General features: G+C 40.3%; 42 protein-coding genes, 1 tRNA gene and 2 pseudogenes (1 of these 45 running past the window's edge). 28 read left to right on the forward strand and 17 right to left on the reverse strand.

Going from position 1 to position 57,671, the window contains the following annotated elements:
• The 3 genes from KIH23_RS10725 to KIH23_RS10735 form a co-directional block, all read right to left on the reverse strand.
• Window positions 1-4,108, reverse strand: a 4,108-nt coding sequence (locus KIH23_RS10725) for a beta strand repeat-containing protein (RefSeq protein ID WP_213213490.1), incomplete at its 3' end; no start/stop codon positions are given.
• A complete protein-coding gene (locus KIH23_RS10730) occupies window positions 4,108-4,380 on the reverse strand; it encodes a hypothetical protein (protein WP_213213491.1) in 273 nt (90 codons plus the stop codon). The genes KIH23_RS10730 and KIH23_RS10725, both read right to left, overlap by 1 nt.
• Window positions 4,381-4,741: 361 nt before the next feature.
• Window positions 4,742-6,970, reverse strand: a complete 2,229-nt coding sequence (locus KIH23_RS10735) for a TonB-dependent receptor family protein (RefSeq protein WP_213213492.1) — start codon at window positions 6,968-6,970, stop codon at window positions 4,742-4,744.
• 190 nt (window positions 6,971-7,160) lie between these two features.
• On the opposite strand from KIH23_RS10735, the gene KIH23_RS10740 reads away from it, so the two are divergent.
• A complete protein-coding gene (locus KIH23_RS10740; RefSeq protein WP_213213493.1) occupies window positions 7,161-8,363 on the forward strand; it encodes an NAD(P)/FAD-dependent oxidoreductase in 1,203 nt (400 codons plus the stop codon).
• 50 nt (window positions 8,364-8,413) lie between these two features.
• Here the strand turns inward: KIH23_RS10740 and KIH23_RS10745 are convergent.
• From KIH23_RS10745 to KIH23_RS10755, 3 genes are all read right to left on the reverse strand, one after another.
• Window positions 8,414-8,487 (reverse strand) — tRNA-Asn (locus KIH23_RS10745).
• 83 nt (window positions 8,488-8,570) lie between these two features.
• Window positions 8,571-9,914, reverse strand: coding sequence for an RIP metalloprotease RseP (gene rseP / locus KIH23_RS10750; RefSeq protein ID WP_213213494.1), 1,344 nt, complete (start codon window positions 9,912-9,914; stop codon window positions 8,571-8,573).
• A 76-nt stretch (window positions 9,915-9,990) separates the two neighbouring features.
• Window positions 9,991-11,964: a M1 family aminopeptidase gene (locus KIH23_RS10755; protein ID WP_213213495.1), complete on the reverse strand. Its 1,974-nt coding sequence runs from the start codon at window positions 11,962-11,964 to the stop codon at window positions 9,991-9,993.
• Between the two features lie 169 nt (window positions 11,965-12,133).
• On the opposite strand from KIH23_RS10755, the gene serS reads away from it, so the two are divergent.
• The 6 genes and pseudogenes from serS to KIH23_RS13895 form a co-directional block, all read left to right on the forward strand.
• On the forward strand, window positions 12,134-13,405 hold the full coding sequence (gene serS, locus KIH23_RS10760) for a serine--tRNA ligase (RefSeq protein ID WP_213213496.1): 1,272 nt from the start codon (window positions 12,134-12,136) through the stop codon (window positions 13,403-13,405).
• Between the two features lie 77 nt (window positions 13,406-13,482).
• A complete protein-coding gene (locus KIH23_RS10765) occupies window positions 13,483-15,261 on the forward strand; it encodes a tetratricopeptide repeat protein (protein WP_213213497.1) in 1,779 nt (592 codons plus the stop codon).
• Window positions 15,262-15,303: 42 nt separating this feature from the next.
• Window positions 15,304-15,630, forward strand: coding sequence for a DUF4286 family protein (locus KIH23_RS10770; protein WP_213213498.1), 327 nt, complete (start codon window positions 15,304-15,306; stop codon window positions 15,628-15,630).
• Between the two features lie 18 nt (window positions 15,631-15,648).
• On the forward strand, window positions 15,649-16,428 hold the full coding sequence (rsmA, locus tag KIH23_RS10775) for a 16S rRNA (adenine(1518)-N(6)/adenine(1519)-N(6))-dimethyltransferase RsmA (protein WP_213213499.1): 780 nt from the start codon (window positions 15,649-15,651) through the stop codon (window positions 16,426-16,428).
• Window positions 16,418-17,767, forward strand: coding sequence for a magnesium transporter (gene mgtE, locus KIH23_RS10780; RefSeq protein ID WP_213213500.1), 1,350 nt, complete (start codon window positions 16,418-16,420; stop codon window positions 17,765-17,767). Before rsmA ends, mgtE begins: the two co-directional genes overlap by 11 nt.
• Before the next feature lie 790 nt (window positions 17,768-18,557).
• Window positions 18,558-18,605 (forward strand): annotated as a pseudogene (locus KIH23_RS13895) (hypothetical protein); the annotation flags it as partial.
• A 335-nt stretch (window positions 18,606-18,940) separates the two neighbouring features.
• Here the strand turns inward: KIH23_RS13895 and KIH23_RS10790 are convergent.
• Complete coding sequence (locus KIH23_RS10790) at window positions 18,941-20,059, reverse strand: MBOAT family O-acyltransferase (protein WP_317197037.1); 1,119 nt, start codon at window positions 20,057-20,059, stop codon at window positions 18,941-18,943.
• Between the two features lie 450 nt (window positions 20,060-20,509).
• On the opposite strand from KIH23_RS10790, the pseudogene KIH23_RS10795 reads away from it, so the two are divergent.
• The 4 genes and pseudogenes from KIH23_RS10795 to KIH23_RS10805 all read left to right on the forward strand — a co-directional run.
• Window positions 20,510-21,454: pseudogene (locus KIH23_RS10795) on the forward strand (2-hydroxyacid dehydrogenase); the annotation flags it as partial.
• A gap of 57 nt (window positions 21,455-21,511) precedes the next feature.
• Window positions 21,512-21,868: a VOC family protein gene (locus KIH23_RS13760; protein ID WP_317197038.1), complete on the forward strand. Its 357-nt coding sequence runs from the start codon at window positions 21,512-21,514 to the stop codon at window positions 21,866-21,868.
• A 42-nt stretch (window positions 21,869-21,910) separates the two neighbouring features.
• Entirely contained in the window at window positions 21,911-22,207 is a 297-nt protein-coding gene (locus KIH23_RS10800; RefSeq protein ID WP_213213503.1) for a TM2 domain-containing protein, read from the forward strand.
• A gap of 11 nt (window positions 22,208-22,218) precedes the next feature.
• Window positions 22,219-22,596, forward strand: coding sequence for a VOC family protein (locus tag KIH23_RS10805; RefSeq protein ID WP_213213504.1), 378 nt, complete (start codon window positions 22,219-22,221; stop codon window positions 22,594-22,596).
• Here the strand turns inward: KIH23_RS10805 and KIH23_RS10810 are convergent, their stop codons facing one another.
• Complete coding sequence (locus KIH23_RS10810) at window positions 22,597-24,411, reverse strand: GNAT family N-acyltransferase (RefSeq protein ID WP_213213505.1); 1,815 nt, start codon at window positions 24,409-24,411, stop codon at window positions 22,597-22,599.
• A gap of 124 nt (window positions 24,412-24,535) precedes the next feature.
• Here KIH23_RS10810 and KIH23_RS10815 point away from each other — a divergent pair, with 124 nt between their 5' ends.
• Window positions 24,536-25,297 (forward strand): exodeoxyribonuclease III, encoded by a 762-nt coding sequence (locus tag KIH23_RS10815; RefSeq protein WP_213213506.1) that lies wholly within the window; start codon window positions 24,536-24,538, stop codon window positions 25,295-25,297.
• Window positions 25,298-25,416: 119 nt separating this feature from the next.
• Entirely contained in the window at window positions 25,417-26,376 is a 960-nt protein-coding gene (locus tag KIH23_RS10820) for an OmpA family protein (RefSeq protein WP_213213507.1), read from the forward strand.
• Window positions 26,377-26,409: 33 nt separating this feature from the next.
• On the opposite strand, the gene KIH23_RS10825 is transcribed toward KIH23_RS10820, so the two are convergent.
• From KIH23_RS10825 to panC, 7 genes are all read right to left on the reverse strand, one after another.
• Window positions 26,410-27,780 carry a PQQ-dependent sugar dehydrogenase gene (locus KIH23_RS10825; RefSeq protein WP_213213508.1) on the reverse strand — a complete coding sequence of 457 codons (1,371 nt, stop codon included), beginning with the start codon at window positions 27,778-27,780 and terminating at the stop codon, window positions 26,410-26,412.
• 76 nt (window positions 27,781-27,856) lie between these two features.
• A complete protein-coding gene (locus KIH23_RS10830) occupies window positions 27,857-29,815 on the reverse strand; it encodes a transglycosylase domain-containing protein (RefSeq protein WP_213213509.1) in 1,959 nt (652 codons plus the stop codon).
• A 12-nt stretch (window positions 29,816-29,827) separates the two neighbouring features.
• Entirely contained in the window at window positions 29,828-31,189 is a 1,362-nt protein-coding gene (radA, locus tag KIH23_RS10835; protein ID WP_213213510.1) for a DNA repair protein RadA, read from the reverse strand.
• A gap of 5 nt (window positions 31,190-31,194) precedes the next feature.
• Entirely contained in the window at window positions 31,195-32,337 is a 1,143-nt protein-coding gene (locus KIH23_RS10840) for an alpha/beta hydrolase-fold protein (RefSeq protein ID WP_213213511.1), read from the reverse strand.
• 50 nt (window positions 32,338-32,387) lie between these two features.
• Window positions 32,388-33,392, reverse strand: a complete 1,005-nt coding sequence (locus tag KIH23_RS10845; protein WP_213213512.1) for a lysylphosphatidylglycerol synthase transmembrane domain-containing protein — start codon at window positions 33,390-33,392, stop codon at window positions 32,388-32,390.
• A gap of 12 nt (window positions 33,393-33,404) precedes the next feature.
• A complete protein-coding gene (gene panD / locus KIH23_RS10850) occupies window positions 33,405-33,755 on the reverse strand; it encodes an aspartate 1-decarboxylase (protein ID WP_213213513.1) in 351 nt (116 codons plus the stop codon).
• A gap of 5 nt (window positions 33,756-33,760) precedes the next feature.
• On the reverse strand, window positions 33,761-34,609 hold the full coding sequence (gene panC, locus KIH23_RS10855; RefSeq protein WP_213213514.1) for a pantoate--beta-alanine ligase: 849 nt from the start codon (window positions 34,607-34,609) through the stop codon (window positions 33,761-33,763).
• 109 nt (window positions 34,610-34,718) lie between these two features.
• On the opposite strand from panC, the gene KIH23_RS10860 reads away from it, so the two are divergent.
• The 7 genes from KIH23_RS10860 to KIH23_RS10890 all read left to right on the forward strand — a co-directional run bounded on the left by KIH23_RS10860 (window position 34,719) and on the right by KIH23_RS10890 (window position 45,715).
• Window positions 34,719-35,519: a glycogen/starch synthase gene (locus KIH23_RS10860; RefSeq protein ID WP_213213515.1), complete on the forward strand. Its 801-nt coding sequence runs from the start codon at window positions 34,719-34,721 to the stop codon at window positions 35,517-35,519.
• A gap of 12 nt (window positions 35,520-35,531) precedes the next feature.
• Window positions 35,532-37,118, forward strand: a complete 1,587-nt coding sequence (locus tag KIH23_RS10865; protein WP_213213516.1) for a DUF4270 domain-containing protein — start codon at window positions 35,532-35,534, stop codon at window positions 37,116-37,118.
• Between the two features lie 3 nt (window positions 37,119-37,121).
• Complete coding sequence (glmS, locus tag KIH23_RS10870; RefSeq protein ID WP_213213517.1) at window positions 37,122-38,969, forward strand: glutamine--fructose-6-phosphate transaminase (isomerizing); 1,848 nt, start codon at window positions 37,122-37,124, stop codon at window positions 38,967-38,969.
• Between the two features lie 280 nt (window positions 38,970-39,249).
• Window positions 39,250-42,129 (forward strand): TonB-dependent receptor domain-containing protein, encoded by a 2,880-nt coding sequence (locus tag KIH23_RS10875; protein ID WP_213213518.1) that lies wholly within the window; start codon window positions 39,250-39,252, stop codon window positions 42,127-42,129.
• Window positions 42,130-42,152: 23 nt separating this feature from the next.
• A complete protein-coding gene (locus KIH23_RS10880) occupies window positions 42,153-43,661 on the forward strand; it encodes an SGNH/GDSL hydrolase family protein (protein WP_213213519.1) in 1,509 nt (502 codons plus the stop codon).
• A gap of 243 nt (window positions 43,662-43,904) precedes the next feature.
• Window positions 43,905-45,416 carry a F0F1 ATP synthase subunit beta gene (gene atpD / locus KIH23_RS10885; protein ID WP_213213520.1) on the forward strand — a complete coding sequence of 504 codons (1,512 nt, stop codon included), beginning with the start codon at window positions 43,905-43,907 and terminating at the stop codon, window positions 45,414-45,416.
• A 17-nt stretch (window positions 45,417-45,433) separates the two neighbouring features.
• Window positions 45,434-45,715, forward strand: a complete 282-nt coding sequence (locus tag KIH23_RS10890; protein ID WP_213213521.1) for a FoF1 ATP synthase subunit delta/epsilon — start codon at window positions 45,434-45,436, stop codon at window positions 45,713-45,715.
• Window positions 45,716-45,917: 202 nt separating this feature from the next.
• Here KIH23_RS10890 and KIH23_RS10895 read toward each other — a convergent pair whose 3' ends face one another.
• Window positions 45,918-46,697: a DUF3667 domain-containing protein gene (locus KIH23_RS10895; RefSeq protein ID WP_213213522.1), complete on the reverse strand. Its 780-nt coding sequence runs from the start codon at window positions 46,695-46,697 to the stop codon at window positions 45,918-45,920.
• A gap of 77 nt (window positions 46,698-46,774) precedes the next feature.
• Here KIH23_RS10895 and KIH23_RS10900 point away from each other — a divergent pair, with 77 nt between their 5' ends.
• The 7 genes from KIH23_RS10900 (at window position 46,775) to KIH23_RS10930 (ending at window position 53,121) form a co-directional block, all read left to right on the forward strand.
• Window positions 46,775-47,917 carry an aminotransferase class I/II-fold pyridoxal phosphate-dependent enzyme gene (locus KIH23_RS10900; RefSeq protein ID WP_213213523.1) on the forward strand — a complete coding sequence of 381 codons (1,143 nt, stop codon included), beginning with the start codon at window positions 46,775-46,777 and terminating at the stop codon, window positions 47,915-47,917.
• Between the two features lie 117 nt (window positions 47,918-48,034).
• On the forward strand, window positions 48,035-48,892 hold the full coding sequence (locus KIH23_RS10905) for a TraB/GumN family protein (protein WP_213213524.1): 858 nt from the start codon (window positions 48,035-48,037) through the stop codon (window positions 48,890-48,892).
• 76 nt (window positions 48,893-48,968) lie between these two features.
• A complete protein-coding gene (locus KIH23_RS10910) occupies window positions 48,969-49,400 on the forward strand; it encodes an RNA polymerase sigma factor (protein WP_410505143.1) in 432 nt (143 codons plus the stop codon).
• A complete protein-coding gene (locus KIH23_RS10915; protein ID WP_213213525.1) occupies window positions 49,390-49,998 on the forward strand; it encodes a hypothetical protein in 609 nt (202 codons plus the stop codon). Before KIH23_RS10910 ends, KIH23_RS10915 begins: the two co-directional genes overlap by 11 nt.
• 53 nt (window positions 49,999-50,051) lie before the next feature.
• A complete protein-coding gene (bioD, locus tag KIH23_RS10920; RefSeq protein ID WP_213213526.1) occupies window positions 50,052-50,669 on the forward strand; it encodes a dethiobiotin synthase in 618 nt (205 codons plus the stop codon).
• Window positions 50,670-50,671: 2 nt separating this feature from the next.
• On the forward strand, window positions 50,672-51,943 hold the full coding sequence (gene bioA / locus KIH23_RS10925; RefSeq protein ID WP_213213589.1) for an adenosylmethionine--8-amino-7-oxononanoate transaminase: 1,272 nt from the start codon (window positions 50,672-50,674) through the stop codon (window positions 51,941-51,943).
• 23 nt (window positions 51,944-51,966) lie between these two features.
• A complete protein-coding gene (locus KIH23_RS10930; RefSeq protein ID WP_213213527.1) occupies window positions 51,967-53,121 on the forward strand; it encodes a beta-ketoacyl synthase N-terminal-like domain-containing protein in 1,155 nt (384 codons plus the stop codon).
• A gap of 354 nt (window positions 53,122-53,475) precedes the next feature.
• Here the strand turns inward: KIH23_RS10930 and KIH23_RS10935 are convergent, their stop codons facing one another.
• Window positions 53,476-54,015 carry a regulatory protein RecX gene (locus tag KIH23_RS10935; RefSeq protein ID WP_249684897.1) on the reverse strand — a complete coding sequence of 180 codons (540 nt, stop codon included), beginning with the start codon at window positions 54,013-54,015 and terminating at the stop codon, window positions 53,476-53,478.
• 216 nt (window positions 54,016-54,231) lie between these two features.
• Between KIH23_RS10935 and KIH23_RS10940 the strand changes: the two genes are divergently transcribed.
• Window positions 54,232-57,671: the 5' portion of a choice-of-anchor D domain-containing protein gene (locus KIH23_RS10940; protein ID WP_213213528.1), read on the forward strand. 2,176 nt of this gene lie beyond the right edge of the window; 3,440 of the gene's 5,616 nt are visible here — the first part of the coding sequence; the start codon lies at window positions 54,232-54,234; its stop codon lies beyond the right edge, outside the window.

The following is a 57,671-nucleotide window of genomic DNA, read 5'->3' on the forward strand; positions in this document are numbered from 1 at the left end:
TTCCGGCAGAAACGGGCGCAGTTACTGTTATTGTTCTCGTCGCAGTCGCATTCGGACATCCACCCGAACCAAGCACGGTATAAGTCATGGTTGAACTTCCAGCAGCAACTCCGACAATCGCTCCGGTAGCAGCATTAATCGTAGCGACCGCAGGATTTGATGAAGTCCAAGTTCCACCCAAAACTGTTGAGGCAAAAGTCACCGAATCACCAATGCAAATATTTTGTGTTCCGGATAAAGTTCCGGCCACGACCGGCGCAGTTACCGTCACAGTTCTAGTCGCGGTTGCATTCGGACAACCGCCAGAACCCAAAACGGTATACGTCATGGTTGAGCTTCCGGCAGCAACCCCGACAATCGCTCCGGTTGAGGAATTTATCGTAGCGACTGCAGGATTTGATGAAGTCCAAGTTCCACCTAAAACAGTTGATGAAAAAGTCACAGAATCGCCGATGCAAATGTTTTGTGCTCCGGATAAAGTCCCGGCAGAAACGGGCGCAGTCACAGTTACAATTCTAGTCGCGGTTGCATTCGGACATCCGCCAGAACCGAGCACAGTATAAGTCATGGTTGAGCTTCCGGTAGCAACCCCGACAATCGCTCCGGTTGAGCTATTGATCGTTGCTACAGCTGGATTAGATGAAGTCCAAGTTCCACCTGAAACGGTTGAGGCAAAAGTGACAGAATCACCGATGCAAATGTTTTGTGTTCCGGATAAGCTTCCGGCAGAAACGGGCGCCGTGATGGTCACACCGGTTGTTGCTGACACATTCGGGCAACCTCCGATTCCTAGAATTGTATAAGTCACGGTATACGGACCAGGCGTTGAAGTGCTCGGATTAATATCTCCCGAAGCAGCATTAATGGAAAGTCCGGCTCCGGCAGAGAAGATTCCCCCAGAGAAGCTTCCGGTTCCGGTTAAAGTTACTGCTTGAGCTGTTGACAAAGTGGTACAGAACGGACTTCCGGCATATGAAATTGAAGCTGTTGGTAAGACGCAATTGTTGGCCGTACAGGTGAGCGAACTTGAGGTAAAACAACTCGGCGCTGGCCCGGTAGGGGTAAGGGTAATGCTTACGGTATCGCCTGGTGATAAGGCATTAAAAGGATAAGAAGTCACGTTTCCGATGGCTCCCACATTCACCAAAGCACCGGCGTTGATTTGATAGGATAAATTATATCCGGTAGCACCACTTACAGCCGCCCAAGTAAAGAGAACTGATGAAGTGGTTGATGTTCCGCAATTAATCACCGGCGAGAGCATGCTACTCACATTGACCGTTCGCACATCCGATGCATTCGGACATCCGCCAGAACCCAAAACGGTATACGTCATGGTTGAGCTTCCGGCAGTAACCCCGACAATTGCTCCGGTTGAGGGATTAATGGTAGCGACCGCAGGATTTGATGAAGTCCAAGTTCCACCCAAAACTGTTGAGGCAAAAGTCACCGAATCACCAATGCAAATATTTTGAGTTCCGGATAAAGTTCCCGCCACCACCGGCGCAGTCACAGTCACAGTTCTAGTCGCGGTTGCATTCGGACAACCGCCCGCACCTAAAACGGTATAGGTCATGGTTGATGTTCCGGCAGCAACTCCGACAATCGCTCCGGTTGAGCTATTAATCGTAGCGACTGCAGGATTTGATGAAGTCCAAGTTCCACCCAAAACCGTTGAGGCAAAAGTGACTGAATCACCAATGCAGAAGTTTTGTGTTCCTGATAAAGTTCCGGCAGAAACGGGCGAAGTCACCGTCACAGTTCGCACATCCGACGCATTCGGGCATCCGCCAGAACCCAAAACGGTATAAGTCATGGTTGAACTTCCGGCAGCAACTCCAACAATCGCTCCGGTAGCAGCATTAATCGTAGCGACTGCAGGATTTGAAGAAGTCCAAGTTCCACCTAAAACCGTTGAAGCAAAAGTGACAGAATCTCCGATGCAAATATTTTGTGTTCCGGATAAAGTTCCTGCAATCGGAGGGGCTACAATCGTTATTGCAGTAGTTGTTGTAACCGCCGGACAACCTCCTGAAGCAGGAATAGTATACGTTACCGTATATGGCCCCGGTGTGCTTAAACTAGGGGTGATTAATCCCGTTGAGGGGTTGATCGAAAGTCCAGCACCAGCACTATAAGTTCCGCCAGTGTAGGTTCCGGTTCCGGTAAGTGTAACGGCTTGGGTTCCGGCAGTGGTACAAACTGAAGTTAACGGATAACTAATATTGGCAGTTGATCCTCCGCTCACATTGATGGTTACTGAACTGGTTGTACTACAGCCGGGACCATTGGTGGCTGTAAGCGTATAAGTAGTAGTTGTCGTAGGGCAAACAGTAGGCGTGAGTGTATTAGCATTAGTCATGGCGGTGGTTGGAGACCATGAAAAAGCAGGTTGCATATTGCTCAAAGTAATAGACCAGTTGTTGATGATGCCAGTATCTATTCCGGAATCATCTCGGACAAATAATTGCCAAGTGCCATTGATATTCAATCCGTTTAATCCTGTAAAAGCTTGTTCGGGAAGAAAGGAGCCTGTAAAAGGTGAAGCCCCTCCTGTTATTGCGGTTAAAGCTGACGAACTAAAACAAGTTCCGGTGTAATTATCACCGCCACCACCATTATCAGATGAAAGTTCTATTTGAGTACCGTTAGGGGCTTGAAGAAAAATATCCAAATCACCGTCAAAAGTATGTGTAATGTCAAGGCAAACCGAAGCAATTGTTGTGTTGGTAACTGTAGTTGGGTTGATTCCTGAAACGCTAATCGGTGAGAACACACCTGTTGTATTGTTGTCAGGAATTGTATATGAGGTATTGTTGCTAAAAGTAGTTGTGCCTATATAGCCAACAGCATTGGTTGACCCGCTAAGGTTGTAACAAGCTCCTGGGCAATGAGTGGTTCCGGCTCCTGCGCTGGCGGTAGGCAAAGGGTTTACATTGACTGTTTGTGTGATAGAGTTCTGACATCCACCCGGAACAGCCGTAACAAGTAAAGTAACCGTATGTGGTCCGGAAGTTGCATAAGTGTGTGTAGGGTTTTCAAGATTTGAGGTAAAACCGTCACCAAAATTCCAGCTGTAGGTGTAATTGCCCGGTGTTGTATTGGTAAATTGTGTTGGGCTTCCCAAACAAGCCGTTGTTGCAGTAAAAGTTGGGTTGGGGCTAGCAAAAGTTGCCGTAGTTCCTCCAAAATTCATGATAAATCCTGAGGTAGAGGCCGCCGTAAATCGATCTACCAAAATTGTATAAGACTGCCCGGCAGTAACCGTAATACAAGACTCACACTGAAAACCGGCACAACCTAATCCTGTTACCGGTGAGTCAGGGTCCCAATTACAAACAATTTGAGTTCCCGGACAATTAGCGGTTGTATTGTAAATGGCAAAATCGTAATCAATATCTGTTGTTGGATTAATCGTGAAGCACAATGTTCCAGAGGTAGCCACGGTAAAAGAATACCAATTTGATGAGCGCTCACCCGGTGAACCAAAACAACTTGGCCATTCTTGACTTGACCCAACACCACCGGGTCCATCGGGAACGCTAATATCGTTTAAATTACACAAGGTTTGTGATCCTGTACAATCTTGTGTTGGCAATGCAGGTCCGACAGGCGCGGCTTGTTGAACGCAGATACCGAATGTTCCTGTCAGGTTTCCTTTACCATCAATAGCTATGTAATAAGTGTTGCCTGTCGTGAGCCCGTGTACCACTATATTGTTGTTTAACAAATTTGCGGCAGTATTGACATCTTCTTGACAAGCTAACAAATTGAGTGAAGCACAGGTTCCGCTAAAAAGTGCAATTTGGGTATCGGCTAGCGTTCCTCCAAAATTGGTTGAAATTTCAATGTCGGCCGATGTTGCTACAAATGAAAACCATACTGTATTGCTCATGGTTGCAGGGTTCCAACAAGCCGGTGTAGCCGGATTGCCCGAGGTGGTTGCCGCCGCGTTTGTATACAAAATTGAAGTACAAGACCCAACTTCTACAGTCAACACTTGAGCTGCCGAACACAAATCGTTGGCCGGTTGCGCCCACAAAAATGGAATGCCGGAAAAAAATCCGATCAAACTCAAAAGCAGTTTATGGAATAAACCGCGATTCATTAATGTTGATTTTTGGTTTTTTGTAGATGTTGAAGGTAAGCTTTGTAATCAACAGCTTTGTCATCTACCACATAGAAAACCTCCGGTGCTATTTTGGTTCTTTTTAAAGACTCGTTTTGTAGCGGATTGATTACAGATGTTTTTTGATTAGTAGAAATCACCTTTTTCTGTTTGTCAGAAATAGCAGTCTTTGATTCTTGTTTTTCTGTTTGTGCTGAGCACAATGAAACGCAAAAAACCAGCGCGAGGGATGCGAGGTAGTTTTTTTTCATAGTATCATAGCTTAGTGTTTTCTGCTGGGTCAGAAAAACACAATAGGTTCATAGTTAATCGGTGTTGCTTTTGAATGATTAGGTAAATGAAGAAATTAAAAACGGGTTAAAATTTTAATTTCTACATGTATATGCGTGAATGGGTTTTTACGATATGCTTTGAAAATTTCAAAAAAACCTGAAAACATCAAGAAAATGCAACACAAACAAATGTAAAAAATATATTCTTTTAACCTAAAAATTAATCATTGAAGTTTATCTACAGCTTATAGAGTTTAATCATCTATTTGAGTTTGTATCAATAAAAAAAGCCCGACATTGCTGCCGAGCCTTTAAGCATGATTGGTTAGTTTATGGGTTTTTAGATTTTCATTCCAATTGAAATATAAAAAGTTCTAGCATCGCCGGGTAAAATTCCCGGTCCCGGATAACCTCCGGAACGACGAGTAGCATAAGTTTCATTGGTTAAATTGTTGATGCCAGCTTTGATGTTGTAATTTTTCAGGAATTTGTATTCGGCTGATAAATCGAGTAATTCATAACCTTCGAGCAATCCTGTGGTTCCGTTGGCTGAAGGTTTGATGGTATTGTTGGCATCAGTAAAAATTTCACCTGACATGCGATATTGAAGCGTAGTTGAAAATTGTGTTGTACTCCAAGACAAACCAAAACTATGGATGTATCTGGGTGCATTTTCAACGCGATTGCCAGATAAATTACTTTCTTGAATATTGATGCTAGGCGCTGAACCTGAAGTAGTGTAGGTTTTAAAGTCAGTGTATCGCGCGTCTATAAAACTCATTGAAGCAAAGGCATCCACGTTTCCGAAGGCATTTTTTACACCGAATAATTCAGTGATGTTGACGTTGACAAAACTCTCAATTCCTTTGTGGATGGTCTCGCCCAAATTGGTTCGGTATAAATAAGTTCCTTGTGTCGGATCATTGTTGACAAACTGACGAACTCCCCCAATTTTGTTGTTGTATTGCAAGTAAAACAGTCCAAAGTCAAAGTTTAAGATGTTTTTGTAGGTTCCGCGGTAGCCCAAATCAGCATTAAAACCGTCGGCATCTTTTAAATTTGAATCAATGACATCGGTTACCGCCGGAGGTGTTAAATCAGAGAATAAAACGGGTCTGTACGCTTGTGAAATATTGGCGTAAAAATTAGTGGTTCTGAGTTTGTATTCAAGGCCTAAACCCAAAAGTGGTTTGCTTCGTTTGAGCGATTGATCTTCAAGCATAACCGGATTTCCTGCATTCATGCCAAATCTGCCGCTTGCTTCAGATTGTATATTTTCATAACGCAACCCTGGAGTTACACTAAATTGTTCGGTTAGTTTAAACTGATTTTCGGCAAAAAAAGCCAAGTTTTTGGTGGTGAAATCTAAATTGCGAGCAAATTCACCTTCAATGGTCAAATCAAAGCTAGAGCCGGTGCTGCCATTTTCATCTTGCATCCGATGTGTTTTGGCTTGATACACACGGGCACCAAAAGCCAAGTTGTTTTTGATTTTTCCGAAATTAAACTTGTAAATGCTGCGTGTCTCAACCCCAAAATTTTCATATTCATCGCGGTCAACTCGACGATTTGCATAAGCATCTGTTGTTGGGTTGATAACGTCAAAAGTATTGGCAGCGCCCGTATAACCCACGCTGTTTCTTTGACTGACCAATCCGAAAAGCTTTGTGTTTAAGCTCAAGCGATCATTAATTTGTGTGTCTAATTGTATGGCAAAAACATTCCACGGTGTTCCAAACCAGTTGCGTTCTCTAAAGGATTGTCTTGGATTGTCTTCAAATTGAGCATCAGTTAAACCACCGGGTTGCTGCATTTTATAATCCATATTGGTGTATTCTGCAGAGAGTTTTGTTTTTTCGGTCCATCGATACTCTAGATAAGCATGCGTATTTCGCACATTATATCGATTGTTTTTTCGCCAGCCATTTCCGCTGCGCAAATCATTATATATATAGTATGAGAACTTTTTGTAGCTACCGCCTATCGCGTTGTAAGAACTCATCATATCATAGCTGCCCACGGTGTTTTGTGATTCAAAAGTGAATTTTTTACTATTCTCTTTTTTAAGAATATAGTTAAGCATACCGCCAAATTGTGGTCCGAATTGCAAAGATGCGCCTCCTCGTACTATTTGTATGCTTTCAACAGCTTCCATCGGCGGATTGTAATATGCTTCGGGATAACCAAAAACATCTGATGAAATATCATAACCATTTTGCCTTGTGTTGAACTCCCAACTTCTATTTGGGCTTAATCCACGAACACCCACATTAACTTGAATGCCTGAACCTTCGTTTTCCCAAACTGTTACCCCGGGAACCCTTGAGAAAATTTCACGCGCATTGTTGGTAGCGAAGTTTGCGTTGATGTTTTCAAGTTTGATAACTTCGTTTTTTTTACCAGAAAACAGGATGTTGTTTTTGATTTCAGGCATGCGTTCCGGACTTTGTTGCTTGGGTGAAACAATGACCGGATTGAGGACAATTGTTGAGTCTTTTGCAGGTAAAACATTTTGTGCGCTGAGTTTGCAAAGCAAGCCAAGACTTAAAAATAGATATAGTTGTTTCATAACTTTGTTTGTTTTGGCGGCAAATTTACTATTAATATTTATTTAGACAAATTATAAATAATATATTTTTCAGATTTAACTTTTAATCAAACAATAGGTAAATTTTCAACCATAAACTTTGTAAAAGGTGACATTTGACACATTTTTCTCGGATATCAAAAAGTACCTTTGAGCTATAAATGCTCAACCAATGAAAACTACTGTAATAATAGGAGGAAGCTTTGCCGGGATGACAACAGCTCTTGAACTAAAACGAAAAGGAAAACAAGACCATAAAGTTATTTTGATTGATAAATCTCCGTTGTTTTTGTTTATTCCATCATTAATTTGGGTTCCGTTTGGCAGAAGAAACATTAAGGATATTTCATTCAGGAAAGATGAAATTTTAGCTAAAAAAGGTGTTGATTTTATTCATGCCGAGGCTCTAACGGTTGATACCAATGAGCAAGTCGTTAAAACCGATCACGGAGATTTTGCTTATGATGATTTAGTTATAGCCACCGGCCCAAAAGTAAAATATGATATTGCTCCCGGCGTTGAACAATATGCGCATTATATCGGAACACCATCAGGAGCCATGAAAACCAGAAAAGCGCTTGAAGAATTTAAAGCCAACCCCGGACCGATTGTTATTGGGGCTACTCAAAATGCAGGTTGTATGGGAGCGGCTTATGAGTTTTTGTTCAATGTTGAAAAATGGTTGCGCGAACAAAACATCCGCGAAAAAGTTGATTTGTATTGGATTACGCCCGAGGATTATTTAGGTCACTTTGGCATCGACGGTATGCCTATGGGTGAAGGAATGCTTAAAGTTTTTATGAAAATGTTTCATATTCATTACCGTACACAAGTTGGTGTCAAAGAAGTAAAAGCCGATGCAGTAGTTTTGTCAACCGGTGAGGTTTTGCCTAGTAAATTTACGATGCTCATGCCACCGTTTGTTGGGGTTGATTTTGTGACGCAATCAGAGAGTTTACAAGCCACCGCCAACGGGTATATTCCGGTGGGTGATGATTATCGACATTTGACTGTTCCTAATGTATGGGCAGCGGGAATAGCGGTTGATGTCAAGTTGCCGTTTACCCCAAAAGCAATTCCGTTTGCAAGTCCAAAAACCGGATATCCTTCAGATGAAACCGGCAAAATTGTAGCCGAGAATATTTTGCGTGTTAGCCAAGGAAGAACCGATTTGAAACAAAAAGCGTGGGGTAAAATTCCGGGTGTTTGCATTATGGATTGCGGCAAGAAAGAAGTCATTATTTTTTCAAATCATTTATTCAAACCCAGAACGATTGCGCTGATGATTCCAAATGTATTGTATGATTTCAGTAAGGTTTTACTCGAAAAATATTTTTTATGGAAAACCAAAAGAGGTTATGCGTTTTTGCCGTAACACTAAATAAAAAAAGCCCTCACATTTCTGTGAAGGCTTATTGTTGCTTGCTCCCCCTCTTGGGCTCGAACCAAGGACCCTCTGATTAACAGTCAGATGCTCTAACCAACTGAGCTAAGGAGGAAGGCGTATTGCCTTTAAAAGCGGTGCAAATATAATGCGAAAAATATTTTACGCAAATAAAAACCGCAAAATTTTCAAAAAATATTATTTGTGAAAAATAGCTTTGTAAATATCATTTCCGTTGGCAAATACCAATAAACTGATTAAGAGCACAAAGCCAACCATTTGTGCATATTCCATGAATTTGTCACTTGGTTTACGTCCGCTGATCATTTCATAGAGCAAGAACATTACATGTCCGCCATCCAGCGCCGGAATCGGTAATAAATTCATTACGCCCAACATGATTGACAATAAAGCGGTAATGTTCCAGAAAATTTCCCAGCTCCAGCTTTTCGGAAAAATATCAAAAATAGCTTTGAATCCACCCACGCCTTTGTAAGCTCCGGTACTCGGATTAAAGATGGCTTTGAGTTGTTTTCCGTAGCCTATGAGTTGGTTTTTCCCTTTTTCAATGCCTACCGGAAATGATTCGAAGAAACCGTATTCTTGTTTATTGAATTTATAAACGCCTAGCTTTTCAAGACTTTCTACACCTAATGAAGCGGCATAAACGCCTAATTTTCCGGCTGAGTTTACTTTTATAGTAACCGGAATTTCTTTTTCATCACGCAAAACAATCGCTTTCAGCGCTTTCCCTTTATTGGCTTGTGCAATATCAACAACTTGATCGGCGTATTTTGTTTCAATACCATTGATTGAACGAACCACATCTTTTGGTTTTAAGACTTCTTTGTTTGCAGATGAATCTGAAACCATGCCTACCATAAATGGTTCGCGCCATTCAATAAAAGAGTGTTTTTTTGTATCTAGTAATTTATCAATTAAATCAGTGGGCATCTTCAAGGTCATTTCTTGACCATTTCTAGCTATAATTACTTGCTTTGAAAATAATATCTTGTTGGGAATTTCATGAAAATGTAGGTTGCTTTCACCATCTATAGAAATAATTTTGTCGCCGGTTTTAAATCCTAAACCTTTACCAAAGTCTGAGTTGACGGCTATTCCGTCTTTGAGCTCAGAATTGTCAAGGTATAAATCTCCATAAAAAAAGGCCATCCCAATGTAGATGATAAAAGCCAAAATAAAATTAACGGTTACACCGCCCAGCATGATGATGAGTCTTTGCCAAGCCGGTTTGGATCTGAACTCCCATGGCTGTGGCGGAAGTGCCATTTGTTCGGTATCCATACTTTCGTCAATCATACCCGATATTTTGACATATCCGCCCAGTGGCAACCAACCGATGCCGTATTCGGTTTCGCCTATTTTCTTTTTGAGAAGCGAATATTTTACGTCAAAGAATAAGTAGAATTTTTCAACTCTTGTTTTAAAGAGTTTGGCTGGTATAAAGTGTCCTAATTCGTGTAAGATGATCAAAAGTGATAAGCTTAACAAGAATTGAGAGAGTTTGATGGCAATTTCCATAGTATTGTTTCAATGCATTATGAGCGCACAAAAGTAAGGTTTTCTATTAATGAACCTATATTTGAGTTGTTGAGTATTATTTTTTTATGAATTTTTTAATGGTTCGACCAAAGTTGGTATTGATTTCGACGCTGTATAATCCGGCTGATAAATTGTTCAACTGAATTTTTTCAGTTTGAAAAACCCCTACTTTTTGTCCGAGAGCATTGTAAATGGATACTTCTTGAAGTACTTGATTTTCAGCAATGATAATATTCAATTCGTCAGTTGCCGGATTTGGGTATATTCCTGCACTTGCATCGGTTTCAAAAACATCAGCAGCTAGAGTTGCGGTGCTATTTTTTGAGATAATGTCTTTTTTCGGATTGAATTCAATTCCAGTAGCGTTAAATGGTACATTCACCACAAACTGCTGACCATTGGTTGTATTGTCTAATAAATAATCTTGTTGCAATCCGCCTGCGCCAGTCAATCTCACCGGAACCGGTAATTCAAAGAAACTTACCGACGGGTCAGATTGTGTTTGGTTCAAGGTTATACGAGCTTGGCCTGGAGCAATCATTCGAGCGCTAACAGTATAAGTCGGGTATCCTTGATTATATACCCAATCGTTGAAGAACTCTGTCAAATCTAATCCTGATGCGGTTTCTAAATGTCCTTTTAAATTTGGCGTGAGTGCATAACCATAAGCCAAAGCCGGGTCATTCAAATAATTGCGTAAACCTTGAAAAAAGTTGGTGTCACCTAACTTTAAACGGAGCATGTTAAGCACCATAGCACCTTTGTTGTAGCTAAGTCTACTGCTAAAAATACGATTTACACTAAGCGCTTCGGTGTCGGTCATATATATGGCTCCGCTTGGACTACTCGTGATTGAGGTAATCATACTGTTTTTATTGGTAATAAAGGCTGCCTCGCCGTCTAAAAACTCAATAGTCATTGAGGCTAAATAGGTAGCAAAACCTTCGTTGAGCCAAATGTCTTTCCAAGTTCCGCAAGTCACCTTGTCGCCAAACCACTGATGACCCAATTCATGTGCGATTAAGCTTCGAGAATATCCGCCATTGTTGCCGGCCGTCATAAATGAAACCGTGGTGTGTTCCATTCCGCCGCCCCAACCAAATTGCGCATGACCATACTTTTCGTTTCTAAACGGATATGGGCCAAATTTGGTTTCGTAAAAATTCATAATACTCGGAGTAACCGCTACACTGTTGATGTTGGTTGTTGCAGTTTCAGGATACAGATAATTTATAATCGGAAAAAAAGGACTTTCTGTTGTTCCTAAACCGGCTTGTTGTTCGTGAATTTGATAATTAGTCACGGCCATAGCAATCAAGTAAGCAGGAATAGGATATCCGTGATGAAAATGGGTTGTTGAGGTACCGTCTCCATTATTCACTTTAGACTGCTGCATTCCGTTGGCAACAGCATTGTATTCTGAGGGCGCAGTAATATATACATCTATTGAATTAACTTTGTCATTCAGGTCTTGTTTGCATGGCCACCAATCGCGAGCGCCAAAAGGCTCAGAAAGTGTCCAAAGTACCGGTGTTCCGTTGTGGTTATCGGTAATAAATGACCCAAATCCGCTTCCTCCAGGAGCCCCGGCATAATTGATCTCAACTGTTGCAGAAGTGCCAACAGTTTGCGTCGTTGGCAAGTTGATGATAAGCTCTTCGGCATTGCGCGTGAAAGTCAAATCATTTCCGTTCATCTTTACTGAATTCACTTCAACTCTGTTGGTAAAGTTTGGATCAGAAGTATCCGTAATCTGTGTCAGGTCAAAAACCAACGTAGTCATATCTGCCACAGCAGTATAGGTTGTGGTCACTTTCCCTTCGATATTAAAAACGGCCGGATCAACTTTGAACTCTAATTTGTGATAAGTAATATCGTAATTATAGGTGTCCGGATTAATGACAACCGCCATTCTTTTTGAAGCGGCTTTTCGTTCGGCATTGACCAAATCTTCAAATTCTTTGTCCAGTGTTTGAGCTGATAATTGTAAACAAGGAAGCAAAGCCAGTAGTAGGTATATTTTTTTCATTTTGCGAAATTTTTTTGGCGAATTTAATCAATAATTCAAACTACAGTTGTTAATTTTCAGCAAATTAATACGCCTTGACAGAAATACCGCTAATTGTCAAAATGTACCTTAAGGTAAACAAATCATTTATTACATTTGCCACTGCTTAACGGAACTTAAACCCAATAACATGTTACAAATCGGATTTATTAGAGAAAATCAAGAAAAAGTGATTCAGGCATTGGCCAAACGCAACCTCGATGCGCGTGCTACCGTGGCCGAAATTGTTCAAATGGATGAAGCGCGCAGAGCTGCTCAAGTTGAATTAGACAACACACTTTCTGAATCTAATAAATTATCCGCATCGATTGGGCAACTCATGAAAAGCGGAGAACAAGCCAAAGCAGCCATCCTCAAAGAAAAAACGGTTTTGCTCAAAGAACAAAGCAAAGAACTTTCAGAAAAAGTTGATGCCTTGGCGCATGAGCTTACTCAAAAACTATATACTTTACCCAATTTGCCCGCCGATATTGTTCCGCCGGGCAAAAGCGCCGATGATAACTTAACCGTTCACCAAGAAGGCGAAATCCCGACTTTGTATGAAGGAGCGCAACCACACTGGGAATTGCTCAAAAAATACGACATCGTTGATTTTGAACTCGGTGTAAAAATTACCGGAGCAGGTTTTCCGGTATATAAAGGCAAAGGCGCCCGTTTACAGCGCGCACTCATTAGCTATTTCTTAGATAAAAATACCGAAGCCGGCTATAAAGAATTTCAAGTGCCGCATTTGGTCAACGAAGCTTCGGGCTACGGAACCGGACAATTGCCCGATAAAGAAGGACAAATGTACCACGTAGGCATTGATGATTTATATTTGATTCCCACCGCTGAAGTGCCGGTAACCAACTTATACCGCGATGTGATTTTGTCAGAAAATGAATTGCCGGTTATGTGTACCGGGTATACGCCATGCTTCCGTCGTGAGGCTGGTTCATACGGTTCACATGTGCGCGGACTCAACCGTTTGCACCAATTTGACAAAGTTGAAATCGTGCGCATTGAGCATCCCGACAAATCATACGAAGCTTTAGACGGTATGGTAGAGCATGTTAAAACCTTGTTGCGCGAACTTAAACTTCCGTATAGAATTTTGCGTTTGTGCGGAGGCGATATGGGCTTTACATCAGCCTTGACTTATGATTTTGAAGTGTTTTCAACCGCTCAAGATCGTTGGCTTGAAATCAGTTCGGTATCTAATTTTGAAACCTTCCAAGCCAATCGCCTCAAATTGCGTTATCGCGATGCCAACGGAAAAAACCATTTGGCACATACGCTCAACGGAAGTGCTTTGGCTTTGCCGCGCGTGTTGGCCGGAATCATTGAAAACTATCAAACGCCAGACGGTATCGTTGTGCCCGAAGTATTGCGACCGTACACAGGCTTTGATATCATCAATTAAAAGTTAATCTTTTTACACCAGTGTTGGGTTTGCCTTTAAAACCAATACCTTAGACGTGCTTTATTTATTGCTGATTCATGAAAAAGATCGTTTTGTTGCTTGCTTTACTTTGCTGCGGATTAGCTTCTTCGCAAAATGAGCAATTGGCACAAAATTACTTTGATAAAGGCGAGTTTGATAAGGCTAGATTGAGTTATGAGGCTCTACTCAAAACCCAACCGTATAATCAGTTGTTTTTTCAAAGAATTGTTGAATGTTATCAACAGTTAGAGCAATACAGTCAAGCTGAACAAGTTATTGAAAGCCGAATAAAAACATTTCAGCAAGCCAATTTATGGGTAGAGTTAGGTTATAATTATCAACTGCAAAAAGATACCGACAAAGCCCAGAAATACTACGAAAAGGCATTTGATAAAATTATTAAATTTCCCAATGAAGTATATCTGATTGCCAATGCTTTTGAACGGCATTCCATGTTTGAAAATGCCTTGAAAGCCTATCAAAGCGCACAGCAAATAGAGCCTAATTTTAATTTCAATTTTCAGATGGCCTTGCTTTATGGGCAATTGGGGAATACTGATATGATGATTGAAATGTTCTTAACTGAGGCGCAACGCAATCCGCAAAACAATGTGATGATTCAAAATCAGCTCACTCGTTTTATGACCGAAGATGCCGATGTGAATTTCAATGAATCGCTAAGAAAAGCCTTGCTCATGCGCGCTCAGAAAAGTCAAGATTTGTTTTGGAACGAATATCTGAGTTGGTTTTACGTGCAGCAAAAAGAATACGGCAAAGCGTTTATGCAGCAAAAAGCCATTTATCGCCGCAACCCTGAAACCTTTGCCAACATTGTCAATCTAGCGCAATTGTGTATTGAAGAAGGCGACAAAACCACCGCGGCCGACATCTTCGGATTTGTACTTGAAAATACTCAAGATGTTGAACTTAAAATACACGCGAATACTTATTTAATGCAACTTAAAATAGACGCTGCCAACGCTCAACAGCTTACTGCGATTGATGCTGAGCTTGACGGTTTGCTTAAGCAATTTGGCGTGAGTCCGTATTCGTTGCCATTGCAAATTCTGCAAGCACACTTTAAAGCTTTTCAGTTGTCGCAAGCCGAAGTTGGCAAGACTATTTTAAAAACATCACTCAATCTTCCGCTTAACGAATTCCAAAAAGCCGAGGTCAAAATGGAGTTGGCCGATATTTATTTGCTCGAAGAGAAATTTAGTCAAGCACAGATTTATTACGCGCAAATTGAAGAAGACCTCAAAAACGATACAGTCGGGCATGAAGCCAGTTTTAAAGCGGCGCGCACGAGTTATTTTAAAACTGATTTTTCGTGGGCGCAAAAACAATTCAAAGAACTCAAATCGGCTTCGTCGCAACTCATTGCCAATGATGCGCTCGAGTATTTTTTGCTCATCAATGACAACACCGTTGCCGATTCAACCCAAACCGCGCTCAAACAATTTGCTAAGGCTGACTTCTTGTTGTATCAAAACAAAAACCAGCAAGCGCTCGAACAATTTCGGGCCATTCTCAAAAGTTTTAAAGGTCAAGAAATTGAGCCTGTTGCCTTGTATCGATTGGGTAAAGTCTATGAAAAACTCGGCGATTATGCATCGGCTTTGTCGCAATATCAAACCATCATTGACCATTACAAAGACGGAATTTACATGGATGAAGCTTATTATTTTTCGGCCGAAATCTACCATCACCAACTCAAAGATGTCGCCAAGGCCAAAGCATTATACGAGCAGATTATTTTTAACCACCAAGACAGCATTTACTTTACCGATGCCCGACGAAAATACCGTGAATTGCGCGGCGACAGTACTTTATAAATCTAAGATGTTGCCTTTGTGACATCTTTAAAACCAAACTAAATGATTCTCTACAACGTCACCATCAACATTGACAACAGCGTACACGATATTTGGCTCAATTGGATGCAAGAAAAACACATTCCTGAAGTTTTATCCACCGGCAAGTTTAGCTCGGCGCGCCTGATCAAAGTACTCATTGAAGAAGAAATGGGAGGCACCACCTACGCCATTCAGTACACCACCGACAGCAAAGACACACTCGACAAATATTATATAGAAGATGCGCCGCGTTTGCGTGAAGAAGGAGTGCGTTTGTTTGGCGATAAAATGGTTGCTTTCAGAACCGAGCTCGAATTGGTTTCAGAGTTTTGGCAGAATAAAAATTAATCTAAAACGCCCCAAATCATGGATAAAGTTACGGCCAAAAAACACCTCGGGCAGCATTTTCTCAAAGACGAAAACATCGCTGCTAAAATTGCCGACACCCTTACTTTAGAAGGCTATAATAAGGTGCTTGAAATTGGTCCTGGCATGGGTGTTTTGACCAAATATCTGCTCGAGAAATCTATTGATACTTATGTAATCGAGATTGATGCCGAATCGGTAGAATATCTACAGCAACATTATCCAAAATTGCACGGAAAAATCCTTTCGAAAGATTTTCTCAAATACAACATCAACGAAGTTTTTGATGGAGCGCCACTGGCCATTATTGGTAATTTCCCGTACAACATTTCTTCACAGATTGTTTTCAAAACGCTAGAACTTCGCGCTCAAATTCCGGAGTTTTCAGGCATGTTTCAAAAAGAAGTGGCCGAACGCATTTGCGAGCAAAAAGGCAGTAAAACCTACGGAATCCTTTCGGTGCTCGTGCAAGCCTTTTATCATGCGGAGTATCTTTTTACCGTAGGCGAACACGTTTTTAATCCGCCGCCCAAAGTAAAGTCGGGTGTGCTCAGACTCAAACGCAAAGACAATTATCAACTTCCCTGCGATGAAAAATTGTTTTTTCAAGTGGTCAAAACGGCTTTCCAGCAGCGCCGCAAAACGCTTCGCAACAGTTTAAAATCCCTAAATTTGTCCGATAATTTACGAGAAGATACTATCTTTGACCTCCGACCGGAACAACTCACCGTGGAGCAATTTATAGAATTGACACAAAAAATACAGGCCGATGGAGTTTAAAATCAGCAAAGAATTAATCCAAGAACTGGAGCAACTCATTCAAAGCAAAAAAGACGAGCAACTCGAAGCTTTGTTGAATGATTTGCACCACGCGGATATTGCTGAAATTCTCGATGAGCTTGATTTTGATGACGCCACCTACATTTTTAAAGTACTCGACAGCGAAAAGACCGCTGAGATTCTCCTTGAGCTTGAAGATGATTTGCGCGAGAACATCCTGAGTCGACTATCGCCTAAAGAAATCGCAGAAGAGCTCGACGAACTCGAGACCAACGATGCGGCTGATATCATTGCTGAACTTTCAAAAGATCGAAAAGAAGAGGTAATCTCTGAATTACAAGACGTTGAGCACGCCAAAGACATTGTTGATTTGTTGCGCTACAAAGAAGACACCGCCGGAGGGATTATGCACAAAGAATTGGTGAAGGTCAACGAAAACTGGAACGTACTCACTTGTGTAAAAGAAATGCGCATTCAGGCCGAGAACATTTCGCGCGTGCATTCGATATATGTAGTTGATGATGAAGACCGACTCAAAGGTCGTTTATCGCTTAAAGATTTACTGACCACATCAACCAAAACACCCATTCGCGAAGTTTACATCAGCAAACTCAATTACGTTAAGGTTGATACTGAAGATATTGAGGTAGCGCGTATCATGCAAAAGTATGACCTCGAAGCTATTCCGGTGGTCGATGAACTCGGACGCTTAGTAGGGCGCATCACCATTGATGATATTGTAGACGTAATCAAAGAAGAAGCCGACAAAGATTACCAATTGGCGGCAGGTATTACGCAAGACGTTGAGGCCAATGACAGTGTACTCGAACTCACCAAGGCGCGTTTGCCCTGGCTTTTGATGGGTATGTTTATTGAGTTTTTTGCTTCATTTATCCTTAAAGGAAACGAAGAGGCTTTTCATACTTATCAAACCTTGATTATTTTCGTTCCATTACTTTCAGCAACAGCGGGTAACATCGGTGCACAAGCATCAGCGCTCGTGGTTCAAGGCTTGGCCAACGGAACCTTTACCTCGTTTACCAAAGGTTACCTTGCCAAAGAGCTTCGTGTTGCTATGATTTCAGGAGCCATTATTTCAATAGTTGTTTTTGCTTTTCATTCCATGATTTATGGTGAATATATGGCCGGATTGGCTATTGGAATCTCATTAATTATAGTTATTTTATTTGCAGGAACGTTGGGAACTTTAATACCTATGCTGCTCAATCGCTACAAAATTGATCCGGCATTGGCTACTGGACCATTCATTACAACAACCAACGACGTTTTTGGGATTTTACTTTACTTTACCATAGCCAAAATTATTCTCGGCATTTAACTCTTTATGCTATAAAAATTAGCAATAAATATACTGAAAATCATCAGATTAGATGTTTTTCATCGAGGTGTGTTGTTCAACAAAAACCATCTTATACAAACGCGTTAATCACAAAAGCAAACCAAATGCTTGTGCCGTTGTTATACGCAACTAAATAGAACACCAAATTTAGTTGCTATTCAAAGGCATTAAAAGCGGAAATCAAAGAATAATTTTAGACTTGAGCTTATTGAGTGAATCTGAAAATTGTCTACAGAATTCTTCAGAACCAGTTTTGTTCATATGAAAAGAATTGTAAAAATACTTTTTGTGATTACTCATTGATGATTCCGAAAAATCTAAAAAAACAACAATTTCTTTATTTTTTTGGGTGAATGCTTTGATTCTCTTTTTGACTTGTAAAAAAGTTGGTTGCTGTAGTTGAGTTAGCTCAAAATATTGCGGGGCCCAAACCAAAATTAATTTTGCTTTTATGATTGTACAGTCTTCAGTAATTAATTCAAGTTCTTTGAATTGTTGGTCAATTTCGTTTTGCGAATATTTGATTTTTGCCCCATGTAAGCTTTTTTTCATTTTGGCAAAATCTTGATTCCAAGTTTCAATATGAGCATTGTATCCTTTATTTTTCTGTTTTGATTGGTCTAAGTTGTTGAAAAGAGTTTTGAAAACTAAAGATTCATATCCGCGGTATTTACTCATCGGGATCAGTTTTTCAAGCCCAACCGTAGAGTCTATTTTTTGGAGATTTTGAAACATTTCCGGCTTGTTGTAATATGGTAAAAATTGGCTTTTTTCAGGAATCTCTTTTTTACTCAAACTATATAAATCAATATTTTGAACCACAATTTTTGGGTTTTTGTTGTTTGCTAAATAGCTTTTCCAAAGCAACTGTTCTGCGCTTAAAGATGCGCCAGGAAGGCCTAAGTTATAGCCCGGAATGGCACATAATTTTTCTATTAGAACGGGGTCAAAATGTGCCTCAGTTCTTGAGTTTCCTATAAAAATCATAGGTTCATTAATTTGCCCATGAAAGAGCATGTTCCAATCGTGGTATAAGATATTTTTGCTTTTTTGTAGTTGATTGTCGATATAATATTCCAACAAAAACAAAGCTCCGTAGAAAACTATAAACAAGGCAGTAAATCGGACTAAAAATTTTTTCACTCTTTTGGTTTAAAATTGAAAATAGATAAAATCACTTGCTTGGTTTTTTATATTTAAGAGAATCATGAGTACAATAAAAAAATAAAAACTTTTCCGAAGAATACTCATCTGCCATCCGTTTTTGTTCAATGTTGGATGTACAATATATTCATGTTGACGATTAATCCATTCAATCATGATTAAAAAGCACAGGTAAAAGAGTAGAGGAACAATTGTTTTTGTATAAGTTGTTTGGCTGCGAATTGTAAAAAAATGTTCGGCATTTGCAATATTCTTAATATAAGCCAAGGCATGATTAATCGATTCTGCTCTAAAAAAAATCCAAGTAAAAGTAATTAGACCAAAAGTCAATAATATTTGTAAAAACTCTTTAATGCTTGGTAGTAAATGATGATGGTTGTGAAAGTTAGCTGTTCGGTTTTTAAATAATAATAATGGAATAAAGAGTAAAGCATTCAGTCCGCCCCAACAAACAAATGTCCAGTTAGCACCATGCCAAAAACCACTGACTAAAAAAACAATCACAACATTCCTTACTTTAAAGAGCCCATTACCACGGTTCCCTCCTAAGGGCAAATACAAATAATCACGAAACCACGTTGAAAGCGAGATATGCCATTTTTGCCAAAATTCAGAGGTGTTTCTTGAAAAGTAAGGATAGTTGAAGTTGCGCATCAAATCAAAACCAAACAAACGAGAAAGACCTACTGCTATGTCTGAATAACCACTAAAATCACCATAAATCTGAAAAGAAAACAACACTGCCCCTAACACCAAAGTTCCTCCTGAATATTGATTGTAATTTGTAAAAATGTCATTGACATAATATGCAGCATTATCAGCAATCACAATTTTTTTAAAAAAGCCCCAAAGAATCAAACGCATGCCACCAACGGCAAGTTCGTAATCAAAATGTCGTTTTTTATAAAATTGAGGAAGCAGGTGTGTAGCTCGTTCAATAGGGCCTGCCACCAATTGCGGAAAGAAACTAACAAAGGCTAAAAAAGCTGTGAAATCTTTGGTTGGCTCTAATTTTTTACGATACACATCTATACCATAACTTAAGGTTTGAAAAGTATAAAAGCTAATACCTACAGGTAAAATGATGTTTAGTGAACTGATGTTCAAATCATGTCCAAAAAAACGGAAAGCGGTTTTGAAATTGTCAATAAAAAAATTGAAATACTTAAAAAAGCCTAAAAGGCCCAAGTTGAGGCATAAACTTAAGGTCAACCATCGTTTGCGAATATTGACTCGTTCTTCGTTTAGGAGCTTCAATCCTACGTAAAAATCCACAACCGAGCTAAAGAGCAATAGGCTTAAGAATCGCCAATCCCACCAGCCATAAAAAATCAAACTTGAAGCAACGATTAATCTATTTTGCCATTTCAGGCTGTTTTGGGTTGCAAACCAATACAAGACAAAGAAAATCGGCAGGAAAATCGCAAAGTCAATCGAATTAAACAGCATGTTGAGTAGTCAAAACTTTTGCGAGCTAATGTATGAAAAATCACATTCAAAAAGGGTAAAGTTTAAAATACTAAATTGGCTTTTCATATATTTGAATTCAAAAAATACATGGCTTTAGTTCAAGATTTCAAGATTCTTCACCTCGATAGCAACCATCCAACTTTGTGGCAACAGTTGCAAGATTTAGGCTGTGAAAACCATCAAGATTACACGTCAACCAAAGCCGAAGTGGCCGCCAAAATCCACGAGTATCACGGCATTGTCATCCGCAGTCGATTTGTCCTTGACCGCGCTTTTTTAGAAAAAGCCACGCAACTCAAATTCATTGCGCGTGTGGGCGCTGGCCTTGAAAGCATTGATGCCGAAGCTGCCGCCGAGCACAACATCGCGCTCATTGCTGCGCCCGAAGGTAACCGAAATGCTGTGGGCGAACACGCTTTGGGCATGTTGCTTTCCCTGATGAATCACCTCAATCAAGCCGATACGCAAATCCGTCAAGGTCAGCGACAGCGCGAAGGCAACCGCGGGCACGAACTCGATGGCAAAACCGTCGGGATTATTGGGTATGGAAATATGGGGAAATCCTTCGCCAAAAAGCTGCGCGGCTTTGATGTGGAGGTTTTGTGTTACGATATACAAGAGCATGTGGGCGATGCCAATGCGAAGCAAGTTTCACTTGAAGAGCTGCAACAAAAAGCCGATGTTTTGAGTTTGCACATTCCGTGGACACCTGAGACCAATGGCCTAGTCAATGCTGAATTCATTCATGCTTTTGCCAAACCATTTTGGCTCATCAATACCTCGCGCGGCAAAAATGTGGTTACTGCTGATTTGGTTTCGGCGCTTAAATCCGGAAAAATCATAGGGGCAGGCCTAGATGTAATCGAATATGAAAACCTTTCATTTGAAACTTTAAACAGCGATGCATTGCCCGAGCCTTATCAGTATTTGCTCCAAGGGTCGAATGTTTTGCTCACACCTCATATTGCCGGCTGGACTTTTGAAAGCCACGAACGATTAGCGCAAGTGATTGTCGATAAAATCAAAGCGCTCATTTTTCATCAATCTTCTACAGAGATTCCAAAACCTAAAGTGACCGGAATTGGCGGTGTGTTTTTTAAAGCTAAAAACCCTGCAGAACTCAAAGCTTGGTATGCCGAACATTTGGGTTTTCCGGTGGATGAATACGGTTGTTCGTTTTGGTGGAAAGACGTTCAAGGCCATGATGCCATGACGCAATGGTCTCTGTTTGCCAACGATAGTCAATATTTTGAACCGAGCCAAGCGCCGCTGATGCTCAACTATCGCGTGAATGATTTAGAAGGTTTGCTCAGTCAATTAAAATCCTCAGGAATAACCGTTGTGGGTGAGCCGCAAAGTTTTGATTACGGCCAATTTGCATGGATACTCGACCCCGAAGGAAATAAAATTGAACTTTGGCAAGCCAATGACCGCGCATTTTTATAAAACTTTTTTTACTTTTATGACACTAACTTTAAAACAAACATCATGGAAGACCAAAAATTCGAAGCGTGGAACCAACCGCAACCTGAACCGCAACCCCAATATCGCCCTGATAACAAAAAGGTAGCGGCCGGAATTCTCGCCATTTTATTAGGCGGATTAGGCGTACATAAATTCGTTTTAGGATACACGACTGAAGGAATTCTGCAAATTGTTTTTAGCATCATTACCTGTGGAATTGCCGGAAGTTTGATTGGTCTTATCGAAGGAATTATTTACTTGACCAAAACCGATGAAGAGTTTTACCAAATGTATCAGGTAAACAAAAAAGGCTGGTTTTAAGATTGGCTTTGATGAACCTCAATCAACTTACCATTCCGGTAGCTGAACTTGAACGTTCGGTTGCTTTTTATCAGAAATTAGGGCTTCAACTCATAGTGTTGTCACGGCCACATTATGCTCGTTTTGCTTGTGCTGATGGGTCAACTACATTTTCTTTGCATTTAGCTGAAGGCCTAATAAATTCTGGTTGTTGGATTTATTTTGAAATCGAAAACCTCGATCAAAAAGTCCATGAATTGCAAAAACAAGGGTTTGATTTTGAAGAATTGCCCAATGATAAACCGTGGCTTTGGCGTGAGGCTCGGTTAAAAGATACGGATGGTCATCAACTTATTTTGTATTATGCCGGACAGAATAGGCTCAATCCGCCGTGGCGTATTAAAGAATAATTATTCGCCTTTCTCAGCGAGTTTGCGCTCAAGTTCTGCCTGAAATTCTTCCATAACCGGTTTTACAGTACTTTCGGGCAAGTCGGCAATGCGAATATACATCAAGCCGTCTACGGCATTGTTAAACAACGGATCCACATTAAAAGCAATCACGCGTGCATTTTGTTTGATGTATTTTTTAATCAGCACCGGCAAACGCAAAGTGCCCGGCTCGATTTCATCAATAATTTTATCGAATTTATTCAAATCGGCTTCGGCTTCTTCAAATACAAAATCCTTGTCGGCATCTTTGAGTTTTACTTTGTATTCCTTTTTCGGATATACATATTGCGCCACATACGGATCATAATAATGCGATTTCATAAACTCAATCATCAGCGATTTTGAAAACTCCGTAAACTGATTGCTGATGCTCACCCCGCCAATCAAATAACGGTGCTCCGGATGGCGCAAAGTAGTATGCACAATGCCTTTCCAAAGCAAAAATAGCGGCATGGGTTTTTGCTGATATTCTTTGGTGATGAACGCGCGTCCCATCTCAATAGATTTGCTCATCATATCGAACAACTCAGGCTCAAATCTGAACAATTCCTGCAAATAAAACCCCGAAATTCCGTGTTTGGCAAAAATCTCAGAACCCAAGCCCATACGATAAGCGCCTGCAATTTGTTGGTTTTCTTCATCCCACAAAAACATGTGGTGATAATATTCATCGTATTTATCGAGGTCAATAGAGTTGTTGGTTCCTTCGCCTATTTCTCTGAAAGTCACCTCGCGCAAACGCCCAATTTCGTGCAAGATGTTCGGAATTTTATGCGCTTCGGTAAAGAATACTTCATAGTTTTTGCTCACAGTTAGTCGAGAGTCAGAATGGCGCAAATTTTCAACTTCAGCCGCCATTTTCTCGCGGTTGGCCGGTGTGGCAATTTGCTTTGGACTGCGCGGTAGTTTTAACTGATTGAGATTTGTAGCCGATAGAAAGTTGTGGTCTTCATCATCAAATGAATTGGCCAACATATAGGTTTTCTTGCGCAAAAATTCTGAATATTCCTCTATAGTTTTATGCTCGTTTTGCTCGGTCACCAAAATAGGCTTTCCGATGCGGACTTTAATTACACGGTCTTTTTGGGTTAGTAATTCCGAAGGCAATTTGGCCGTGCGCAAAGTTGAATTCAAGCTGGACAAAAAGTAAAACAAACGGCTGTTTTTGGCGTGAAAATAAATCGGAACCACCGGAACTTGCGCTTTGCGAATCACTTTAATCGCGCCTTCTTCCCAGGTTTTATCAACCACAAGCTTTCCGTCTTTATAGGTTGAAACTTCACCGGCCGGAAACATACCCAAAGGTTTTCCGTCGCTCAAATGGCGCAGCGTTTCTTTGATGCCCACCACGCTTGATTTGGCATCTTTGTGGTTTTCAAACGGATTCACCGGCATGATATACGGTTTCATCGGATCAATACGGTGCAACAAAAAGTTGGCGATGATCTTGAAATTCGGTTCGCGCTCGAGCATGAGTTTCAAGAGCAATATGCCGTCAATTCCTCCCAGCGGATGGTTTGAAATGGTAATGTATGCGCCGTCTTTGGGCAAGCGCTTGAGGTCTTCTTCAGGAATTTCAAATTTAATCTGAAACTCATCCAAAATGGCATTCAGAAAATCTAAATCGCGCAAATGCTTGTTGCGGTCGTAAATTTTATTCAGGGTTGAAATCTTCAAAACCTTCATGAGCAACCAACCAATAAAAGTGCCCAAAACGCCGTATTTATCGACATTGATCGCCTTGGCAACTTCTTTAGCGGTAACTAATCCCATGAATAAATTTTAAATTGATTGAGCCGGAAACAAAGATAGCAAAAAACTCTACTTTGAAAGGCTTTTGTTGAATTTCCTCGGCACATTTTTATTACTTTTGAAACGCTCATTTCAAAAGCCAATCATGAAGATAATTTCATACAATGTCAACGGTATTCGGGCTGCTATTTCTAAAGGATTCATCCATTGGTTGCAAGCGGCAGACCCCGATGTAATTTGCCTGCAAGAAATCAAAGCAACACCCGATCAAATTCCAACGCTTGATATAGAACTCGCAGGTTACCCTTATCACTATTGGTTTCCGGCGCAAAAAAAAGGCTACAGTGGCGTGGCGATTTTGTCAAAAGTTCAGCCCAAAAATGTAGTTTTCGGAACCGGCATAGAGCACATGGATTTTGAAGGCCGCAACTTGCGCGTTGATTTTGAAGATTTCTCGGTCATGAGTTTGTATTTGCCTTCGGGCACCAATATTGATCGGCTTGACCACAAGTTCATGTATATGGACGATTTTCAGAACTACATCAGCGAGCTCAAAAAAACCATTCCCAACCTGATTATCTGCGGCGATTACAACATTTGTCACGAGGCTATTGACATCCACGATCCGGTGCGAAACAAAACCGTTTCAGGCTTTTTGCCAGAAGAGCGCGCTTGGCTCGACGGCTTTATGAAATCGGGCTTTATTGACAGTTTTAGAATGCTCAACCCAGAACCGCACAACTATACTTGGTGGAGCTATCGTGCCGGTGCGCGCGGCAACAACAAAGGTTGGCGTATTGATTATTGCTTGGTCAGCGAGCCGTTGCGATCACGCATCAAGCGAGCGCTCATTTTACCCGAAGCCAAGCATTCTGATCATTGCCCCACAACCGTTGAAATTAGTTAGAAGCCAAGAACCTGCTCTGCGCTACTATCTTTTGGGTTGAACCCCAACCCAAAAGGATAACCGCTTCGATCAGGGCTAGGGCATCCATCAAAAATGAATCATTTGAATCACCCTAAAATATGAAACAAACCGCAACCCTATTACTCGGCCTACTGGTACTCACTTCATCGTGTGTGACCAAAAAAGTGTATCAAGACCTTGAAAGCAAATACGCCGACCTCAAAAAAGAAAACCGTCGTCTGCAAGATGAAAACGATGATTGCGTCAAAACCAAAGCCGATTTAGACATGGCTTACAACGCACTCAAAGATGAACTCAATACAACCAAGCTAGAGCGTGATCGCAACATGGCCGATTATACCTCGGCGAGCAACAACCTCAAAGCGCTTCAGTCATCTTATGACGCCTTAGAGAAAAACAGCAACGATGCTTTGCAAGCCAACATGGCCAAAAACCGCGATTTGCTTGACGAACTCAAAGCCAAAGAAAGAGCCTTGGCCAATGAACAATCTCGACTCAATAAACTCAAAGCTGATTTGCAAGCCAGCTCTGAGCGCCTCACCGAGCTTGAAAACTTGATGGCCGCCAAAGATGCCAGCATGCGCAAACTCAAAGAAACTTTATCGAGCGCGCTCAACAGTTTTGAAGGTAAAGGACTCACGGTTCATCAAAAAAACGGAAAAGTCTACGTATCCATGGAAAACAAATTATTGTTTAGCTCCGGAAGTTGGGCCGTAGGCTCTGAAGGGCGCCGTGCTGTGGTTGAAGTAGGTAAAGTATTGGCTGCCAACCCCGATATTTCAGTGCTCATTGAAGGCCACACCGACGACGACGCTTATAATGGTTCAGGTCCGATTGCCGACAACTGGGATTTATCAACCAAACGCGCCACAGTAATTGTCAATATTTTGGCCGAGAACAAAAGCATCAATCCGCAGAATTTAACAGCAGCGGGCCGTAGTGAATATGCGCCGATATCAAGCAACAATACCGCTGACGGAAAAGCCAAGAATCGCCGTATTGAAATTATCTTGACCCCTAAACTCGACGAGATATCCAAAATGTTGAATCAAATGTAATAGAAAAGGGCTCCGTTTTGGAGCCCTTTTTATTTATTGAATGGTTAGTTTTGATTGCCATTGTTTTTGGTCTTTTCCTTGAATTCGCATCAAATAAACTCCACTTGATAATGATGAAGTGTTTACTGATTGCTCGGTTTCAGTAATGTTTTGGCTGTGTAATAACTTTCCGGCAAGGTCAAAAATTTGGGCTTGTGCCGGATATATTAATTTTTTAGACTTGACAAAAACTTCTGCACCTGCCGGATTAGGATAAACTTGTAAATCATTTGCTTCAAAGGTATTATTGGCCAATTGAGACGTATCAATAAGTTTATAAATTGTTCCGTTGGTAATACCCGCAATATACATTTCTCCGTTGAGGTCTTGTCCAAAGGTTGAGAAGTTTCCGGAGAAAGTATTTGACCAAGTAATTGTACTCGAACCCACCGAAATCATTCCGATTTTATTAAAGCAATAATCAGCCATAAAGTATTTGCCGTAAAAATTTGGGTAAGTAGAACCGCGGTAAACATAACCTCCCGTTATTGAACAACCCACACTATGGCTGTATTGAGCTACAGGAAAAGTATAAGTTGTGCCTGAAACGGCACATCCATTAGTGTACACGTTATTGGCTTCATAACATTTCCAGCCATAGTTTAAACCCGGATCTACCGGAGCAGGACTATGGTTTACTTCTTCATAAGCATCTTGACCAACATCGGCTATCCATAAATCGTTGTTGAGCATATCAAACGAAAATTTCCAGGGATTGCGCAAGCCAATAGCCCAAATTTCATCGTTTCCGGCAATTCCAACATACGGATTGGTGGCCGGAATTCCGTATGGAGCCGTTCCGTCAACATCAATGCGGAGCATCTTACCTAAATTTTCATTGATGTTTTGCGCACGGTTACCCGGATCACCACCACTTCCGCCATCGCCCATACCAATATATAAATAGCCGTCAGCACCAAAACGAATTGTGCCCCCGTTGTGATTAGTAAAAGGTTGGTCAATGGTGAGTAAAATAGTGCCGGAGTTTGGATTAGCAATGTTTGGGTCAGAACTAACAGCATATCTCGCAATCACAGTATCGCCAGCCGTGTTGGTATAATTGAGATAAAAATAGCCGTTATTGGCATAATTGGGATGGAAAGCTAAGCCCAACAAACCTTGTTCACCTCCATTTGAAACGGTTCCTGAAGGCAAGGTCAAAAAGTTGGTTGGATTTACTGTTCCGTTTAAATTTAAGATTTTAATTGAACCACCTTTTTGAACCACAAACAAACGCGAATCGCCCGCCGGATGCGTGATTTCGATGGGAGCCGAAAAGCCTGTGGCAAATGAGGTTAAACCGATAGTTTGCGCATTAGATAATGCAGAAAGGCCGATAAGCATCAGCGAAATCATTTTTTTCATAGCACTAGAATTGAATGTTTAGGTTGTAAATATAGCAATCCTAAAATTACAGACCAACAATCAAGGACAGAACTGCTTAAAAATCAAACTCTTCAATACTTGATATGGTGTCGGCTTCCGTTGGATTATCCACGCGAATTTTAATCAGAGATCTTGCCGGACCTGAAACCATAATGGGCAATCGGTTGATTGTGTCTTCTGAGCTGATTAATCCGCGGCGCATCATTAAACCAATTAATTGATCATCGCGACTCGTGGCAAACGATCTCAGATTGCCTTCGGTGTTAAATTGATACATAAACCTGCGCGGACTCGGAATAATATTGGCCAAATACAAGCACTCGTTCAAAGTGAGTTGCGAAGGATGTTTTTGAAAGTAATAATGTGCAGCTTCGCCAATTCCGTATACATTCGGACCCCATTCAATGATGTTGAAATACACCTCAAGCATGCGCTCTTTGCTTACAATATGGTTGTTTTCCATGATATACACCAGCAAAATTTCTTCAAGTTTGCGCGAGAGTGTTTTTTCCCGAGTTAAAAAGGCATTTTTAATCAATTGCATGCTGATGGTGCTGCCGCCGCGTGAGAATTTACGGGTGCGGATATTCTTAACAATTGACTGTTTGAAGGCTTCTTTGATAAAACCTCTGTGTGAGAAAAACGATGGGTCTTCGGTAGTTAAAACACATTTTCTAAGGTAAGGTGAAATTTGACTCAGAGGTGTGTAATTCGGGTTTGATGGCCCGACCATGACTCCGCGTTGTTCAATTCCGTTGATGATGGCATGATACATAAACGGTCCGTTGAGTTTGGTTAGATTGGCTTCGCCGTATTTGAGAATTTCGAGATTTTCTTTATTAAACTGACTGTCAAAAACGGTTTTGTTCGGATGGTCTTTGTTGATGGCTAAATTGAGTTTGTAATCAAAGTTTCCGGTCACTTCCATGCCTTGAAAATGCGTAAACAATCCTTCGGGTAATGAAGTGATGAAGTTTTGCGCACTCATTTTAGGAATCTTGACTTTGAGCGTGTAGATTTTATCAAACTCATTGTCATAAGAAACATACGGATGACATTTAATTTTATTTAAAACCGCTGTTGAACTGCTGTCTAGCGCAATAAAGTTTTCGCCTAAAACAAACTTGTAGTCCAGACGCGCATTTTTGATGACCACATCTTTGCTGGCAATTTTCGGGTGATTAATTGTAAAATTGCGCACTGAGCTTGATCCGTTGATATGTAACTCTCCACTTTCCATCTCAATTTCAGTTACCTTTAATCGAATCGAATCAAAACTTGACTGAAGATTGTAGCGCTCGTCAAAATAGGGAACTTTGATTTTTCCGGTGTCGAGGTTGAAAAAGCGCAAATCGGTTTGTTTGTTGCGCGGATCGGCAAAACCTTTAATCTTCCAACGTTGCGCAAAAGTGTTGGTGCGAACTTCAATAGAAGATTCAAGTTGTTTGTCAACCAAAATCATTTGGTTCAAACGCATCATAGCTGCCTTTCCTCGATCATTCACGCGCAGGGTTAAATGGGCAAGTTTCAAATCTGTCGGAACCAAATTCAAACCTTTGTTGAGTAGTTTGTAGGCCAGCTTGGCATAATTGCTTTTTTCACCGGTGTCAACCGTATCTTTTTTGGGTAGAAAAGATTTAAAGTTCCAACCTTTCTCATTTTTGATCAATTGCAAATATCCGTTGCGCGCATCTAAATGTGTAAGTTGAATGTCGCCTAAGAACAGATGCCACAAACTCACTTCGGCTTTGACATCGGACATTGATAAGAGCGTATCAGCATGTTTGGGTTTGAGTATGATTCCTTGCATAGAAACACCCGTAATTCCGGTAAATTCGGCATGTTTTACAGAGAATTTACTGTCGTATTCACGATCCATTTTTTTAGAAATGTGCGCGATGGCTTCTTGCAAAATCGAATCGCGAAATACAATGGCCAAAATCATCAACACAACCAACAAAGCGGCGGAAATTTTTAGGGCAAGAAAAATTTTCTTTTTGCGGGTTTTCTTCATTGGATTTATATTTTATCCAAACAATTCGCTGGCAATGTCTTCAATTTTAGAGACCAATTTGACTTGAATCATGGCGCTTTTGTGCGAAATTTTGTTGTACTTAGAAACAAATATAGTTGAAAAACCCAATTTTTCGGCTTCTTGTATGCGGTGGTCAATGCGGTTCACCGGACGAATCTCACCCGAGAGTCCGACTTCGCCTGCAAAACACACACCTTGTTCAATAGGGATATCTTCGTTTGATGAAAGTATGGCGGCTACAACAGCCAAATCAATCGCTGGGTCATCAACATTGATGCCGCCGGTAATGTTGAGAAAAACGTCTTTGGCAGCCAGTCTGAAACCGGCTCTTTTTTCAAGCACAGCCAAAATCATGTTGAGTCTTTTGGCGTTGTATCCGGTGGTGCTGCGTTGTGGCGTTCCATAAACAGCGGTGCTTACAAGCGCTTGAATTTCAATCATCAGCGGACGCGATCCTTCAAGTGTTGAGGCGATTGCAGTTCCTGATAATCCAGAATCTTGATGAGATATTAATATTTCTGACGGATTTGAAACTTCGCGCAATCCGCTGCCGAGCATTTCATAAATGCCCAATTCTGCAGTAGAACCAAAGCGATTTTTAAGCGATCGCAGAATTCGATAGACGTGATTTCGGTCGCCTTCAAATTGCAAAACCGTATCAACCATGTGCTCGAGAATTTTAGGGCCGGCAATAGTTCCGTCTTTGGTAATATGACCAATCAAAATGACCGGAATGTTGGTTTCTTTGGCAAATTTAATCAGCTCTGCGGTGGTTTCGCGAATTTGTGAAATACTACCCGGCGAGGCTTCTATATATTCTGTATGCAGCGTTTGAATTGAATCAATGATGACAATTTCAGGCTCGATTTCTTCAATTTGCTTGAAGATATTTTGCGTTTTGGTTTCGGTCAGGACATAGCAATTGTCGGCTTTATCGGTAATGCGTTCAGCGCGCATTTTTATTTGTTTTTGGCTTTCTTCTCCTGAAACATAAAGTGTTCTGTACGGAAGTTTGAGCGAGATTTGCAACAATAAGGTGCTTTTACCGATTCCGGGTTCTCCACCCAATAAAATAAGCGATCCGGGAATAATACCACCGCCCAGAACACGATTGAGCTCACCGTCGAGTGTGTTCATTCGCACTTCTTGTGCGCTGTCAATTTCTTTAATTTTGAGTGGGCGGGGTGTTTTTTTTGTTTCTGCAGAACTGCTTCGCCAGGAAGTTTTCTCTTCTTTCTGGACAATTTCTTCTACAATGGTGTTCCAAGCTTTGCAAGCATTGCATTGTCCTTGCCATTTGGCGTATTGGGTTCCGCAACTCTGACAAAAAAAGGCAGTTTTTATTTTAGACATAAAACCTATTGGTTTTTGAGTTCGTCTGCTTTGTCGAGCATCATATCTTTGGTCAAATCGCCGATTTCTTCTTTTTGAAAAGCTGCCTGATAGGCTTTTACGGCCTTTTTGTTATCACCCATGTTTTCGTACATCAAGCCCAATTCGTAATCGGCTAACATGGTTTTTGGGTAATTTTTGCGGGCTAAATCAGCTAGTTTGTCAAACTCTTCATAAGCTTTGTTTTTTAAAATAGCCGCTTCAATAGCTTTGAAATCATTGATTCGGATATTCATTTTTAGGCTTAATGACTTTTCTAGGGTTTCGTATTTTTTGGATAAATAATCAACATAACCCGAAGACAAAACGGCTATTTTATCATTGTATTCGGCCATAGAAATGGGTTGATACACTGAAAAAAATTGATACAAAGCATTCGGAATTGAGTGCAAAACCAGAGAATAATGTGAAGCACCTTTGAATTCGTCGAACTGATAATTAAGGTTTGGTTTTTTTATTTCTTTTACCGCTTTATCTAAGGTTTTGATGCGGTCTTGCATTTTTTTCAAATCACCGTCAGCCGTTGATTGATAGTAGTAAATGTTTTGCTCAAGGGTGTTGAGGCGGTTGGGAATATGTTCTTCCATTCCTGCCGGAAGTTCAGGACTCATTGAAATATAGGCGTCAAACAACGGTTTTTCTTTATACAGGAAAAAATTTAAAAAACCAGCTGTTACATCGTGTCCGGCTATGATTTTAAAAGGAGCAATACGGTATTTTTTTTCGAGATAACCAACTAGCTCCATACCAATAAATTCAAAAAACTTATTGCCCTTTTCATCGGGTAAGCCACTTATTTCATTGGTTGTACAGTCAGCGACACGCTCGTCGTTTTTGTTTTGCGAAACACCTACAATAATTACCTCAGGCAAATCGTCCCAGTAGGCACCGTAGTTAAGTGCTCCTTGAAAAGGATCAAATAAATAATCTCCGTCAAGCAAGACGAGCAAAGGATATTTTTGATTGGTATTTTTTAAGTAAGAATTTGGAAGGCTAATGGTGATTTCACGGTTTTCATTGAGTTTTGGAGAGAAAACTTCTTCGGTGATTTTTTGCGAAAAACTGCTCATTTGGTATAAAACACAAAGCAGTAAAACTATTTTTTTCATTTTTTTGCTGAAGGTGTTAGTTGCTTAAAAACAGTCAGCAATATAGTGATTTATTTTTTTCTGTTCATGATGGGCATTAATATAAATGAAATAGCGCCCAAAGCAACCACTACAAGCATTTGTGATATCCACACAATCCAACCAAAGGCCTGCCCTGTAGTTTCGGCAATTGAATAAAAGGTTAGGATTTTTGCAATCAAAAACGGATAAGAGCCAAAACCACTGTTGGTAAAGGCAATTGCAATACTGCCCACTACAAAGGCGCTTGCTACAGCATTTATAGGAAGATGACCGGTTTCTGGAAATACAAAGATGGCCAGATAAAAAGTCAATAAGTATGAGAACCAGATAAAAAAAGTATGTAAGAGATAAGCTCCTTTGTTTTTCATGTGTACGACGCTCATAACTCCGTCGCGTAACCCGCTTATTTTATCTCGGATGCTATGTACAAAGCCCCATTTTGAATATCGATATAGCCAAAACGCAATTGCTAACAGTGTTGTGCTCAAAACCATAAGAGTTATTAGTTGACCTAAAGGCAGTTGGTCAAGGATGAATTTTTTGACCAAATCAAATTGTAACCAAACAGCCCAAAGCATGAACATTAAAAGAACCAATAAATCAATAATCCGTTCGGCAACAATGCTTCCAAAGCCTTTGTCAAAAGGAATGTTGTTGTATTTTTTGATGAGTAATGCTCGAGAAACTTCACCTGATTTTGGAATAGTCAAATTCAAAACATAGCCTATACTCACTGCCATAAAGTTGTTGGCAAAACTTGAAGAGTATCCCAACTGAGTGAGTGAATACTTCCAGCGATATGCCCGAGAAGCATTGCCTAAAACAGCCACAATCCCGGCACAATAAATATAAAAATAGTCAGCAGTTTTGAAGTAATTTTTTATCTGATCTATTTGTTGATCATTGAATTTGTAATAGGTATATATCACTAAAAAAGCACCCACCAAAAAAGGCAAAACGATAGAAAACCAACGAGTTAATGCTGCTTTGAATCCTTCGTTTTCAGATTGGTTTTGATTGGGTTCGGCACTCATTTCAACGGAGTATTAACGCAGTGAATTGGTTTGTTCATTCGGAAAAATAATCCACGGGCGAAAGGTTTTGGCGGCTTCAAAATCCATTAACGCGTATGAAATGATAATGATGATGTCATCTTTTTGAACTTTACGAGCCGCTGGTCCGTTGAGCACGATTTCTCCACTATCAGGATTGCCTTTGATGGCATAAGTTTCAAAGCGCTCGCCATTATTGATGTTGACAATCGATACTTTTTCACCTTCAATAATATTAGAGGCTTGCATTAGATTTTCGTCAATGGTAATACTTCCGATGTAATTCAAATCGGCACCGGTTACGCGAACGCGATGTATTTTTGATTTTAAAACTTCAATTTGCATAAAATTTAGTATAGAGCAACGGTGTCAATGAGTCTGATTTGTGCTATAAATACCGCTATAAAAGCTCTGTATTTTTTGTTTTTACTTTTTCGAATGCAAGGCAACAACCTCGATTCGTCGGCAATCTGAAAATATTCAAGTTTCATTTCAGGAATTTTTTCAAAACTACTCACGACCCATTGATGAACAGCATGGGCGCTGTTGTTTTTAAATTTACTTCTAGCAGTTTTAAGAATTTTATAGATTACAGCCGCTTGTTTTTTTTGTTCATCATTCAGGCGTTGGTTGCGCGAACTCATAGCCAAACCATTGGATTCTCGAAAAATCGGACAACCAATAATTTCAACGGGTATCTTGAGCTTCTCGACCATTTTTTTGATAATCTGTAATTGCTGAAAGTCTTTTTCTCCAAAATAGGCCTTGTTTGGGTTGACAATTTCAAAGAGTTTCTTTACAACAGTGCCCACTCCATCGTAATGGCCGGGACGAAACTGTCCTTCCATTTGGGCTTCTAAGCCGTCAAAATCAAAGTGTTCAGACTGGGTTTGACCTTGATAGATGTCATCAACCGTTGGAGCATAAACAATGATGTCTTGAGAAACCGTTTTTATTTTAGCCACATCTGAATCAAGTGTTCGCGGATATTTTTCAAGGTCTTCAGGATTATTAAACTGTGTTGGGTTTACAAAAATACTCATAACAGTATAAGTGTTTTGAGTCATTGATTCGCGCAAAAGCGACAAGTGTCCTTCGTGCAACGCACCCATAGTCGGAACAAAACCGATGCTGGTTTGTGTCTTCGAAACCGATTTTAAAAAGGAAGATAAATCGGATTGTTTTTCGAATATTTTCATCGAAGCTTTCTTGAAATAGACTGCAAACTTAAGATTTTACTTCATACAAGCATAAATTTTTGTACTTTTGCCTGTTTTTTGACGAGAATTACTCAATAGTGAATTACTTATGGAGGATAAGAGGATATTATACGTATCATCTGAGGTAGTGCCTTATTTGGCAGAGAATGAAGTGTCTATGATGTCATATGATGTGCCAAAAATGGTCAATGATCGTGGCGGTCAGATCAGAATTTTCATGCCCAGATACGGGAATATTAATGAACGCAGACATCAACTACATGAGGTAATCAGATTGTCAGGGATGAATTTGGTAGTGAACGATTTAGATATGCCGCTCATTATTAAAGTGGCTTCGATTCCTAAAGAGCGCATCCAGGTTTATTTTATTGATAATGATGAATATTTTAAGCGAAAAGCGACTTTCACAGATGAAGACGGCACTTTGTATCCTGACAATGATGAGCGTGCAATTTTTTTTGCCAAAGGCGTAGTTGAGACCGTTAAAAAACTCAATTGGGTGCCTGATATTATTCATGTACATGGCTGGTTGGCTTCAATGCTTCCAATTTACATGAAACATTATTATAAAGACGAAGCCCTTTTTGCCGACACCAAAATTGTAACTTCTGTTTACACACAATCTTTTGAAGGGCAATTAGACGCAGAGATGATCAATAAAGTCAAATTTGACGGCGTTCCAGAAGCTTCGGTTTCAGCTTTATCTGACCCTAGTTTTGAGAACTTGATGAAAGCAACTGTAGATCATTCAGACGGTGTTATTGTTGCTACTGACCAATTGTCGGCAAGTTTAACAAAATATATAGAGTCATCGGGTAAACCTTTTCTATCTTTCGTTCCCAAAGAACAATTTGCAGAAGCATATACGCGTTTTTACGAGCTTCTTTAATTTCCGATATTCATGTACAAAAGAATTTTATTTCCTTGTTTTTTCATTTGTTTTGGTTTTTTGCTGCTGGGTTCATGCGACAGCGATTTTAATGAACTTGGAGCTGATATGATTGGCGGCGATAATTTTGAAGTTGGCGAACCAGAAACCTTTTCAGTTGCTGCTTATAACCCACAAACAGGTCCGGTTGAAACATCTGATTTGGCTATCAATGCTCTGGGGATATACAATGATCCTGTTTTTGGTAAAACTACTGCTTCATTTGCTCTTCAGTTAAGATTGCCTGATACAAAACCGGTAATTGATCCTTTATACCAGCCTGAAATTGACAGCGTGGTTGTTTCTATTCCGTATTTTGCCACAAGAGAAACTTTAGAAACTTCCGGACTTGCCACCTATACTTTAGATTCTATCTACGGTGATCCCGAAATTTCGAAAATGAAACTCAGTGTTTATGAGTCAAAATTCTTTATGCAAAATGTTGATCCGAATAGCCCAACAGGCGAAACAAAGAAATACTACAGCAATCAAAAAAACGACTTTGATGCAGTAAAAGGTCAAAAGTTAAATACGTTTCCTGATTTGGCACAAAACGATGAATTCTTTTTTGATAAAAAACAGGTCATTAATATTACTACTGATGAAGAAGGTGTCGAAACTCCTTCGTATAAAAGTCCGAGGCTTCGTTTGAAATTAGATAAAAATTTTTTTAAAACTAAAATTATGGAAGCCCCTGCCGGAAAGTTGTCAGATGACAGCGCTTTTCAAGAGTATTTCAGAGGATTGTATTTTACCGTTGAAGAAGCTCCGGGATATCAGAGTTGTATGGCCATGTTGAATTTAAAAGGAAACTCTACTGAAACCAGCAATCTGACCATTTATTACACAGAACTTAAGGATAAAACTTTACCTGACGGTGAACGAGTTAAAAAGACGATTGTTATGAGCCTCTCTGGACGTTCGGTAAATTTTCTTGAAAACCAACCTGTTAATCCTATTCCTGAGTCTGGTATGATTTATTTAAAAGGAGGTCAAGGTTCAATGGCTATAATTGATTTGTTTGGACGCGATGCCAACGGAAATTCTGCAGAATTAGACAACTTAAGAACTAAAAAATGGTTGGTCAATGATGCCAGTTTGACTTTTAAAGTAAACAGTGGTGCGATGTCTTCGTCAGTTAATGAACCCAATAGAATTTATTTGTACGATCTGACCAACAAGAGACCAATTGCCGATTATTATTCAGACCAAACAACCGCTGTAAAGCCAAAATATGCCAAAACTACTTTTGGAGGAATTATAAAAAAACAAAACGGTCGTGGCTATGAATACAAAATAAGGTTAACTAATTATATCAGAGCCTTGCTCAAAAATGAAGACTCAACCAATGTTCGGTTAGGATTGGTTGTAACCGAAAGCATAGCTGAGATAAATAATAAAAAACTTAAAACAGAAATTCCTACATTTGGCATCAAATATATTCCGACTGCTTCGGTTTTGAGCCCATTGGGAACTGTCATTTATGGCACCGATGCGGTAATCCCTGAAGATGATAGGATTAAATTTAAAATATATTTTACTAAACCTAAACAAAACTAAATTATGTGCGGAATTGTAGGATACATTGGGCACAGAGAAGCCTATCCGATTATTATAAAAGGATTAAAAAGATTAGAGTATCGAGGTTATGACAGCGCTGGCATTATGTTGTACAGCGGTCAAGATCTTAAAGTTTCAAAAACCAAGGGTAAAGTTTCTGATTTAGAAGAAAAGTCTTCTAAAGAAATTGATCTTAAAGGAGCAATTGGAATGGGGCATACGCGTTGGGCGACCCACGGCGTGCCTAATGATGTTAACTCACATCCACATTTGTCAAATTCCGGCAACTTGGCTATTATCCACAACGGAATCATCGAGAATTATGAACCGCTCAAAAAAGAGCTCATTAAACGAGGATATACTTTTAAATCAGATACTGATACAGAAGTATTGGTAAATCTCATTGAGGAAGTTCAGAAAAAAGATCAGCTCAAACTCGGAAAAGCTGTTCAAGTGGCTCTTAATCAGGTGGTTGGCGCCTATGCGATCTGTGTTTTTGATCGAACAAATCCAGATGAAATCGTAGTTGCCAGATTGGGAAGTCCATTGGCGATTGGTGTTGGAAATGATGAATTTTTTATAGCTTCTGATGCATCACCATTTATCGAATATACTTCAAATGCAATATATCTAGAAGATGAAGAAATGGCTATTGTTCGTTTGCACAAGCCGTTAAAGATTCGAAAAATAAAAGATGATTCACTCGTTGATCCTTATGTTCAAGAACTTCAAATGAATTTGGAGCAAATTGAAAAAGGTGGTTATGATCACTTTATGCTTAAAGAAATATATGAGCAACCTAGTGTTATCAAAGATACTTACCGCGGGCGATTGTTGGCCAACCAAGGAATCATTCAAATGGCGGGTGTTGAAGATAACATTGAAAAATTCCTCAACGCACAAAGAATTCTCATTGTAGCCTGTGGAACTTCATGGCATGCAGGCTTAGTGGCCGAATATATTATTGAAGAATTTGCCCGTATTCCGGTTGAGGTTGAATATGCTTCAGAATTTAGATACAGAAATCCAATCATCAACAAAGGTGATGTGGTTATTGCCATTTCACAATCGGGTGAAACAGCCGATTCGTTGGCTGCGATAAAATTAGCTAAGGAGCAAGGTGCTTTTGTCTTCGGAGTTTGTAATGTGGTTGGCTCATCTATATCACGTGAAACACATGCCGGAGCATACACACATGCCGGACCTGAAATCGGAGTAGCATCGACCAAGGCATTTACCACACAAATTACAGTGCTTACCATGATTGCGCTTCGTTTGGCTAAGGCTAAAGGAACGCTTTCAAATTCAGACTTCCACAGATATTTACAAGAACTTGAGATCATTCCGGATAAAGTTTTAGAAGCTTTAGAAACCAACGAAAAAGCCAAAGAAATAGCGGCTAAATTTAAAGATGCCACCAATTGCCTTTATCTAGGTCGTGGATACAACTTCCCGGTAGCTCTTGAAGGCGCACTCAAACTAAAAGAAATTTCATACATACATGCTGAAGGATATCCAGCTGCTGAAATGAAGCATGGCCCAATTGCTTTGATTGACGAACAAATGCCGGTTATAGTTATCGCACCTAAGCAAGGGCACTACGATAAGGTTGTGAGCAATATACAAGAAATTAAATCGCGTAGCGGTAAAATCATTGCTGTGGTTACCAAAGGCGATGTTCAAGTTCGTGATTTGGCTGATTATGTTATTGAGATTCCAGAATCGTCAGATGCGCTTTCGCCATTGTTGACCACTATTCCGCTTCAGTTGTTATCCTATCACATTGCTGTTATGCGCGGTTGTAATGTAGATCAGCCAAGAAATTTGGCAAAATCAGTTACTGTAGAATAAAATTTATTTAAAAAAGATTTTTATAAGCGGGTTTTTTGCCCGCTTTTTTGTTTTTATAATTGTGATTAATGCAATAAAACTTTTGATTTATAGGCGCGCATAATATTTTTTTTAATGCAGTGTCAAAACCGTTAATAAAATCATAACAAATCAAGAAAATATACTTATTTGACAAGCTCCAGCGGGGTGTTTTGAAGATAGTTAAAAAAAAAGTGAGTTTTTTTAGTAATGATAAAAATATTCGTATTTTGGCTACATAAACCATCAAAATTTAAACCCGATGAAATACTATTTAATCATGATCTCGCTGATGTTTTGCGGATGGGCACAAGCGCAAAGCACAGTAACGGGCACAGTTACTGACAGTAACAAACAACCTATTCCGGGAGCCAACGTTAAAGTTCAGAGCGGTGATTCAGGAACTACAACTGATGCCGACGGTAAATTCAAATTGACTACAACCAAAAAACCGCCTTTCAAACTTGAGATTTCAAGTGTCGGTTTTGGTAACTCAAGCCAAGAAATCAAATCTGATAACCAAGACGTTAGTATTGTCTTGCGTTCAGAAGAAATGAAACTTGATGAAATTGTTGTTTCGGCCTCTAGAACTGCTGAACGTGTTAAAGAATCTCCCGTTACCATTGAGAGAATGGGGGTTAAAGACATAAAAAAAACAGCTTCTCCTAGTTTTTACGATGGCCTCGAAAATCTCAAAGAGGTACATATGAATACCAGTAGTTTGGCCTTCAAATCTATTAATACAAGAGGTTTTGCTACAGTTGCTAACACTCGTTTCATGCAATTGGTAGACGGGATGGATAATTCTTCGCCGCTACTCAACTTTGTTTTAGGTAATATGATAGGCGTGTCTGAATTAGATGTGCAAAGTGTTGAATTACTTCCCGGAGCATCGTCAGCATTATACGGGGCCAATGCTTTTAATGGTATCTTGTTCATGAACAGTAAGAGCCCATTCACGAGTCAAGGGGTAAGTGCATATGTTAAATATGGGCAAACCAATCAATCGGCTGCTGGGGCTAATAATTTTTATGATTACGGAATTCGAGTAGCACATGCTTTTTGCCCGCGGTTTGCAACTAAAGCCAATTTTACCTTTTTAAAAGGAACCGATTGGTTGGCGGTTAATTATGACGATAAATTTCGTCAAGGCGAAGGATTTGATAGAACCGATCCAAACTATGACGGTATTAACGTCTATGGAGATGAAGTAGCCACCAACATCAAAGCAGTAGCGCCAAAGCTATATGCAGCTGGAGCTATTACGGATGCTCAATTAGCCGCATTTAATGCTATTTTACCGGATGTAAATGTCAGCAGAACAGGATATCGCGAAACTGATTTGACCGACAATAAAGTAACCAATGCAAAAGCAGACATGTCTTTGCATTTTAAACCGTTTGCCAACGATTTTGAAATTATTTGGCAAAGTAAATTTGGTTTTGGTAACGCTGTTTATCAGGGAGCCAGTCGTTATTATTTGAACAACTTTTTTATGCAACAACATAAATTAGAATTCAAAGGCAAAAATTTCTTTGTTCGAGGATATACCACTACTGAAGATGGCGGAAACTCATATGACATGCTCTTTACAGGTATCAATGTCAACCGTCAGTGGAAAGAAGACAAAGTTTGGTTTGGGGAATATGCAGGAGCCTATGTTCAAGGAACTCTGGGAGGCATGACTCCGCAACAAGCTCATAATTTTGCTCGTCAAAAGGCCGACACCGGAAGATTAATTCCCGGAAGCCCTGAGTTTAAAGCTGCTTTTAACAAAGTCATTTCAGAGGCTGATGTAACACAAGGTTCTAAATTGGTTGACAACTCAAGAATTTATCATTCAGATATTAATTACAATTTTAAAGATATCATCAAGTTTGCCGAAATTCAAATCGGAGGTTCCTATAGAGAATATCAATTGAATTCTTTTGGTAGAATTTATACGGATGATGACGGGCCAATTTACTATACAGATTACGGTGCATATACTCAAGTCACGAAAAAACTCCTTGAAGACCGTTTGAAATTTACTGGTTCAGCGCGCTATGATAAGAGTAAAAACTTTGACGGAAACGTTTCTCCTAGACTATCGTTGGTTTACTCAGCCGGTGAGAACAGAAATCACAATTTCAGAGCGTCATTCCAAACCGGATTCAGAAATCCATCAACTCAAGAACAGTATATTGGTTTTAATATCGGTAATATTGTGTTGATTGGATCAGCAAAAGACAACTTAACCCGTTACTCTGAAACCTTACCAGTGGCCGAGGGGTCTCCGGCAGTGGGTCAGATATACGCACAAGGTGACACAGCAATAATGACAGGTGTAAATGCTTATGACAATTCATATACTGCAGCTTCAGTTCAGGCTTTTTCTAATTTCTTAAAAAATAACCCAGGTAACACTCCGGGAGCCGCTGCATTGCTCAGAAAAACCAATGTTGACTACGTAAAACCAGAACAAGTAAAAGCATTTGAAGTTGGTTATAGAGGTCAATTAAAAGATTTTACTTATGATTTGAGTGCATACTACAATACATACACCGACTTTATTGGGAATCTCAATGTTATAGCTCCATATTACGGAAAAGCGACTCAAACTTTTGATTTTACTTTTGATGCGCCTAACTACCTCAATAACCCTGAAGTGCAATCACTTCATGCTTTGGGCAATGAAAACTACAGAGTTTATCAATTGTACACCAACACCGATGTTGAAATTAAATCTTTCGGATTCGGAGCTGGATTCTCAAAAAAATTACCTGCTAACTTTGAGTTTGGAGCCAACTACAACTACGCACAGTTTGATTTCGACCAAGCCAAAGATCCAAGTTTTGAGGCCGGATTCAATACGCCAAAACACAGAGTTAAAGCAAGTATCAGCAACGATAAATTGTTTAAAAATTTTGGTTTTAATTTAAGCGGAAGATGGAACAGTGAATATCGTTGGGAATCAACTATGGTTGATGGGACTATTGAAGAAAACGTAGTTGTTGATGCACAAATTAACTACAGTATTCCTAAATTGAAATCAGTAATCAAATTAGGCGCAGCAAATTTAGGCGGAAAAGACTATACCCAAGTATTAGGAGCAGGCCTTGTTGGTCAACAATACTTTGCTTCTTGGACAATCAACCCATAATTTAAATTTAAAATTACAGCAACATGATAAAGAATTTTAAATGGTTACTATTGGTTTCGTTGACCATAGTAGCGTGTGATAATAGCGATGACACCGATCCGGTGTATAACTCATCCGACGGAAATCCGCTCACATCTGGCGAGGCCGACTTTTCAAAATATGTAGCTCTAGGCGATTCATTTGCAGCCGGATACAGTGATGGAGCCTTGTTTATTGAAGGACAAAAAGGCGCTTATCCAAATTTATTGGCAGAACAATTTGCTACCGTTGGCGGGGGAGAATTTAAAACACCATTTATGGCTGATAATTTTGGAGGATTACTTGCTGGTGGTGCTCCGATTCCGGGTCAGGGAGTTCGTCTTATTTTCAACGGAACGGCTCCGATTTCTTTGCCCGGTGCAACCCCGACGACTGATGTTACAAGTGTTCTTTCAGGGCCTTTCAATAATTTAGGTGTTCCGGGTGCCAAAAGTTTCCATTTAGTAGCTTCGGGTTACGGAAGCCTTGCCAATGTAGGAATTGGCGCAGCAAATCCGTATTATGTCCGATTTGCATCTTCAGCCACTTCAAAAATACTTGAAGACGCTGCTGCTCAGTCACCAACCTTCTTTTCATTGTGGATAGGCGGAAATGATGTTTTGTCCTATGCAACATCTGGAGGGGCTGGCGTTGATAGAACTGGGAATTTAGATCCAACCACTTATGGCAGTAATGATATTACAGATCCGAATGTTTTTGCCAATGTTTATTCAAGCATTGTAACAACCATGACTGCAGGCGGAGCCAAGGGTGTGGTGGCTAATTTACCTTATGTAAATACACTTCCATACTTTACAACTGTTCCATACAATCCGGTTCCGTTAGATGCGGCTACTATAACCGCGCTCATGAGCAATACAACAGGGTACGGAGCATATAACAACGGATTACTTTTGGCTAAAGCTAATGGATTGATTACCGATGCTGAATTGGCCAGAAGAACTATTTCATTTACACCCGGAAGCACCAATGCCGTTGTAATGGTTGATAGTTATTTGACTAATCTCTCAGCGCTTGGTATACCTTCATATCGCCAAGCAACCGCTGAAGATTTGATTGTGTTGCCTGCCAGAAATTTCATCGGAACTCAAGTAAACGGAAACCCACTACAAGTTAATGGTGTTTCAGTACCTTTAGCTGATAACTGGGTACTCTCAAAAGATGAAATCACCGAGGTCAGAAATGCTACTGACGCATACAACATAACTATTGAGTCAATAGCAAACGCGAATGGATTAGCTTTTGTTAATGCAAAAGCCATCATGGATAAATTAACTTCTGGCGGAATCACGGCCAACGGATTCACGTTGACTTCGGGTTATGTAACCGGAGGTGCTTTCTCGCTTGATGGTGTTCACCCAAGCCCACGCGGATATGCTTTGATTGCCAATGAATTTATCAAAGCCATCAACGAAAAATACGGTTCAAACATGAAGGCAAAAGACTTAAGCAAATACAGAATTCTGTTTCCGGCTGATCCGGATGCTTTCTAAAAATAAAACGCAAACATCAAAAGCCCGTTGTGATTTTCATAGCGGGCTTTGTTTTTTTGTGAATTATCAATATAAATTTAGCATTCAGCCTATAAAGCAAACAATATTGTAAAATCAGAATATTTTTTTATTAAAAAGTTGTTGATTTTCTGTTTTAAAAAATTATCTTTGCGCTCGAAAAAACAGCGGTAATTTGGCTGTTGTTTTACAAATCTAAAACGCTATTTAATAAATACATAAGCAATGTCAAAAGTAATAGGAAAAGTTGCACAGATCATCGGTCCGGTGGTTGACGTAGTGTTCAACGGTAAAGATGTTGAGCTTCCAAAAATTTATGATTCATTAGAAATCAACAAAGCAGATGGTTCAAAATTGGTTCTTGAAGTTCAAGCACACATCGGTGAAAACACCGTGAGAACAATCTCAATGGACTCTACTGACGGATTGAGCAGAGGTACAGATGTTCTCGCTACCGGAGCTCCAATCCAAATGCCGATTGGTTCAGATATCTACGGAAGACTTTTTAACGTAGTAGGTGATGCTATTGACGGTTTGGGTGATTTGCCTAAAGAAGGCGTTAGCGGAACACCGATTCACAAAGCGGCTCCTAAATTTGAAGACCTTTCTACATCAACAGAAGTTTTATTTACGGGTATCAAAGTAATCGATTTGATCGAGCCTTATGCAAAAGGTGGTAAAATTGGTTTGTTCGGTGGTGCCGGAGTAGGTAAAACCGTATTGATTCAGGAACTCATCAACAACATTGCAAAAGGACACGGTGGACTTTCAGTATTTGCCGGAGTAGGTGAGCGTACTCGTGAGGGTAATGACCTTCTTCGTGAGATGTTGGAGTCAGGTATTATTAAATACGGTGACGATTTCATGCACTCTATGGAAAACGGCGGTTGGGATTTGACCAAAGTTGACAAAGCCGGTATGCGTGATTCAAAAGCTACGTTTGTGTTCGGACAAATGAACGAACCACCAGGAGCTCGTGCTCGTGTGGCGCTTTCAGGTTTGACTATTGCGGAGTACTTCCGTGACGGAGCAGGTTCTGACCAAGGTAAAGACGTACTATTCTTCGTTGATAACATCTTCCGTTTTACACAAGCAGGTTCTGAGGTATCGGCACTTTTGGGTCGTATGCCATCAGCGGTAGGTTACCAACCAACGTTGGCTACTGAAATGGGTGCGATGCAAGAGCGTATTACCTCAACCAAAAAAGGATCTATTACATCCGTACAAGCGGTATACGTACCTGCGGATGACTTAACTGACCCGGCACCGGCAACTACTTTCGCACACTTAGATGCAACCACAGTATTGTCACGTAAAATTGCTGAGTTGGGTATTTATCCTGCGGTAGATCCACTCGATTCAACTTCAAGAATTTTGACGCCACTTATCTTAGGTGATGATCACTACAACTGTGCTCAACGCGTAAAAGAAATCCTTCAGAAGTACAAACAATTACAAGACATTATCGCCATCTTAGGTATGGAAGAATTGTCTGAAGATGATAAATTAGCCGTATCACGTGCACGTCGTGTACAACGTTTCTTGTCACAGCCATTCCACGTAGCTGAGCAATTTACAGGAATTCCAGGTGTACTTGTTGATATCAAAGATACCATCAAAGGTTTCAACATGATCATCGACGGTGAATTAGATCACTTGCCAGAAGCGGCTTTCAACCTTAAAGGAACCATCGAAGACGTGATTGAAGCAGGACAAAAAATGCTTGCTGAAGCATAATCAAAATTCTAAACAATATGTTATTAGAAATAGTATCACCAGAATCAAAACTCTTCCAAGGCGAAGTTACTTCGGTATCGCTTCCGGGCACAGCGGGCAGTTTTCAATTGCTCAACAACCACGCGCCCATCGTAACGACGCTCAAAGATGGTGAGATCAAAATCGCAGCTTCGTCGTTCTCATTTGAGAAAGAAGTAGCCGATAAATTCAACAAAATCAATGAGCAAACCTACACGCTAAACATCAGCTCAGGAACCATTGAAATGAAAGACAACAAAGTAATTGTGTTGGTTGATTAATCACCGCAATTCAGTTATAAAAGAAAGCCCGACCTTGTGTTGGGCTTTTTTATTTTTATTTGAAGCTGATCCGGCTGTTCGCTATTATCTTTTTGTTTTGCAAACAAAAAGGATAGCCGCTGCCATCCGGGCTAGGGCATTAGTGTATCAATCATCTTTTCTAAAAGACGAATGACTAGCCAAGTGTTCATTCAAATTTATTTCAACCAAACAATCCGGCCATATACAACCAAACCAAGATTCCGCTGGCCAAAAAGGTGAAAGTTATCACGCAAAGACTTACCAAAAAAGCTTTCAGTTTTTTTCCATCGCCAATAAAATTCTGATAAAAAACTGTAAAATAACCCATCTGCAAAAGCAAACACAACAAGTAAATCAAGTTGGTATTGATTGAAGTAATTAAGTTCAGCAAGGTCAAAACCACAAAAAAGAGGGTGCAAAAGGCATACATATACATGCCGGCCACCAAATGTTCGGTGTAGTTGTATTTTTCTTTTCGGTAAAAAAACCAAAAAATGAGCGCCATAAACGGCAGTGAAACTAAAACTGTTTTATTGGCGTGGGTTCTGATAAAATTTATCGCGGTGTATTGTCGTTCGTACATTTGAATCATGTGTTGCCTCGATGCCGCATCCAATTGCATCAACTGCGGATTTTCTTTGAGCACATCGTGTTTTTCTTCAATACCGTCTGCTGTCATGGCAATCAAGTTGAGTGCAGCCACAATCATAAAAAAGTTCAGCGGAGAAAAATACTTCTTGCGCTTTCCGGCGATGTATTCTTGTGCAACCAAACCATTTTTTACAACCAATTCTTTAATCAATACTAAAAAACCTTTGTCGGCATGCGTAAAATAATGCAACAATTCATGAAAAACTTCATGCAAACTCAATCGATGTAAAGGTGTTTTTTGGCTGCAGTTCGGGCAATAATGATAATCTTCAACCAGAGCAGTATCACAGTTTTGGCATGTTGTTTCCATAAACGTTTTGGTTTACTGCAAGATACAAATTAACATTTTGGCTCAAATAGTTACAGCCTATTTTTTACCTTTGGCTCATGAAGAAATTCCCACAGAATCTCAAACAAAAACTCGACGAGCGCATACAAAATCAAGCCTTGCGCACATTGGGCTTATCCGGTTCTGACCAAGTTGATTTTTCTTCTAATGATTATTTAGGATTCTCAAAAAGTACAGATTTATTCCAACAAACACACACCTTTCTGCAAGCCGAAGGTTTTACAACCAACGGAGCCACCGGTTCACGGCTTTTATCCGGAAACCATCCGCTATATGAGCGCACTGAAAAGGTCCTTGCAGATTTTCACGATACCGAATCAGCGCTTATTTTTAATTCCGGCTATGATGCCAACGTTGGTTTTTTTAGTTCTGTTCCGCAGCGTGGCGATGTGATTTTGTTTGATGAATTGTGCCATGCATCGATGCGTGACGGCATTCGGTTATCGCACGCCAAATCTTATAAATTCGCGCACAACGATTACGAAGATTTAGAAAAACAGCTCAACATTTACACCGAAAATGCCAACGTTTACATCGCCACCGAATCAGTATTCTCCATGGATGGCGATGCACCCAACCTTGAAATGCTCACCCAATTAGCCCAAAAGCACAACGCTTATTTGGTGTTGGACGAGGCGCATGCTTTGGGTGTTTTTGGCGAAAAAGGCCAAGGTTTGGCCCAAAGTCAATCAGTGCATCATCAGGTTTTTGCGCGCATTGTCACCTTTGGCAAAGGCTTGGGTTGTCATGGAGCCGCCGTTTTAGGAAGCTCAGAACTCAAAGATTATTTGGTCAATTTTGCGCGTAGTTTTATTTATACCACAGGTTTATCGCCGCACAGCGTTGCGTCTGTTTTAATCGCCTATGAGCATTTGGCTACGCAACCTCAGGCGCTTGCCGAATTGCAGCAAAACATTGTTTTTTTCAATCAGTACAAAATGCAGTTGGGGCTCAAACCGATGTTTGTTTATAGCAAATCGGCCATTCAATGCGCCATTATTACCGGAAATCAAAAAGTGAAAAGCATCGCGGCTCAATTGCAAAAAAAAGGTTTTGATGTCAAACCTATTTTGTCGCCAACAGTTCCCGAAGGTCAAGAAAGACTGCGTATTTGCTTGCATAACTTCAATTCACAAGAACAAATAAGGGCTTTGCTCGACCAGATTTTGCAAGCGCTGTAAATTTTTTGTAACGTTTGAAACTTTTGTTTACTCACGGCTTGAATCCAAAACAAAGCTTTTGACTTTGGATTCGGTCAAAGGCTGAGCACAAAGTTTCATTCATCAACAAAAAGAATCATGAAAAAACCATTCAAACTCGTTCTATTTTTAGTAGTTACTTTTTTTACTGCTTCAATTTTCGCCCAATCAAAAAATCAGCATTCATCTGTGCTCTGGAAGGTTTCAGGCCACGGACTTTCAAAGCCATCGTATCTTTTTGGTACCATTCACATGGTTTGCGCTGCCGATTTTACCATGTGGCCCAAAGCCAAAACTGCTTTTGAGCAAACCAATCAACTCGCGCTCGAAATCAATATGTCAGATCCGCAAGAAATGCAAGAAGCGCAAAAACTCGCCATGGGCAGCCAACCTTTGAGTCAAGTTTTATCGGCAGATCAAAAGAAAAAACTTGAAGCCATTTTGCAAAAAAACGCGCTCGGTTCACTGGCGCAATACGATGCTTTTACACTTGAAACGATCATGAGTTTAGTCTTTATGAAATCATTTGGCTGTGCTGATTTAAAATTCTACGAAATGGAATTCATCAGTATGGCCGCCCAAAGTCAAAAGCCGGTGGTTGGTTTAGAAAAAGTTTCAGAGCAAATAGATATTTTGAATCAATCATTTACCGATGATCAAATGATGGCTTATTTGGATGAAATCAGCCCCAAAATGTGCGCAGATTTGGTTCAAGAATACAAGTCTGAAGATATTGACGGTGTATTAAAACTTATCGCCGATGACGATTCAATCGATGCCGAAGCCCAGAAAAAACTCTTGCACAACCGCAACGAGCATTGGGTAAAAGTCATGCCGGCCATGATGCAAAAACAAAGTGTTTTCTTTGCTTTTGGTGCGGCACATTTGGGCGGGTCGCAAGGTGTTATTGCTTTGTTACGACAAGCCGGATACCATGTTCAACCCGTTTTAAACTAAGGCTTTGAAAGAAAAGGAACAAGCTTTTTTGCGTCGGATGAATGAGCACAAAGGAATCTTATTCAAGGTTTCTAAAATGTACATGGACCAACCCGACGATCAAGAAGATTTGTTTCAGGAAATTGTTTTGCAACTCTGGAAGGCGTATGACAGTTTTAAAGGCGATAGTCAATTTTCGACTTGGATGTATCGCGTGGCCATCAACACGGCGATTGTTTATTTCAAGAAAGAAAAACGAAAGCCTATCCAACAAGCTTTTACGACCGAGAATATTGCAGATCAACCCAGTAATACTGAAGAGCATGAAAGTCAAATCAATCATTTTTATCGAGCGGTTCAGCAATTAGACAAAATTGACAAGGCGATTATCTTTTATCAACTCGAAGGTTATTCGCACCGAGAAATTGGTCAAAACCTCGGAATTTCTGAAGGTAACGCGCGGGTCAAACTCAACCGCGCCAAAGAAAAATTAAAACAAATCATCAAAAAACAAGGATATGGATTTTAACGAATTACAATCAGCTTGGAACAACGATCATCCCAATCCGGCCTCGTTGCCCCATAATTTAGACCGAATTCAATCGGCCAACACACCTTTGGATCGCATCAAAAAAAACCTTAAAAACGAGTTTATTTATCAGATAATTTCTATAGTAATTCTCGGATTTGCTCCCGCATTTTATGCCTTTCCCCAAAATGCTATTCTGCCGTTCTATTTAATGTTTGCCATTTTTGTAGCGGTCTGTATTTACTATTTAGTTAAGCTTTATTTGTTTTACAGACGATTGGCCCAAACCACATTGAATACCAAAGACAGTCTGTATGAAACCTATTATGAAATCCGCATCAACATGGAGCTTTACAAAACCTTTGGCTTTGCTTTGACGCCTTTTCTGATTTTATTTTTAATTGGATTTTGGTACCTGAAAATGCCTGAAACCGTATTGTCAGAATCGGGGAATCACACCTTTTTGATGGCCGCCTTTTGCATTGTTGTATTTTGCATTTTGTTTATGGGCATCGCCTTAGAATGGTGGGTGCATTATTTTTACGGAAAGTACGCGCGCGAGCTCAAAAAAGTCATTGATCAGCTCAAAGAAGAATAAAAACAAAGCCCGTTTTCACAGCGGGTTTTTTTATTTTTGCCAAAACAATTCGCATGAAAATATTCATCACCGGAATCGGAACTGACGTAGGTAAAACCGTCGCTTCAGCCATAGTTACCCAATCGCTTGAAGCCGATTACTGGAAACCCATACAAGCCGGCGATTTAGACCATTCCGACAGTCATAAAATCCAATCGCTCATCAGCAATTCCAAAACGGTTATTCATCCGAACGCTTATGCGCTCAACACACCAGCGAGTCCGCATTGGGCTGCCGAAATCGACGGATTGCGTATTGACCTTAAAAAAATCAAAGAGCCCAAAACCCAAAATCATTTGGTGGTTGAAGGAGCGGGCGGTGTTTTGGTTCCGCTCAACGAGCAAGATTGCGTGCTGGATTTGATACAAAAAGACTATCAAGTTATAGTGGTTTCAAGACATTATTTGGGCAGCATCAACCATACTTTGCTGACGATTGAAATGCTCAAAAGCAGAAATTTATCAGTGTCTGGAATTATATTTTCAGGCGATGAGCATCCGTCAACCGAGCAAATCATCCTTGAAAAAACAGGCCTAACGATGATCGGTCGCATTGAAAATGAACCTTATTTTGATGCCCATGTCATTGCCGATTATGCCGATGCCATGCGCGGAAATCTTCTTAAAATTTAATGATGAATTTATCTGAAAAAGACCAACTTTATCACTGGCATCCGTACACGCAACATCAAACTACTGGCTTGCTGCCGGCGATTGTCAAAGGTGAAGGCGCGCTGCTTTGGGATGAAACAGGAAAGGAATACATCGACGCCATTGCCTCGTGGTGGGTCAATCCGTATGGACATGCCAACAAATTGGTGGCTGATGCCATTTATGCGCAATTGATCACATTAGAGCATGTGTTGTTTGGCGGATTTACCAATGAACCCGCGGTTCGGTTGTCAGAAAAATTGCTGACTTTGTTGCCTTCAAACCAAAAGAAAATTTTCTTTTCAGATAATGGTTCTACCGCCGTTGAAGTTGCGCTCAAAGCGGCCTTGCAATATTTTTACAACCAAGGCGAGCAAAGAACCAAAGTCATCGCTTTTGAAGATGCCTTTCACGGCGATACTTTTGGCGCGATGGCCTCAAGCGGAATCACCTTTTTTACCGAAGCTTTTCAGGGCTCACTCATTCACGTAGATAGAATTCCGGTTCCGGTTCAAGGTCGCGAAGGCGAAAGTTTAGCCCAACTTGAAAAACTTCTGCAAACCGGAGATTATGCTGCCTTCATTTTTGAGCCTTTGGTTCAAGGCGCGGCCGGAATGGTCATGTATGCGCCTGAAGCTTTAGAGGCTTTGATGAAGCTTTGTCAAGCCCAAAAAGTCTTTACCATTGCCGATGAAGTGATGACGGGCTTTGGCAAAACCGGGAAAAATTTTGCTTGTGATTATTTAGGCGTTCAGCCCGATATGATGTGTTTGTCAAAAGCGCTGACTGCCGGAGCTATTCCGATGGCACTGACTACTTTTACCCAAGAAATCTTTGATGGATTTTTAGATGCCGATGTCAACAAAGCGCTTTTTCACGGCCATACTTTTACGGCTAACCCTACCGGATGTGCCGCTGCTTTGGCGGGTTTGAGTTTGTTGGAATCTGATGAAATGCAAGCCAATATACAGCGCATTCATCAAAAACATTTGGCTTTTCAATCGCAGATTGCACAACATTCAAAAGTCAAAACCACGCGCGTTCTGGGCGTTGTTTTCGCGTTTGAAATCAAGACCGACAACACCGAAAGCTACTACGGAAATTTGCGCAATAAACTCTACCATTTCTTTATTGAAAACGGAATCATCTTGCGTCCGGTGGGTAATATCGTTTATATTTTACCGCCTTATGTCATCACCGACCAACAACTTGATAAAGTCTATCAAATCGTTGAGCGAGCCATTGAAATGGTGTAACTTTGCTGCCAAATAAATTTATTTTGAAACACCGAATTGCCATATCGGCCTTGGCTTCTGTATCGCCTCTGGGGTCTGATTCAGATGAAATAGCAGCACATTATGCCGGCACACACACTGCGATTGAAATGAAAAATCTCGGAGCGCAGGCGTATTGGATGGCTTGTTTGCCTGAAGCTGAGCAGCAAAGATTAGAAACCTTGCGTCAGTCTGAGGCCAAATACAAAGCGCTCGATCCATCGGTGATTATGGCTTTGGATGTTTCGCGCCGCGCGGTGGCTCAAGCTGGCTGGAAAAAAGGTGATGTGATTGGGATTAATATTGGTTCGTCACGCGGAGCTACGCATTTGCTCGAGCAATATCACGAGGAATTTATGACCACCGGAAAAACCGCAACGCTGAGTTCGCCTACCACTACTTTAGGTAATTTGTCGAGTTGGGTAGCGCATGATTTAAAATCAGCCGGACCTGAAATTTCGCATTCGATTACCTGTTCAACGGCTTTGCATGCGGTGCTCAATGCGGTTGCTTGGCTAGAATCGGGCATGGCAGATAAATTTATTGCCGGCGGAAGCGAGGCGCCACTCACACCGTTTACGCTCACGCAAATCAAAGGTTTGAAAATATATTCGCGCGAAACCGAAGGTTATCCGTGTCGTGCTTTTGATCTGAACAAAACGCGGAATTCAATGGTTTTGGGCGAAGGCGCTGCTGTAATTGCTTTAGAACGAGACAATGCCCATGCTCTAGGTTACATTACCGGTGTAGGCTATGCGACCGATGATTTAGAGCACAATACTTCGATTTCAGACCAGGCCGAATGTTTTCAGAAATCAATGAAAATGGCCCTAGGTTCTATTTCGCCCAATGAAATCGACGCCATTGTGATGCATGCACCAGGTACGATGAAAGGCGATGTGTCTGAATTCAAAGCCATTGAAAAAATATTCCCAAACAAATTACCATTGCTCACTACCAACAAATGGAAAATCGGCCACACTTTTGGTTCGTCGGGTTTGCTCAGTATTGAATTGGCTTTGCTGATGTTGCAAAAGCAAACTTTTTTCGGGACACCTTTTCAGGAGCAATATCTCATCGAAAAACCCATTCGGAATGTGCTCGTAAACGCCGTTGGTTTTGGCGGAAATGCCGTGAGTATTCTTATTTCTAATTCATAAAAAAGCCGCTGAATGAAGCGGCTTTTTTATGAATTAGAAACGTGCTGTTTCAACACTAAAAAATATAAGAGCCAGTGCAATGAGTATAAGATGCAGCTGATGAAACACTGTTGTGGCAATTTCTAAAGTGTTTGATTTTAATTTGGATAATGATTCTTTAGTCATGGTTAATTGATTTAGGGGTTCAATTTAAAAATCGACCAAATGTAATAAATAATCGATAAAGTGCATAAAAAATTTAAAAAAATAAATTAATTCTTATTTTATATCAAAAACTTCTGTTGCTTACAGATGTAGATTTTAAAATCAATGGATTGTGTTTAAAGCAAATTTTTAAGTTCTTGAGAAAAGCCACTATGATGACAATTCTTGAATTTTATCATATACCCAATGGCTTTCATAGCCTTTTCTGAGTAAATATTCTGAACATTTTTTCTTTTTTAACAACAGATTATGTTCTGTAGTTTGCTCCCAAATTTTAAATGCAATTCGATTAAAATTCTCTGAGTATTCTTCGTCTGAAATTTCTTGAAGAGCCGTATTGATGATGCGTGAAGATATATTTCTGAACTTGAGTTCACTAGATATTCTGATTTTCCCCCAGTGTTTAATCCGATGTTTTCCGCTAGCAAAGGTTACAGCGAATCGCTCTTCATTCAAAAAATTATTTTCAATAAGATAAACCATCAAGTCATCACGATACTCATAGGGAACATTAAGCTGTTTCATTTTAATTTTAAGATCTTCATGACAACGTTCCTGATAAACACAATAGTGTTCAAGTTTTTTTTTAAATCCGTCAATTTCTGCACTTGAAAAACCCATCTGTGTTGAATGATAAATGTCAAAATTAATTTCTTTTTTGAATAACGTGTTGTGTTTTTGGTAATTCATTGATTCGCAATAAATTAATAATTTGTAAGAAAAAACACGTACAAAAGCTTTGAGGATCATTAATCCTAGATTTTTAAGAGAATTTGTTTACAATTTCCTAATCTCAAGAGCATCATTTTAAATGAAATAGTAGTAATTTTGACTTGCCCAAACTACCCAAATAATAACAACCTGCTTTTTTTGTGCGCAAATGTTACCTAAATCACTATGGAAACAATGAAAATAAAATTACTCATAACGGCTCTTTTATGCAGTTTTTTTGCAGTTGGACAATACTCAATAACCGGGACGGGTTCCGGTAATACATACACACAGAACTTTGATGCTTTCAGAGGTACAGCTTTAACTTTACCTGCCAATTGGACAGTCACAACAGCTACATACAACGCTACCTATCCAATCATTACATCAGGTGCAGCGACACCAACTGTAGCCAATGCTTCGGGAAATAATTGCTATGCCGGTAGAGCTTCGAGTGTTAGTACAGATTATGCTATTTTACAAAAACAAGCCACTTCTGGTGCAACCACTTTTACCTTTAGTTCGGTGAACAATACGGGAGCAATTGTTGATGGTTTTGTCATTACTTGGAACGTTGAACAATACAACGATGCCGGACGTGCCACTACAGTCGCAATGGATTACAGAATAGGAGCAGCAGCTTATTCTACTACCGGAATTTCCGGAACCAATAGTTATACGGCAACCACAGGTACTTCAACTCTTTTTAATGTTGTCCAGACAGCCAGATCAATAACTATTTCAGGTTTAAGCGTGCCCAACGGATCAACGGTTGATTTTAGGTTTTCGATTGCTAATGGTGTTACTTCAGGAAGTAATGCCCACATCGGGATTGATGATTTTACAGTTTATGCTACTTCTCCAACACCTTCTTCGTATTCAGGAGTTACCGCTGGGGCAAGCGCAGAACCGGCAACCATTTCTTCTTTGGTCAATACCTTAGCAGCCTCTTCATTAAATTTTGACTTTTTAGTTACTGATGATGCCAATACGGTAGCGGCCAATGATGCTTTGCCAACATTAATTAGCCAAATAGTCATTCCGCAAGGAACCGGAAATGACATAGCTGATTGGACACAAGCCATTTTAGGGGCAGAACTCTCAGACGGAACCAATACTTTGACCGGAACTGTCAATGCAACCAACCTTACTTTTTCTGGAATCAATACCGCAACTTTAGGTAATGTTGCTGATGGAGGAACCAAAACCTACCGACTTAAAATTTGGCTCAGAACAGCATTAGGCGGAACTTTACCTACAACCATTGACGGACTGAATTTTGCTTTCAAAATAGATAGGACCAACTTTACAACAGCAAACTTAGCGACTTCAACTCAATTTGAATCTGGTGCAGGTACTGTTGTTGAATCTGGAGGGACCAACAATCAAGTAACCGTAGTGGCGACCAAAATTGTTTGTACCAATACTCCCGGTGCAACACAGTATGTAGGGGTTAATTTTACAACATTGCCAACAGTATATGCTCAAGATGCCAATGGCAATCAAGATTTGAATTACGCCAGCAATGTAACTATTACCAATGCTGGTTCACTTGGGATGAGTAATGTGCCAACAACTTTTTCGGGCGGTGTGCTCACTTTTCCCGCCAATTTTCAATATACTGCTCCAGGTAATGGGACGTTAACTATTAATGCCAATCCGGTTGCCGGAATAACACCAGCAACCACAAGTAGTATTACTGTTGTAACCACATCTCCTGAGATTAATATTTTAGGAAACGCAACAACGATTGTCGATGGCGATTCTACTCCGACTACTGCCGACTGGACGGTTTTTCCGTCAATGGTGATTGGTTCAACCACCACGACAAGAACTTTTACTATTCAAAATACAGGAACTGCATCTTTGACTATTTCCGGAATTAGTTTTTCAGGAGTCAACGCTGCTGATTATACCGTAACCACGCCGCCAACATCGCCAGTTGCCGCAGGCAGTTCAACAACTTTTACGGTTACTTTTAACGCACTTACTTTAGGGGCTTCAAACGCCACATTGACCATCACTAACAATGATGTTGATGAATCAACCTATGATTTTTCAATTCAAGGAACCTCTACAGCCAGCAGTGCTTCAGACATTTTAGCGGTGGCTTTATCTGAACCGGCAACCATAGCTTCGACTATCAATGATGCAGCCAATCTGACTTCTTCAACCGGAATTCAAGTTTGGCAATTTCAAGTGCGAGACGGCGGAGCTTCTGCAGATGCAGATAATTTGAGTACTATTTTAACTGATTTTACCATCACCAAAGCCACCGGAAACCAAGTAACCAGTTGGTCAGATGCTATTAAAACGGTAGCCTTATTTGACGGAGCAACTCGTTTGGCCAATGGCGTTGTAAATACGACAGCCGGAGTTTACAACATTACCTTTTCAGGTTTGAACGTAGTGGTGGCCGATAACACTCAAAAAACACTTTCTCTCAGATTATCGCTCAATTGCGGTATTGGAGCGACTAATTTTGACGGCGATGATTTTGGTTTTTCCATCACCAATGCTTTGACGATCTTTTCATCAACCGGATCAGGAAAAACAGCATTTGGTGCTCAATCATCAGCCAATTCAAAAAATATTATAAGCGTAACAGCTACTAAATTGGCTTTTACGCAACAACCTACTACAACCGGAGCTGGTAACACCATGACTAATGTAATCGTTGCAGCCCAAGATGCATGCGGGAATCTTGATAAAGATTACACGGGTTCCATAACCATCAGCAGCACCGGAACCATGAGCGGCGGAACTATGACTGTTAGTGCCGTAGCCGGATTAGCTACTTTTACCAATATTATTCACACGGTTGTTGGAACTGGGTTTGTTTTGAATACGTCTTCGGCTTTTCCGGTGGTGAGCAGCTCTACTTTTGACATTATTGCTGTAACGGTGCTCAATCCCGGTGATTTGGCGATTTTGGCTGTGAATACAACTGCAGAATCATCAGGGTCTGCTGATGAAATTTCTTTTGTTTGTTTTCAAGATTTATTACCCGGAACAACCATTTACTTAACTGATAATGGTTATGAAAGGGTCACAGCAGGGTTATGGGGTAATACAGAGGGAATCATCATGATGACCAGAACCAATTCTTTATTGCCAAAAGGAACCATTGTTACGATTCATACCGCTAATGGAGGTGTGAATGACGGAACTGATTACACTGTTTACACTTGTGGATCAACTGATGCCAACTGGAATAAATCAGTAGCCTCATCTGCTTCTTATTTCTTTGATTTGAACAAAGATGACCAAGTTTGGATTTGTCAAGGCGGAACTTGGGGCAATGTCAACACCGGTAGCCACGACATGACTTACAATGGTAATGTACTTTATGGATGGACGGATATTCCTTGGAAGACAGCTCCTGCTTGGGACATTGCCAACGGAACGAAAGGTTCAACTATTTTTCCTAAAAGGGATTGCTTTACAACTGATGTTGCTAACCTTGAAACAGGAGCTTCTCAAGTAAAATTCAACGATCCGGTTGATCCTGATTTTTCAACTACTACCAACGGAAAATATGAGTGGATTGCATTGATCAACAATCCGGCAAATTGGAATTACTATTCTTCTGATGTGCTTTTTGACAGCAGCGGATACAACTATTTAGGAGCAAC

The organism is Flavobacterium sp. CYK-55 (assembly GCF_018413465.1).
Lineage (GTDB): Bacteria > Bacteroidota > Bacteroidia > Flavobacteriales > Flavobacteriaceae > Flavobacterium.

Coding starts and splice junctions, on each gene's coding strand:
- KIH23_RS10730 (WP_213213491.1), bottom strand. CDS start 4,380: ATGAAAAAAAACTACCTCGCATCCCTCGCGCTGGTTTTTTGCGTTTCA.
- KIH23_RS10735 (WP_213213492.1), bottom strand. CDS start 6,970: ATGAAACAACTATATCTATTTTTAAGTCTTGGCTTGCTTTGCAAACTC.
- KIH23_RS10740 (WP_213213493.1), top strand. CDS start 7,161: ATGAAAACTACTGTAATAATAGGAGGAAGCTTTGCCGGGATGACAACA.
- rseP (WP_213213494.1), bottom strand. CDS start 9,914: ATGGAAATTGCCATCAAACTCTCTCAATTCTTGTTAAGCTTATCACTT.
- KIH23_RS10755 (WP_213213495.1), bottom strand. CDS start 11,964: ATGAAAAAAATATACCTACTACTGGCTTTGCTTCCTTGTTTACAATTA.
- serS (WP_213213496.1), top strand. CDS start 12,134: ATGTTACAAATCGGATTTATTAGAGAAAATCAAGAAAAAGTGATTCAG.
- KIH23_RS10765 (WP_213213497.1), top strand. CDS start 13,483: ATGAAAAAGATCGTTTTGTTGCTTGCTTTACTTTGCTGCGGATTAGCT.
- KIH23_RS10770 (WP_213213498.1), top strand. CDS start 15,304: ATGATTCTCTACAACGTCACCATCAACATTGACAACAGCGTACACGAT.
- rsmA (WP_213213499.1), top strand. CDS start 15,649: ATGGATAAAGTTACGGCCAAAAAACACCTCGGGCAGCATTTTCTCAAA.
- mgtE (WP_213213500.1), top strand. CDS start 16,418: ATGGAGTTTAAAATCAGCAAAGAATTAATCCAAGAACTGGAGCAACTC.
- KIH23_RS10800 (WP_213213503.1), top strand. CDS start 21,911: ATGGAAGACCAAAAATTCGAAGCGTGGAACCAACCGCAACCTGAACCG.
- KIH23_RS10805 (WP_213213504.1), top strand. CDS start 22,219: ATGAACCTCAATCAACTTACCATTCCGGTAGCTGAACTTGAACGTTCG.
- KIH23_RS10810 (WP_213213505.1), bottom strand. CDS start 24,411: ATGGGATTAGTTACCGCTAAAGAAGTTGCCAAGGCGATCAATGTCGAT.
- KIH23_RS10815 (WP_213213506.1), top strand. CDS start 24,536: ATGAAGATAATTTCATACAATGTCAACGGTATTCGGGCTGCTATTTCT.
- KIH23_RS10820 (WP_213213507.1), top strand. CDS start 25,417: ATGAAACAAACCGCAACCCTATTACTCGGCCTACTGGTACTCACTTCA.
- KIH23_RS10825 (WP_213213508.1), bottom strand. CDS start 27,780: ATGAAAAAAATGATTTCGCTGATGCTTATCGGCCTTTCTGCATTATCT.
- KIH23_RS10830 (WP_213213509.1), bottom strand. CDS start 29,815: ATGAAGAAAACCCGCAAAAAGAAAATTTTTCTTGCCCTAAAAATTTCC.
- radA (WP_213213510.1), bottom strand. CDS start 31,189: ATGTCTAAAATAAAAACTGCCTTTTTTTGTCAGAGTTGCGGAACCCAA.
- KIH23_RS10840 (WP_213213511.1), bottom strand. CDS start 32,337: ATGAAAAAAATAGTTTTACTGCTTTGTGTTTTATACCAAATGAGCAGT.
- KIH23_RS10845 (WP_213213512.1), bottom strand. CDS start 33,392: ATGAGTGCCGAACCCAATCAAAACCAATCTGAAAACGAAGGATTCAAA.
- panD (WP_213213513.1), bottom strand. CDS start 33,755: ATGCAAATTGAAGTTTTAAAATCAAAAATACATCGCGTTCGCGTAACC.
- panC (WP_213213514.1), bottom strand. CDS start 34,609: ATGAAAATATTCGAAAAACAATCCGATTTATCTTCCTTTTTAAAATCG.
- KIH23_RS10860 (WP_213213515.1), top strand. CDS start 34,719: ATGGAGGATAAGAGGATATTATACGTATCATCTGAGGTAGTGCCTTAT.
- KIH23_RS10865 (WP_213213516.1), top strand. CDS start 35,532: ATGTACAAAAGAATTTTATTTCCTTGTTTTTTCATTTGTTTTGGTTTT.
- glmS (WP_213213517.1), top strand. CDS start 37,122: ATGTGCGGAATTGTAGGATACATTGGGCACAGAGAAGCCTATCCGATT.
- KIH23_RS10875 (WP_213213518.1), top strand. CDS start 39,250: ATGAAATACTATTTAATCATGATCTCGCTGATGTTTTGCGGATGGGCA.
- KIH23_RS10880 (WP_213213519.1), top strand. CDS start 42,153: ATGATAAAGAATTTTAAATGGTTACTATTGGTTTCGTTGACCATAGTA.
- atpD (WP_213213520.1), top strand. CDS start 43,905: ATGTCAAAAGTAATAGGAAAAGTTGCACAGATCATCGGTCCGGTGGTT.
- KIH23_RS10890 (WP_213213521.1), top strand. CDS start 45,434: ATGTTATTAGAAATAGTATCACCAGAATCAAAACTCTTCCAAGGCGAA.
- KIH23_RS10895 (WP_213213522.1), bottom strand. CDS start 46,697: ATGGAAACAACATGCCAAAACTGTGATACTGCTCTGGTTGAAGATTAT.
- KIH23_RS10900 (WP_213213523.1), top strand. CDS start 46,775: ATGAAGAAATTCCCACAGAATCTCAAACAAAAACTCGACGAGCGCATA.
- KIH23_RS10905 (WP_213213524.1), top strand. CDS start 48,035: ATGAAAAAACCATTCAAACTCGTTCTATTTTTAGTAGTTACTTTTTTT.
- KIH23_RS10910 (WP_410505143.1), top strand. CDS start 48,969: ATGTACATGGACCAACCCGACGATCAAGAAGATTTGTTTCAGGAAATT.
- KIH23_RS10915 (WP_213213525.1), top strand. CDS start 49,390: ATGGATTTTAACGAATTACAATCAGCTTGGAACAACGATCATCCCAAT.
- bioD (WP_213213526.1), top strand. CDS start 50,052: ATGAAAATATTCATCACCGGAATCGGAACTGACGTAGGTAAAACCGTC.
- bioA (WP_213213589.1), top strand. CDS start 50,672: ATGAATTTATCTGAAAAAGACCAACTTTATCACTGGCATCCGTACACG.
- KIH23_RS10935 (WP_249684897.1), bottom strand. CDS start 54,015: ATGAATTACCAAAAACACAACACGTTATTCAAAAAAGAAATTAATTTT.